This window comes from Stappia sp. ABD4_338, from assembly GCF_056312175.1.
Genome location: NZ_CM149982.1, coordinates 461,374 through 518,317, shown reverse-complemented (window position 1 = coordinate 518,317; position 56,944 = coordinate 461,374). Strand labels below are relative to the sequence as shown.

The 56,944-nt window shown below is 67.1% G+C and carries 50 protein-coding genes (2 of these 50 running past the window's edge); 19 read left to right on the top strand and 31 right to left on the bottom strand.

The window, feature by feature from the left end; translation table 11 throughout:
- From ACYX4S_RS02235 to ACYX4S_RS02220, 4 genes are all read right to left on the bottom strand, one after another.
- Positions 1 to 1,624, bottom strand: partial view of an ABC transporter ATP-binding protein gene (locus ACYX4S_RS02235; protein ID WP_476361729.1) — the 5' portion only. The gene continues 218 nt to the left of window position 1, outside the view; 1,624 of the gene's 1,842 nt are visible here — the first part of the coding sequence; its start codon is at positions 1,622 to 1,624; the stop codon falls past the left edge of the window.
- A complete protein-coding gene (locus ACYX4S_RS02230; RefSeq protein ID WP_476361728.1) occupies positions 1,608 to 2,048 on the bottom strand; it encodes a hypothetical protein in 441 nt (146 codons plus the stop codon). The genes ACYX4S_RS02235 and ACYX4S_RS02230 overlap by 17 nt, the downstream gene beginning before the upstream one ends.
- A 593-nt stretch (positions 2,049 to 2,641) precedes the next feature.
- Positions 2,642 to 3,745 carry a hypothetical protein gene (locus ACYX4S_RS02225; protein WP_476361727.1) on the bottom strand — a complete coding sequence of 368 codons (1,104 nt, stop codon included), beginning with the start codon at positions 3,743 to 3,745 and terminating at the stop codon, positions 2,642 to 2,644.
- Positions 3,746 to 3,886: 141 nt separating this feature from the next.
- Positions 3,887 to 5,755, bottom strand: a complete 1,869-nt coding sequence (locus tag ACYX4S_RS02220) for an ABC transporter ATP-binding protein (protein WP_476361726.1) — start codon at positions 5,753 to 5,755, stop codon at positions 3,887 to 3,889.
- Between the two features lie 281 nt (positions 5,756 to 6,036).
- Between ACYX4S_RS02220 and ACYX4S_RS02215 the strand changes: the two genes are divergently transcribed.
- The 5 genes from ACYX4S_RS02215 to ACYX4S_RS02195 all read left to right on the top strand — a co-directional run bounded on the left by ACYX4S_RS02215 (position 6,037) and on the right by ACYX4S_RS02195 (position 9,563).
- Positions 6,037 to 6,579 carry a sugar phosphate isomerase/epimerase family protein gene (locus tag ACYX4S_RS02215; protein ID WP_476361725.1) on the top strand — a complete coding sequence of 181 codons (543 nt, stop codon included), beginning with the start codon at positions 6,037 to 6,039 and terminating at the stop codon, positions 6,577 to 6,579.
- A complete protein-coding gene (locus tag ACYX4S_RS02210; protein ID WP_476361724.1) occupies positions 6,572 to 6,832 on the top strand; it encodes a hypothetical protein in 261 nt (86 codons plus the stop codon). The genes ACYX4S_RS02215 and ACYX4S_RS02210 overlap by 8 nt, the downstream gene beginning before the upstream one ends.
- A 101-nt stretch (positions 6,833 to 6,933) precedes the next feature.
- Positions 6,934 to 7,401, top strand: coding sequence for a tRNA (cytidine(34)-2'-O)-methyltransferase (locus ACYX4S_RS02205; protein WP_476362805.1), 468 nt, complete (start codon positions 6,934 to 6,936; stop codon positions 7,399 to 7,401).
- 93 nt (positions 7,402 to 7,494) lie between these two features.
- On the top strand, positions 7,495 to 8,433 hold the full coding sequence (gene hemF / locus ACYX4S_RS02200) for an oxygen-dependent coproporphyrinogen oxidase (protein ID WP_476361723.1): 939 nt from the start codon (positions 7,495 to 7,497) through the stop codon (positions 8,431 to 8,433).
- An 11-nt stretch (positions 8,434 to 8,444) separates the two neighbouring features.
- On the top strand, positions 8,445 to 9,563 hold the full coding sequence (locus ACYX4S_RS02195) for an AAA family ATPase (protein ID WP_476361722.1): 1,119 nt from the start codon (positions 8,445 to 8,447) through the stop codon (positions 9,561 to 9,563).
- A 15-nt stretch (positions 9,564 to 9,578) separates the two neighbouring features.
- On the opposite strand, the gene ACYX4S_RS02190 is transcribed toward ACYX4S_RS02195, so the two are convergent.
- From ACYX4S_RS02190 to ACYX4S_RS02175, 4 genes are read right to left on the bottom strand one after another with little or no spacing between them, the layout of a single operon-like run.
- The gene (locus ACYX4S_RS02190; protein ID WP_476361721.1) at positions 9,579 to 10,805 is read right to left on the bottom strand and encodes a CCA tRNA nucleotidyltransferase; all 1,227 of its coding nucleotides are present in this window, start codon (positions 10,803 to 10,805) and stop codon (positions 9,579 to 9,581) included.
- 7 nt (positions 10,806 to 10,812) lie between these two features.
- Positions 10,813 to 11,073 (bottom strand): DUF6111 family protein, encoded by a 261-nt coding sequence (locus ACYX4S_RS02185; protein WP_293717950.1) that lies wholly within the window; start codon positions 11,071 to 11,073, stop codon positions 10,813 to 10,815.
- Positions 11,073 to 11,741: a CoA pyrophosphatase gene (locus ACYX4S_RS02180; RefSeq protein WP_476361720.1), complete on the bottom strand. Its 669-nt coding sequence runs from the start codon at positions 11,739 to 11,741 to the stop codon at positions 11,073 to 11,075. Before ACYX4S_RS02180 ends, ACYX4S_RS02185 begins: the two co-directional genes overlap by 1 nt.
- Positions 11,738 to 12,376 carry a DUF1285 domain-containing protein gene (locus tag ACYX4S_RS02175; RefSeq protein ID WP_476361719.1) on the bottom strand — a complete coding sequence of 213 codons (639 nt, stop codon included), beginning with the start codon at positions 12,374 to 12,376 and terminating at the stop codon, positions 11,738 to 11,740. The genes ACYX4S_RS02180 and ACYX4S_RS02175 overlap by 4 nt, the downstream gene beginning before the upstream one ends.
- Positions 12,377 to 12,798: 422 nt before the next feature.
- On the opposite strand from ACYX4S_RS02175, the gene ACYX4S_RS02170 reads away from it, so the two are divergent.
- From ACYX4S_RS02170 to ACYX4S_RS02155, 4 genes are read left to right on the top strand one after another with little or no spacing between them, the layout of a single operon-like run.
- The gene (locus tag ACYX4S_RS02170; protein ID WP_422069691.1) at positions 12,799 to 13,845 is read left to right on the top strand and encodes an AAA family ATPase; all 1,047 of its coding nucleotides are present in this window, start codon (positions 12,799 to 12,801) and stop codon (positions 13,843 to 13,845) included.
- Positions 13,846 to 13,853: 8 nt separating this feature from the next.
- A complete protein-coding gene (locus ACYX4S_RS02165; RefSeq protein ID WP_476361718.1) occupies positions 13,854 to 14,810 on the top strand; it encodes a DUF58 domain-containing protein in 957 nt (318 codons plus the stop codon).
- The gene (locus ACYX4S_RS02160) at positions 14,807 to 17,668 is read left to right on the top strand and encodes a DUF4159 domain-containing protein (RefSeq protein WP_476361717.1); all 2,862 of its coding nucleotides are present in this window, start codon (positions 14,807 to 14,809) and stop codon (positions 17,666 to 17,668) included. The genes ACYX4S_RS02165 and ACYX4S_RS02160 overlap by 4 nt, the downstream gene beginning before the upstream one ends.
- Positions 17,669 to 17,683: 15 nt before the next feature.
- A complete protein-coding gene (locus ACYX4S_RS02155; protein ID WP_476361716.1) occupies positions 17,684 to 19,765 on the top strand; it encodes a hypothetical protein in 2,082 nt (693 codons plus the stop codon).
- A 25-nt stretch (positions 19,766 to 19,790) separates the two neighbouring features.
- Here the strand turns inward: ACYX4S_RS02155 and ACYX4S_RS02150 are convergent, their stop codons facing one another.
- Positions 19,791 to 20,354 (bottom strand): GNAT family N-acetyltransferase, encoded by a 564-nt coding sequence (locus ACYX4S_RS02150; RefSeq protein ID WP_293717961.1) that lies wholly within the window; start codon positions 20,352 to 20,354, stop codon positions 19,791 to 19,793.
- Positions 20,355 to 20,763: 409 nt separating this feature from the next.
- Between ACYX4S_RS02150 and ACYX4S_RS02145 the strand changes: the two genes are divergently transcribed.
- Positions 20,764 to 21,747 carry a glutathione S-transferase family protein gene (locus ACYX4S_RS02145; RefSeq protein WP_476361715.1) on the top strand — a complete coding sequence of 328 codons (984 nt, stop codon included), beginning with the start codon at positions 20,764 to 20,766 and terminating at the stop codon, positions 21,745 to 21,747.
- 34 nt (positions 21,748 to 21,781) lie between these two features.
- On the opposite strand, the gene ACYX4S_RS02140 is transcribed toward ACYX4S_RS02145, so the two are convergent.
- Positions 21,782 to 22,258: an NUDIX domain-containing protein gene (locus tag ACYX4S_RS02140; RefSeq protein ID WP_476361714.1), complete on the bottom strand. Its 477-nt coding sequence runs from the start codon at positions 22,256 to 22,258 to the stop codon at positions 21,782 to 21,784.
- A gap of 535 nt (positions 22,259 to 22,793) precedes the next feature.
- Here ACYX4S_RS02140 and ACYX4S_RS02135 point away from each other — a divergent pair.
- Positions 22,794 to 23,789 carry a metallophosphoesterase family protein gene (locus ACYX4S_RS02135; RefSeq protein ID WP_476361713.1) on the top strand — a complete coding sequence of 332 codons (996 nt, stop codon included), beginning with the start codon at positions 22,794 to 22,796 and terminating at the stop codon, positions 23,787 to 23,789.
- A gap of 99 nt (positions 23,790 to 23,888) precedes the next feature.
- Here the strand turns inward: ACYX4S_RS02135 and ACYX4S_RS02130 are convergent, their stop codons facing one another.
- Complete coding sequence (locus ACYX4S_RS02130) at positions 23,889 to 24,497, bottom strand: hypothetical protein (RefSeq protein ID WP_476361712.1); 609 nt, start codon at positions 24,495 to 24,497, stop codon at positions 23,889 to 23,891.
- 61 nt (positions 24,498 to 24,558) lie between these two features.
- Between ACYX4S_RS02130 and ACYX4S_RS02125 the strand changes: the two genes are divergently transcribed.
- On the top strand, positions 24,559 to 25,140 hold the full coding sequence (locus ACYX4S_RS02125) for a YbaK/EbsC family protein (protein ID WP_476361711.1): 582 nt from the start codon (positions 24,559 to 24,561) through the stop codon (positions 25,138 to 25,140).
- 50 nt (positions 25,141 to 25,190) lie between these two features.
- On the opposite strand, the gene ACYX4S_RS02120 is transcribed toward ACYX4S_RS02125, so the two are convergent.
- Positions 25,191 to 25,811, bottom strand: coding sequence for a GNAT family N-acetyltransferase (locus tag ACYX4S_RS02120; protein ID WP_422069701.1), 621 nt, complete (start codon positions 25,809 to 25,811; stop codon positions 25,191 to 25,193).
- A 287-nt stretch (positions 25,812 to 26,098) separates the two neighbouring features.
- Here ACYX4S_RS02120 and aguA point away from each other — a divergent pair, with 287 nt between their 5' ends.
- Positions 26,099 to 27,241 (top strand): agmatine deiminase, encoded by a 1,143-nt coding sequence (aguA, locus tag ACYX4S_RS02115; RefSeq protein WP_476361710.1) that lies wholly within the window; start codon positions 26,099 to 26,101, stop codon positions 27,239 to 27,241.
- 86 nt (positions 27,242 to 27,327) lie between these two features.
- Positions 27,328 to 27,606 (top strand): hypothetical protein, encoded by a 279-nt coding sequence (locus ACYX4S_RS02110; protein WP_293717977.1) that lies wholly within the window; start codon positions 27,328 to 27,330, stop codon positions 27,604 to 27,606.
- Between the two features lie 19 nt (positions 27,607 to 27,625).
- Here ACYX4S_RS02110 and ACYX4S_RS02105 read toward each other — a convergent pair whose 3' ends face one another.
- The 10 genes from ACYX4S_RS02105 to ACYX4S_RS02060 form a co-directional block, all read right to left on the bottom strand.
- Positions 27,626 to 28,993: a hypothetical protein gene (locus tag ACYX4S_RS02105; protein WP_476361709.1), complete on the bottom strand. Its 1,368-nt coding sequence runs from the start codon at positions 28,991 to 28,993 to the stop codon at positions 27,626 to 27,628.
- A 113-nt stretch (positions 28,994 to 29,106) separates the two neighbouring features.
- A complete protein-coding gene (gene flhA / locus ACYX4S_RS02100; RefSeq protein ID WP_293717981.1) occupies positions 29,107 to 31,275 on the bottom strand; it encodes a flagellar biosynthesis protein FlhA in 2,169 nt (722 codons plus the stop codon).
- A 59-nt stretch (positions 31,276 to 31,334) separates the two neighbouring features.
- A complete protein-coding gene (gene flbD / locus ACYX4S_RS02095; protein ID WP_422069705.1) occupies positions 31,335 to 32,708 on the bottom strand; it encodes a sigma-54-dependent transcriptional regulator FlbD in 1,374 nt (457 codons plus the stop codon).
- A gap of 17 nt (positions 32,709 to 32,725) precedes the next feature.
- Positions 32,726 to 33,010, bottom strand: coding sequence for a flagellar motor switch protein FliN (gene fliN, locus ACYX4S_RS02090; protein WP_476362804.1), 285 nt, complete (start codon positions 33,008 to 33,010; stop codon positions 32,726 to 32,728).
- A gap of 59 nt (positions 33,011 to 33,069) precedes the next feature.
- The gene (locus tag ACYX4S_RS02085; protein ID WP_422069706.1) at positions 33,070 to 33,798 is read right to left on the bottom strand and encodes a FliH/SctL family protein; all 729 of its coding nucleotides are present in this window, start codon (positions 33,796 to 33,798) and stop codon (positions 33,070 to 33,072) included.
- 15 nt (positions 33,799 to 33,813) lie between these two features.
- Entirely contained in the window at positions 33,814 to 34,878 is a 1,065-nt protein-coding gene (gene fliG, locus ACYX4S_RS02080; protein ID WP_476361708.1) for a flagellar motor switch protein FliG, read from the bottom strand.
- On the bottom strand, positions 34,875 to 36,536 hold the full coding sequence (gene fliF, locus ACYX4S_RS02075; protein WP_476361707.1) for a flagellar basal-body MS-ring/collar protein FliF: 1,662 nt from the start codon (positions 36,534 to 36,536) through the stop codon (positions 34,875 to 34,877). The genes fliG and fliF overlap by 4 nt, the downstream gene beginning before the upstream one ends.
- A gap of 427 nt (positions 36,537 to 36,963) precedes the next feature.
- Positions 36,964 to 37,239: a CtrA inhibitor SciP gene (gene sciP / locus ACYX4S_RS02070; RefSeq protein WP_293717989.1), complete on the bottom strand. Its 276-nt coding sequence runs from the start codon at positions 37,237 to 37,239 to the stop codon at positions 36,964 to 36,966.
- 305 nt (positions 37,240 to 37,544) lie between these two features.
- Entirely contained in the window at positions 37,545 to 38,210 is a 666-nt protein-coding gene (locus tag ACYX4S_RS02065; RefSeq protein ID WP_476361706.1) for a flagellar hook assembly protein FlgD, read from the bottom strand.
- A gap of 71 nt (positions 38,211 to 38,281) precedes the next feature.
- Entirely contained in the window at positions 38,282 to 40,591 is a 2,310-nt protein-coding gene (locus ACYX4S_RS02060; RefSeq protein WP_476361705.1) for a flagellar hook-length control protein FliK, read from the bottom strand.
- A gap of 655 nt (positions 40,592 to 41,246) precedes the next feature.
- On the opposite strand from ACYX4S_RS02060, the gene mnmA reads away from it, so the two are divergent.
- Entirely contained in the window at positions 41,247 to 42,446 is a 1,200-nt protein-coding gene (gene mnmA / locus ACYX4S_RS02055) for a tRNA 2-thiouridine(34) synthase MnmA (protein WP_476361704.1), read from the top strand.
- Positions 42,446 to 43,153 (top strand): class I SAM-dependent methyltransferase, encoded by a 708-nt coding sequence (locus tag ACYX4S_RS02050; RefSeq protein ID WP_476361703.1) that lies wholly within the window; start codon positions 42,446 to 42,448, stop codon positions 43,151 to 43,153. The genes mnmA and ACYX4S_RS02050 overlap by 1 nt, the downstream gene beginning before the upstream one ends.
- Positions 43,154 to 43,271: 118 nt before the next feature.
- On the opposite strand, the gene ACYX4S_RS02045 is transcribed toward ACYX4S_RS02050, so the two are convergent.
- From ACYX4S_RS02045 to ACYX4S_RS02035, 3 genes are all read right to left on the bottom strand, one after another.
- Positions 43,272 to 45,443, bottom strand: a complete 2,172-nt coding sequence (locus ACYX4S_RS02045) for an esterase-like activity of phytase family protein (RefSeq protein WP_476361702.1) — start codon at positions 45,441 to 45,443, stop codon at positions 43,272 to 43,274.
- 94 nt (positions 45,444 to 45,537) lie between these two features.
- Positions 45,538 to 46,356 (bottom strand): class I SAM-dependent methyltransferase, encoded by an 819-nt coding sequence (locus tag ACYX4S_RS02040; protein ID WP_476361701.1) that lies wholly within the window; start codon positions 46,354 to 46,356, stop codon positions 45,538 to 45,540.
- On the bottom strand, positions 46,353 to 47,240 hold the full coding sequence (locus ACYX4S_RS02035) for a metal-dependent hydrolase (RefSeq protein WP_293718001.1): 888 nt from the start codon (positions 47,238 to 47,240) through the stop codon (positions 46,353 to 46,355). Before ACYX4S_RS02035 ends, ACYX4S_RS02040 begins: the two co-directional genes overlap by 4 nt.
- 219 nt (positions 47,241 to 47,459) lie before the next feature.
- Here ACYX4S_RS02035 and ACYX4S_RS02030 point away from each other — a divergent pair, with 219 nt between their 5' ends.
- The 3 genes from ACYX4S_RS02030 to ACYX4S_RS02020 all read left to right on the top strand — a co-directional run bounded on the left by ACYX4S_RS02030 (position 47,460) and on the right by ACYX4S_RS02020 (position 50,804).
- Positions 47,460 to 49,370: a PhoX family protein gene (locus ACYX4S_RS02030; protein WP_476361700.1), complete on the top strand. Its 1,911-nt coding sequence runs from the start codon at positions 47,460 to 47,462 to the stop codon at positions 49,368 to 49,370.
- Positions 49,371 to 49,564: 194 nt separating this feature from the next.
- Entirely contained in the window at positions 49,565 to 49,867 is a 303-nt protein-coding gene (locus ACYX4S_RS02025; RefSeq protein WP_476361699.1) for a GNAT family N-acetyltransferase, read from the top strand.
- 277 nt (positions 49,868 to 50,144) lie between these two features.
- The gene (locus tag ACYX4S_RS02020; protein ID WP_476361698.1) at positions 50,145 to 50,804 is read left to right on the top strand and encodes an AprI/Inh family metalloprotease inhibitor; all 660 of its coding nucleotides are present in this window, start codon (positions 50,145 to 50,147) and stop codon (positions 50,802 to 50,804) included.
- A 10-nt stretch (positions 50,805 to 50,814) separates the two neighbouring features.
- On the opposite strand, the gene ACYX4S_RS02015 is transcribed toward ACYX4S_RS02020, so the two are convergent.
- The 6 genes from ACYX4S_RS02015 to ACYX4S_RS01990 form a co-directional block, all read right to left on the bottom strand.
- On the bottom strand, positions 50,815 to 51,888 hold the full coding sequence (locus ACYX4S_RS02015) for a helix-turn-helix domain-containing protein (RefSeq protein ID WP_476361697.1): 1,074 nt from the start codon (positions 51,886 to 51,888) through the stop codon (positions 50,815 to 50,817).
- Between the two features lie 105 nt (positions 51,889 to 51,993).
- Positions 51,994 to 52,701 (bottom strand): MOSC domain-containing protein, encoded by a 708-nt coding sequence (locus tag ACYX4S_RS02010; protein WP_476361696.1) that lies wholly within the window; start codon positions 52,699 to 52,701, stop codon positions 51,994 to 51,996.
- Between the two features lie 49 nt (positions 52,702 to 52,750).
- A complete protein-coding gene (locus ACYX4S_RS02005) occupies positions 52,751 to 53,674 on the bottom strand; it encodes a glycosyltransferase domain-containing protein (RefSeq protein ID WP_476361695.1) in 924 nt (307 codons plus the stop codon).
- Between the two features lie 84 nt (positions 53,675 to 53,758).
- Positions 53,759 to 54,511, bottom strand: coding sequence for a DUF1028 domain-containing protein (locus ACYX4S_RS02000; RefSeq protein ID WP_476361694.1), 753 nt, complete (start codon positions 54,509 to 54,511; stop codon positions 53,759 to 53,761).
- Between the two features lie 27 nt (positions 54,512 to 54,538).
- Positions 54,539 to 56,326 carry a gamma-glutamyltransferase family protein gene (locus tag ACYX4S_RS01995; protein WP_476361693.1) on the bottom strand — a complete coding sequence of 596 codons (1,788 nt, stop codon included), beginning with the start codon at positions 56,324 to 56,326 and terminating at the stop codon, positions 54,539 to 54,541.
- A gap of 51 nt (positions 56,327 to 56,377) precedes the next feature.
- On the bottom strand, positions 56,378 to 56,944 hold the 3' portion of the coding sequence (locus tag ACYX4S_RS01990; protein WP_476362803.1) for an ABC transporter permease. Its footprint extends 291 nt past the window's final position; the window shows 567 of its 858 coding nt (coding positions 292-858); its start codon lies beyond the right edge, outside the window — the gene reads right to left on this strand; its stop codon occupies positions 56,378 to 56,380.

Below are 56,944 nucleotides of genomic sequence, written 5' to 3'. Positions count from 1 at the left end.
GGATCGCCGCCTCGACCTCCGAATCGAGCGCCGACGTCGCCTCGTCGAGCACCAGGATCGGCGCGTTCTTGAGCAGGACGCGCGCGATGGCGATGCGCTGCCGCTGGCCACCGGAAAGCTTCACGCCACGCTCGCCCACATGCGCCTCCATCCCGCGCCGGCCGGCGCCATCCACCAGATCGCGGATGAACCCGTCCGCATGGGCGCGCCGCGCCGCCTCCCAGGCCTCCTCCTCGTTCGCCTCCGGCCGGCCGTAGACGATGTTGTCCAGGACCGAGCGGTGCAGCAGGGAGGTGTCCTGGGTCACCACGCCGATGGCGGCGCGCAGGCTCGCCTGGGTAACGGCGGAAATGTCCTGCCCGTCGATGGCGATGCGCCCGCCCTCGAGATCGTGAAAGCGCAGCAGCAGGTTGACCAGCGTCGACTTGCCCGCTCCCGAGCGTCCGACGACGCCGAGCTTCTCGCCCGGCGCGATACGCAGGTCGAGCTGCTCGATCACCGAGGTCGTCTTGCCGTAGTGGAACGTGGCCTTGTCGAAGGAGATCTCCCCCTGCCTGACGGCGAGCGGCCGCGCGTCCTCGCGGTCACGCACCTCCCGGTCGCGGGCGATCGTGGTGATTCCGTCCTGGACCGTGCCGATGTTCTCGAACAGGCCCGAGACCTCCCACAGGATCCACTGGGACATGCCGTGCAGGCGCAGCACCAGCGCCACGGCCACGGCGATGGCACCGGTCGCCACTGCCTGCTGCTGCCACAGGAAGATCGACAGCGCGCCGATGGCGAACAGAAGCAGCAGGTTGATCGTGTGCAGCGCCGTGTTGAGCACGGTCACCAGACGCATCTGCCGGTAGACCGTCCGCAGGAACTCCTGCATGGCGTTCCTGGCGTAGGCCTCCTCCCGTTCCGTGTGGGAGAAGAGCTTCACCGTGGCGATGTTGGTGTAGGCATCCACCACCCGCCCGGTCATGGTCGAGCGCGCGTCCGCCTGCATCTGCGACACGCCCTTGAGGCGCGGCACGAAGAAGAACAGCACGCCCAGATAGGCGACCAGCCACACCAGCAGGGGGATCGCCAGCAGAAGGTCCGCCTCGGCGACGAGCACGAGCGCCGCGGTGAAATAGACCACCACGTAGACGAACACGTCGAGGATGCGTTGCACCACCTCGCGCACGGCCAGGGCCGTCTGCATGACCTTGGTGGCGATGCGCCCCGCGAAGTCGTCCTGGTAGAAACCGACGCTCTGGCGCAGCAGGTAGCGGTGCACCTGCCAGCGGATCGCCATGGGATAGTTGCCCATCATCGTCTGATGGAAAATCAGTTCCCACAGAATGGCGAGCACAGGCAGGACGACGAGGATGACGAGCGCCATCCACGCCAGGTGCCAGGCGTTGTCGGTGAAGAACGTGGCGCGGTCCGCCTCCGTGAGCCAGGTGACCAGATCGCCGAGGAAGGAGAACACCATCACCTCGAAGATCGCGATCAGCGCACCGAGCACGGAGACGGCCGCCATCGCGCGCCAGTGCGGGCGCGTATAGTACCAGCAGAAGGCGACGAGCCCGGCGGGCGGCGCCTCGACGGGTTGATCTTGGAAGGGGTCGATCAGCTTCTCAAAGCGGGCGAACATTGGGCAATCCTTTCAGGGAGACAGAGGCGCCGTGCGCGCCGGCGGACGTCACGGACCTCCCGCGCCGGCCCCGGAAACGGGCGGCACGAAAGACCGGCGTCGCGGCCGGCGGCGTCAGCAGCACCGACAGAACGAAGGCGACCAGGCCGAACGACAGGACGACGAGGCCAAGGAACTGTGTTCCAAGCCGCGCGGCAATCGCGTCCGCCGGCTCGCTGAGACCGGCGCGCACGACCGCCTCGACACCGGACAGTTCACCGATGGCGACGGGCACGAACAGGACCGTCGCCAGCGAGACGGTGAGAAGGGCGACGACGGCGGTCAGCCGGACGAGCCGCGGGATCGCGGCGGGGATCCCGTCCCGGGCGGACGGGTCCGCCGACCGGGCGAAGGACGCCCCGGAGGAAGACAACAGGGTGTTCATGGCAAGGCTCTCCTGCATGAACGAAAACGGGAGTGCCACGGGCCCGACGCACAGACGGTCTGCGCGCATCCGCATGACGGCGGATTGATCCGTGACGGGAAGGCTGAACCGGCCCGCGCGTGAGCGGACACGGTGATGATCGAACGGAAAAGCGGGAAAGGAAGCGCTCGAGGAACCGGCGCTTCGGCCGTTGCCGTGTGGCTAGGCCATGAACCGCATCGAACAACCGACCCAAGCGGGTGGCGGGTGACCACATCCTGCAACGAACGTGAGATCGCCGGTCGCGATGCGGATCATGTCGGTACGGACTTCCATCATGCGACCCCTCCTCTTGCGTTCGTGGTTCGGTCTTCGTTCATTCGCCTCGCGCCGGGACACGAAGCGGTCGGCCCGGGCGGGCCTGCGGTGCGACGTCGCGACAAATGGTGTCACCTCACGTCGGATCGGGACAATAGCCCGCCCGCACCGCCTTTGCAGCCCGTGAATTGCACAGCCAGCCGCATTGCGCGCATGTGTGGCACCACCGCAACAGATATGTTGCCGGCTTGCCGCTACGGATGCTGAAGGACCGAGCCGTTGTCGGGATGCGACGCTTACACCACGAGCGCGGCCACGGGGCGGACCGCTCCGGGCATCGCGACCTGGACCGGCGCGCTGGCGGTATAGGCCAGGCTCGCCTGCCCCGGCGCCACCGAGGGGGCGGGGGCCGCGACCGATGGTGAAGACGCGCTTGCCGGTTCCGGAGACGGCCCGGAGAGCGCCTGCAAGAGCTCGGGACTGTCGAGCGCCCGACGTCCCTCGTCGATGGCGCGGTCGATGGCACGCGCGTCGTTCTGCTTGCTCGCCTCGTCGGACCGGTCACGGCTGGCGAGCTTCTCGATCTTCTCGGCGAGTTGCTTGAGGTCCTCGCCGATTTCCTTCAGCGTTTCGCGCTCGCCCTTCATTCGCTCGGCGCGAGACCGGGTGACCGCGTGTTCCTCCGCCTCCTGCTCGCCGATGTAAGCCTGAAGGGCGGTCTTGAGCTCTTCCTGGCTCGGACCCGTTTCCTCGCCGGACGCGGCGACACCCTCGCCCGGGCCCTCGTCACCAGAGGCCTCGCTTCCGGCACCATCCCCCTGCGGGATCTTCCCGGCTTCCGGCGGGGTCACGGCAAACGGCGTGGCAGTCTCGCCTCCCGCGCCTGCGTTCGCGCCGCCATCGCCCGCCTGTCCCTCGGCACCGGCTGCAACCGCACCAGACGTCTCGCCGGCGCCGGCCATGGCCTGCGCTCCGGCAACCCCGGCTCCGCTGGTGGAAAGCCCCGATGCATCGGACCCGAGCTGCGACGCCGCGCCCTTGAAGTCCTGGGCGAGCTGCTTGAGCTCCTTCAGCAGGGCCTTGGCCTGCTTGGGTGTCGCGAACTGCAGACGCTGCTTGAGCTCGGCGATCTTCTGCTTGATCTCCGACACCCTGCTCGAGCGCGCATCGTCCTTCATCGACTCCGCCATGCGCTGCATGCTCTGGCTGACCTCGACGCTGTCCTTGATCTCCTTGACGGTGTCCTCGTCCAGCGCGATGCCGCTGCCGGACAGCTTGTCGAGGGCCGAATTCGTCTGCTGCGCGAAGAGGCCGAGGGCACGGTCATTCCGGTCCTGCGCGGAACGCCCGGCAAGACCGGCGAACCCCGAGACGGTCTTGAGCATGGAAAGCACCGACACCGCGACTTCCTCCGTTTCGCTGCCTTCAGCTCTATTTTGCTGACGCAAGGGCAGCAGGACACAACCTGAAGGCGCATCCCATATCGAACCCAATCCCTTAAAAAAGTCTTAACGGTTAACATCACTTAACCCGCGCCGCCGTCATGCGGGCGTGTCGTCGTCCTCAAACGTGTCCCCGGCCAGAAATCCGCCCGACTGGCGCGCCCACAGATCCGCATAAAGCCCGCCACGCGCCAACAACTCATCGTGGCTGCCGTCTTCCACGATGCGGCCTCCGTCCATGACGATGAGGCGGTCCATGGCGGCGATGGTGGACAGCCGATGCGCAATGGCGATCACGGTCTTGCCTTCCATCAGTTCCGTCAGGCTGTCCTGGATCGCCGCCTCGATCTCCGAATCGAGCGCCGACGTCGCCTCGTCGAGCACCAGGATCGGCGCGTTCTTGAGCAGAACGCGCGCGATGGCGATACGCTGCCGCTGCCCGCCGGAGAGCTTCACCCCGCGTTCGCCGACCCGCGCCTCGAGGCCCCGCCGTCCGGCGCTGTCGGTCAGTTCCGAGATGAAGCCGTCCGCGTGGGCACGCCGCGCGGCCAGCCGCACCGCCTCCTCATCCGCCCCCGAACGGCCCAGCGCGATGTTCTCGCGGATCGAACGGTGCAGCAGCGAGGTGTCCTGCGTGACGAGGCCGACGGCCGCGCGAAGACTGGCCTGGGTGACGGAGGAAACGTCCTGCCCGTCGATGGCGATGCACCCGCCTTCCAGATCGTGGAACCGCAGCAGCAGGTTGACCAGCGTCGACTTGCCCGCTCCCGAACGGCCCACGAGCCCCACACGCTCGCCCGGGCGGATCTCCAGGGACAGATCCTCGATCACCCCGCCCTTTTTGCCGTAGTGAAAGCGGACCCGGGAGAAGGAAATCGCGCCGTCGCGCACCTCGAGCGGCCGCGCCCGGGGACGGTCCGAGACGAACGCCTCGCGGGTGATGGTCTCCGCGCTGTCGGCAAGTGTGCCCAGCGCGCGGAACAGCCCGTTGAGCTGTCCGAGCAGCCGCCCGAGCAGCACGTTGAGCCGCAGCACCAGCCCGAGCACCAGCGCCACGTCGCCGGCGGTGATCGCCGCCGCGCGCCAGGCCATCACCACGAGCACGGCGATCGCCAGGATCATCACGCCCGAAATGACGCTCATGAGCGTGCGCACCGTGGTCAGCGTGCGCGTGAAGCCGCGGATCGCGACAAGGAAGCGCCGGTAGACGTGGGCAAGCTCCTCGGTCTCGCGCGCCGTGTCGGTGAAGAGCTTGATCGTCTGGATGTTGCCGTAGGTGTCGACGAAGCGCCCCGTGACGCCCGACGCCGCGTTCGCGCTCGCCTTCGCCTGCCCGCGCACGCGCGGCACGAAACGAACGGCAACGACAGTGAACAGCGCCAGCCACAGGGCCACCACGGCCCCGACCGCCGGATCGAGCGTCAGCAGCACGCCGAGCGTCGTCAGCGCGAAGACCAGGATGTACCAGATGATCTGCAGCAGGCTGACCATGAAGTCGCCGGCCGCCTGCCCCGACTGCCACACCTTCTGCGAGATCCGCCCGGCGAATTCGTCCTGAAAATAGGCCAGGGACTTGGCCATCACCTGCCGGTGCCCCTGAAAGCGCACCAGATTGAAGAACCCCGGCACCACCACCTGTTCCTCGACGAGCGCGCTGAGGGCCGCGACGAGCGGGCGGATGACCAGCACCGTCAGGCCCATCAGGGCGAGCGGCCAGGCGTTGTCGGCGATGAAGGACACGCGCTCGCCCGCCTGCATCCGGTCGACAAGATCGCCGACGAAGACATAGAGCACCGCTTCCACCAGCGCGGTGATGCCGCCAAGCACCAGCATGGCAAGAAACGTCAGGCGCGCCTGCGAGACGAAGAACCACAGATAGCCGAAGGCCCCGCGCGGCGGGTCCTGCAAGGGAAGCGGCGCAAGCGGATCGATCCGGCGCTCGAACCAGGAAAAGACGCGATCGAACACCGCCTGAAGACCTTTCGGCTGGGGCTGGAGGACCCGCGGCGGATCCGGGGGGACGGACGGGCGGACCGGACCACGGCACGGCGCGCACGCCGACAAGGGTAGCGCGGACGGCGCCTCCTGCCAGCCCCCCGCGACACCATCGCCCGCCTTTCCAGCGCTTTCGGGACCGCGCCGCCTCTTGCGCCCGGCCCGTCATGAAACGGAGACACGCCGTGGATATGGGTCGCCGGTCAGGCCTTTCCGCCCGTCCGTCCCGCAATCCGCACGATACGGAGCCTCCCATGTCCCACGCCGTCGGCTACAGCCTGCCACTTTCCGCCCGCGAGGATCTTCCGCGTGCGCTCGACGAGGCCGCGGCCCATCGGGCGGACAGCGTCGAGCTTCCCGTCTTCGGCTGGGATCTGGTCGTCGGCGGGCGCCTGCTTGAGGCGCGGGTCGAAGCGCTTGCCGAGGACCTTGTCGACCGCCCCTTCGGCTATTCGGTGCACGGCGTGCTGGGCGTCAACTTCATGGACGCGGCCAACCGGCTGCACCTGCACGACCGGGTCGCGCGGGCCAACATCGAGATCGCGGCACGGCTCGGGGCGCGCCACCTTGTTCTTCACGCGGGGCTGTGTCCGGACGACGGCGTCCCGGCGATCGCCGAGCGCTACGCCCGCCAGCGCGACCACCTGGCCAGACTCGGCGACGTGGCCGGCGCACGCGGCGGTGCGTGCCACCTTCGACATCAGCCACGGCGCGCTGCAATCGGCCATTGCCGGCGCCGACTTCCTGGAGGAAGCCGCCGCGCTCGCCCCCTTCGCCCGGCATCTGCACGTGCATGACAGCTTCGCGCTGCCGTTCGATTTCTGGACCATGCACCCCAGCGAGCAGATGGCCTTCGGCATCGGCGACCTGCACATGCCTCTCGGCTGGGGCGACCTGCCGTTCGACCGTCTCGCGCGGACCTGCGCCTTCCCGAAGGACGCGCTGTTCAACATCGAACTGAATCCGCGCCACTGGAGCGAACTGGCCGAAACGCTCGCGGCCACGCGCGCCTTCGCGACGCTTGCAAGCCGCGCCGCGCACGAGAGCTGAACAGGATCGCGGGAAGGCGCTTGCGGCAGACGGCGGGCGACGGGCGCGCGATCTCCGGCTATGACGGGAAGACCTTCCTTCCCGTGTCCGGATTTCGCCCCATGCCCGATCTCGCCCTCTACCAGCCCGACATCCCGCAGAACACCGGCACGATCCTGCGCCTGTCCGCCTGCCTCGGCGTCGCGGTGCACCTGATCGAACCGGCCGGATTTCCCTTGTCCGACCACGCCCTGCGCCGCGCGGGAATGGACTACCTGGAACGCGCCGCCCTCGTGCGGCACGTCACCTTCGAGGCCTTCGAGACCTGGCGGCGCGCGGAGGGCCGGAACCTGGTGCTTCTCACGACCGGCGCGAGCCGCCCCTACACCGAGCACGCCTTCTCGGGGCACGACATCCTGATGCTCGGGCGCGAATCCTCCGGCGTGCCGGACAGCGTTCACGCGATGGCCGACGCGCGCGTCACCGTGCCGATGATGGAAGGAATGCGCTCGCTCAACGTGGCGGTTGCCGGTGCCATGGTGCTCGGCGAAGCGCTGCGCCAGACCGCCGCTTTTCCCGGTTCCCACTGACACCGCGCGGCCTCGCCCCTTTTCCAGGCGGCGCGCATCTGCCATGAAGCGCGTGAGCCAAGCGACGATGCGATCAGCAAGGACGGCAGGACGATGAGCGAGCAGACGCCGAAGGACCAGCGCGGCGGGGCGATTCCCGACGGTATCGAGGCAAAGAAGGCCGAGGCCCGGGCGTGGTTCGAGAGCCTGCGCGACCGGATCTGCGCGGCCTTCGAGCAGATCGAGGACGAGGCGGGCGAGCACGCGGCTCTGCCCGGAGAGCTTGGCGCCGCACCGGCGGGCCGCTTCGAACGCTCGCCCTGGGAGCGCACGGATTCCTCCGGCGCCAAGGGCGGCGGCGGCGTGATGTCGATCATGAAGGGGCGGGTCTTCGAGAAGGTCGGCGTGCATGTCTCCACCGTGCACGGCGAGTTCTCGCCCGAGTTTCGCGGCCAGATCCCCGGCGCCTCGGAAGATCCGCGCTTCTGGGCCTCCGGCATCTCGCTCATCGCCCACATGCACAATCCGCATGTCCCGGCGGTGCACATGAACACGCGCATGGTCGTGACGACACGCCAGTGGTTCGGAGGCGGCGCGGACCTGACTCCGGTGCTCGACGCCCGGCGCACCCAGGAGGATGCCGACACGGTCGCCTTCCACAAGGCGATGGAGGCGGCCTGCGCGCCCCACGCGGTCGCGGACTACCCGCGCTACAAGGCGTGGTGCGACGACTATTTCTTCCTGAAGCACCGCAACGAGGCGCGCGGCGTCGGCGGCATCTTCTACGACTATCTCAACTCCGGCGACTGGGAGAAGGACTTCGCCTTCACCCGCGACGTGGGGCTTTCCTTCCTCGACATCTACCCCCGACTGGTGCGCGCCAACTACGCCACCCCGTGGGGCGAGGCCGAGCGCGAAGAACAGCTCGTGCGGCGCGGCCGATACGTCGAATACAACCTGCTCTACGATCGCGGCACGATCTTCGGGCTGAAGACGGGCGGCAACGTCGCCTCGATCCTGTCGTCCATGCCGCCGGTCGTGAAATGGCCGTGAGCTGACACGCCATGAGCCTGCCGCCGCTTGTCTCCGTCGGGATCGGCAACTACCGCTCGATCCGCAACCTGCATCTGCCCGTCGGCGCGCTCAATGTCTTCGTCGGGCTGAACGGCACCGGCAAGACGAACCTCTACAGTGCCCTGGCGCTCCTGCGCGAGGCGGCGCAAGGGCGTATCACGCGGGCGATCGCGGAGGATGGCGGGGTGGAAAGCGTGCTGTGGGCGGGAGAACGGCGCAAGGGCCGGCCCGTGCGCCTGGACCTTTCCGCAAGGCTCGGTGACCTGTCCTATTCGATTGCCGTCGGCCTGCCCAAGCTCGGATCCGACGCGGCGCTGCCGCTGGAACCACTGGTCAAGGAAGAGCGGCTGGCGCTGACCGGCGGAAGGCGCGACGTGGTGCTGATGGAACGTGCCGGACCGACGGCGACCCTGCGCGACGTCGACGGCGGACGTGTCACCTACGCCAATGAGCTTCTGGGGTCCGAAACCGCGCTGTTCGCCTTTCGCGACGGCGCCCGCTTTCCCGAGCTCGACATCGTCCGCCGCGCGCTTGCCGACTGGCGCTTCCATCACGGTTTCCGCACCGACCGAGAAGCGCCCCTGCGCCGTCCCGCTCTTGCCCTGACGACCCCGACGCTTGCCGCCGACGGATCCGATCTCGCCGCCGTCTTCGCCACCTTGAGCGAAGTACGCGGCGACACCCACGCGCTCGACGCCGCCATTGAGGACGCGTTCCCCGGAACACGGCTCGAAATCTCCGTGGAGGGCGCCAACGCGCACTTCTCCCTGCGCTTTCCCGACCTGCCGCGCGCATTCACCGCACACGAACTGTCGGACGGCACCCTCAACTACCTGGCGCTGATGGGTGCGCTGCTGGCCTATCGCCTGCCCGCCTTCGTGGCGCTCAACGAACCGGAGGCAAGCCTGCATCCGGACCTTCTGGAGCCGCTCGCGCGCGTGGTCGCGCGCGCCTGCGAACGCACCCAGGTCTGGATCGTCACGCATTCCGAGCGCTTCGCCGATGCGCTGGAGCGCGAAGCCGGCGGCGTGCCGCGCCGGATCGTCAAGGAGCGCGGCGAGACGCACATCGAGGGACTGAGCGTGACCGGGCAGTTTCTCGACGACTGAGGTCCGGTCCGGCACTCAGGAGGCCGGTGCAAGCGCCTCCGCCAGAAGCGCGTCGCGTCCGAGCGAGAACCCGCTGTCGCGCCACGCCGAACGCGCCCGCTCCAGCCGCACGCCCACGTCGGGGCCGGCGGAAAGCCCCGCCTCCAGCAGGTCCCGCCCCTTGAGCGGAAACTCGGGCACCGGCGTCTCGCGCAGAAGCGTCAGCGTCCGGCGCTCGGGCACGGACAGCCAGCGCGCGGAGGCAAGAAGCACGCCGTCGAACGCCGCGTCCCGGCCATGCGCCTCGAGCAGGATGGCAACTTCCTCCTGCGTGGCCGTCATGGTCACGATCATCCGGGCGACGGGATCCTCGGCCACCCTTGCGGCCGAGAACATGCGTTCGCGTTCCGCATTGGACAGCCGCAGCCGCCCGGCAACGCCCTCAAGGTCGTGCCGCCCCGCGAGGGCCGCCAGGCAAAGCGCCGGCGCCCGCGTTTCCTCGGCAAGCGCATCGAACCCGCGCAGCGCGGCGAAGGTGGTCAGGTCCGCCGTTTCGCCGAGAACCGCCTCCAGGATGCCGCACCTGGCCATGACCTGAAGCGTGGCAAGCGCACCGGGCGCGACAACCAGCTTGCGCATCTCCTGGCCCACCCGTTCCGCCGACAGCAGCGACAGGCCCTCGACCTCGGCGGCAGCGGCGGCGAGCCCCTCGACATCGGGCGAACCCTCGCCGTACTGGGCATGGAAACGGAAGAACCGCAGGATGCGCAGGTAGTCCTCGCGAATGCGCTGATGCGGGTCGCCGATAAAACGCACACGCCGCGCCTGGAGGTCACCGAGACCGCCAAGCGGGTCGTGCAGCCCCCCGTGCCGGTCGACGTAAAGCGCGTTCATGGTGAAGTCCCGCCGCGCGGCGTCATGCGTCCAGCTTCGCCCGAAGCGCACCGTTGCCGCGCGCCCGTGGGTTTCCACGTCCTCGCGCAGGGTCGTCACCTCGAAGGGCTGGCCGTGGCTCACCACGGTCACCGTGCCGTGGTCGATGCCGGTGGGCACGGGCTTCAGTCCCGCCGCCCGGGCGCGCTCGACAACCTGCTCCGGCAGGGCGGTGGTCGCGAGGTCGATGTCGGACACGGGCAGGCCCAGCAGCGTGTTGCGCACGGCCCCGCCGACCGCGCGCACGGTGTCGCCATCGCGCTCGAGCGCGTCGAACACGGCAACAAGGGCCGGAGCGTCCAGCCAATCGGCATCGAGTTTGGAGGTCATGGCCGGCCTATTCGTAGTGCCCGGGGATCAGCACGCCGTCGCGCAGTTCCGCCGGCTTGTAGACCTTGCCCTCGGGCAGGCCTTCCTCCTGGGCGAGCATCACGAGCCCACCGATCGCCAGCGCGAGACCGGCCATCACGAGCCACGGCATCGGGCCCTTGCGCCAGTTCTCCGAGGTCTGGGCCTTTTTCGTCAGATACAGCCAGATCGCGAAGCCGATGAACGGCAGGGAGAACAGGAGAAGCTGGACAAGAATGACACGCAGCATCAGCGATAGACCGTATCGTACAGGAGCCTCAGGATTCCGGCGGTGACGCCCCAGATATAGCGTTCCCCGAAGGGCATGGCATAGAAGTATCTGGGCTTTCCGTCGAGCACACGCGAACTGCGCTGGTGATTGGCCTCGTCCATGAGAAAGGCGAGAGGCACCTCGAAGACATCCGCCACCTCGTCGGGATTGGCAACGAACCGCGCCGAGGTGTCGACAAGCCCGACCACCGGAGCGACCCGGTAGCCCGACCCCGTCAGATAGGTGGGAAGCACGCCGGCCGGCATCACCAGCGAGGGCGAAAGGCCGATCTCCTCCTCCGCCTCGCGCAGCGCGGCGGCGACGGGACCGCCATCGCCCTCGTCGATCTTGCCGCCCGGCAGCGAAATCTGTCCCGCATGGCTGGCGAGATGATCGGTGCGTTGGGTGAGCACCACCGACGGACCGTTCGAGCGATCGATCACCGGGATGAGAACCGCCGCATCGCGCGGAGCACGACGCGCAAAGGCGAAGGGCCCCATATCCGGATTGAGGATGTGGTCGCCGACCTCGCCGCGCGCCGCCCCGGCGATGCGCGCCTGGGCCAGGTTGACGAAATCCTCCGCCGAGGCGAGCGGATCGCGGCCCGTGTCGGACATCAGGCCCGGATGCTCGCCGGCGATTGTCATCGCGCGCCCTCCCCGACGGCTGACACCTCGTCCCGTGCGATCATGCCGCCCCCTGCGCTTGCGGGAAAGAAAACGCCGTTGCTCCAGGCACCGAGCACGGTTTCGCCGTCGATCTCCTCCTCGCGGAAGTGCTCGGCAAGCTGGTAGAGCAGCGGCCGCGACAGCAGCGCGTCGAGCCGTCCGCGCACCCGCACGTAGGGCTTCAGCCCGCCGGTTTGCGCCTCGTCCTCGAACCGCAGCGGCGTGTCGGGACCGACCTCGACCACATCGCCCACATTGGTGCGCAGCGTCAGCCGCTGGTCGCGGCCCTCGCCCTGCGCATGAAGCTCGACGGCGAGGAAGGGGGCGTCCTCCACCGTGATTCGCACCCGCTCGACCGGGGTCACGAGATAGTGATGACCATCCTCGTCGCGCCGAAGAACGGTGGAAAAGAGGCGCACGAGCCGCTCGCGCCCGATCGGCCCGCCTTCGTAGAACCAGCGTCCGTCGGCCGCGATCCGCATGTCGATCTCGCCGCAGTAGGGCGGGTCCCAGCGCTCGACCGGCGCCGGTCCGCGCGCGGAGCCGGCCCGTGCCATGAGCGCGGCCAGCCCCTCGGGCAGGGTTTCCTTCGCTCCCGCGTTCGCGTTGGACATCACCACTCCCGTTCGTTCCTCATCAGCCCTGGCCACGCCCGACCGTCCGACCTGGTCCGGCGCCTTGCACCTGCCGAAAATTTGCATGGCGCGACTGTCGACGCCACACTCGCCGTTCCCGGAACGCTTGTCGCCGCCATTATTTGGCCCATACCGTGTCATGTCATGAGCTATCATGGAAACCGGGCCGCGCCGAGAGGCCAGGACGGCTTCCCGGAGTGATCACGGGCCGGAATGATCACGGGCCACGCGGCAAGCCGGCGGGCGCTGGCGGACCCTGCCAGCGAATATGGGGTTTGACGAAACGCTTTCAAACCGGTGTCGTCGACCAAGCGTAGCAACGAGAAGCGGATGTTCCCTTGCCGGAATGCCGCAAGACGGGTCCCGGGCACCGCGCCCGGTCAAGAGGAGGCAGGACTGGCATGAGCGCGATCACTCCGGGCGAAGGCGACAGGGATCCGGCCGAGGCTGACCGCATCCTGCGCGACACCGAAGCGGCGATGGAGAAGATCTCCGCCGCCCGCGGCGAGATCGCCCGCGTCATCTTCGGCCAGGAAAGCGTCGTGGAACGCAGTCTCGTGACCCTTCTCGCGGGCGGCCACGGCCTGCTCGTCGGCGTTCCCGGCCTTGCCAAGACGAAGCTGGTGGAAACGCTGGGCACGGTGCTCGGGCTCGATGCCCGGCGCATCCAGTTCACGCCGGACCTGATGCCCTCCGACATTCTCGGCGCCGAGGTCATGGACCAGGCCGCCGATGGAAGCCGCGCCTTCCGCTTCATCAAGGGGCCGATCTTCTCCCAGCTTCTCATGGCGGACGAGATCAATCGTGCCAGCCCGCGCACCCAGTCGGCCCTGCTGCAGGCGATGCAGGAATATCACGTCACAATCGCCGGCCAGAGCTACGACCTGCCGCGTCCGTTCCACGTTCTCGCCACCCAGAACCCGCTGGAGCAGGAAGGCACCTATCCGCTTCCCGAGGCCCAGCTCGACCGCTTCCTGATGCAGATCGACGTGCACTATCCCGACATGGAGGCGGAACGGCGCATCCTGCTCGAGACGACAGGTGCCGAGGAAACCGCTGCCCGCGCCGTCATGAGCGCCGATGAACTCACCGCCTTCCAGCAGCTCGTGCGCCGGATGCCGGTGGGCGAAAGCGTGGTCGAGGCGATCCTGGAACTGGTGCGCTCCGCCCGCCCCGCCGATCCCACGCTGGACGCCGGTTCGTCCGCCGGGAAGGACGATATCACCCGCGCCATCGCATGGGGGCCGGGCCCCCGCGCCAGCCAGGCGCTCATGCTGGCCGTTCGGGCGCGCGCGCTCGTCGACGGACGTCTCGCGCCGTCCGTGGATGACGTCGTGGCGCTTGCCGAACCCGTGCTCCAGCACCGCATGGCGCTGACATTCGCCGCGCGGGCCGACGGCGAGACGATCCGCGGACTGATCTCCCGGCTCAAGAACCGCATCGGATAGGAGGGCCAATGGAGGGACTGGGACGCCTCGCAGCCTCGCGGCTGGCGCGCGCGGGCTCCGGCGAGACGGACGGCCGGGACTGGCCGCAGATCGTCGCCGGCGGACGCACGCTCGCCGATGCCCTGCCCGACCTTCTCGTGGAAGCCCGACAGGTCGCCATGACCACCAGCGCCGGCTGGCACGGCCGCAGGCGAGCCGGCGCCGGCGAGAACTTCTGGCAGTTTCGTCCCTTCATCGCCGGCGAGCCGGTCAAGCGCATCGACTGGCGGCGCTCGGCCCGCGACAACCACCTCTACGTGCGCGAGCGCGAATGGGAGGCCGCCCACACCGTGTGGCTCTGGGCCGATCTCTCTCCCTCGATGCTGTTTCGCTCGCATCTCTCCGACACGGTGAAGCGCGACCGAGCGCTTGTGCTTCTTCTGGCGCTGGCCGACCTGCTGGCCGAGACCGGCGAGCGCGTCGGCCTGCCGGGGCTTCGCCGTCCGGTCGCCGACCGGCACGCGGCCGAGCGCGTCGCCGCCACGCTTGCCCATGTGAGCGATCCCGTCAGCCTGCCCGAGGGACGCGATATCCGCCGCTTCTCCGACGTGGTGCTGATCGGCGACCTGCTCGACCCGCTCGACGAAACCCTCGCCTGGATGCAGAAGGTCGCGGGGTCCGGCGCGCGCGGGCATCTCGTCATGGTGCTCGACCCCGTGGAGGAGACCTTCCCCTTTTCCGGGCGCACCGAGTTTCGTGATCCCGAGACCGGATTCCGCCTGACGAGTGGCAAGGCCGAGACCTGGCGCGCGGCCTATCGCGACCGGCTCGAGGCCCATCGCGCGGCCATCGGCGAGGTGGCCCGCCGCGCGGGCTGGACCTTCCTGGTGCACCACACCGACCGCCCGGCGGCAGAAGCCATGCTGGTGCTACACTCGCGCCTGAGCGGCGTGCTGCTGAACGACACCGGCGGGGCGGGCCGATGAGCGGTCTTTTGCCCCTGGGTTTCGCCGCGCCTCTGGCGCTGGTCGGCCTTCTGCTTCTGCCGGTGATCTGGTGGCTCCTGCGCCTTCTGCCGCCAAGCCCGCGCCGCATCGCCTTCCCGCCCGCGCGCCTGTTGGAGGGGATCGAGAAGCGCGACGAGACGCCCGATACCAGTCCGTTGTGGCTGACCATCCTGCGCCTGCTTCTGGCCGCCGCCCTCATCCTGGCGCTGGCGGGTCCGCAGTGGCGCCCGGGAACCGACACGCCCACCGGTGACGGGCCGCTGTGGATCGTGCTCGACAACGGCTGGGCCGCGTCCGCCGACTGGGAAACAAGGCGTGGCGCCGCCGAACGCCTTGTCGCAAGCGCCGCCGAAGAGGGCCGCCCGGTTCTGCTCGCCGCCACGGCGGAAGGCCCGGACCAGCCGCTTGTGACCCAGGACGCACGCAGCGTCCTGGAGCGCCTTCGCGCGATGGAACCGCGCCCCTGGCCCACGACGCGCGGCGAACTGACCATCGCCTTGCGCAAGGCCGCGGCGACCAGGGCACCCGGCGCGATCGTTTGGTATTCGGACGACGTCGCGCGCGCCACCTCCACCCGCTTCGTGGAGGACCTTCGCGCCATCGCGGGCACGGCCGACCTCACCGTCTACACAGGCCTTGGCCATCCGCCGGTTCTTGCGGGCGCGCGCAACGATCCAGAAGCCCTGACGGCAAGCATCATTCCCGCGCCCGGAACGCCGGGGAACGCCGCCCTGCCAAGCGTGCGCGCCTATGACGAAAAGGGCCTCGTGCTCGGCGAGACGCAAGCGACCGCCGGCGAGCGGGAAGGCCTTCTGGACATGCGCCTCGAGCTGCCCGTCGAGCTTCGCAACGACGTGGCGCGGCTGGAGATTGACGGCGCGCGTTCAGCCGCCGCCGTGCAGCTTCTCGACGACCGCTGGCAGCGGCGCACGGTCGGCCTCGTGTCGGGCGCCTCGGCCGACCAGGCCCAGCCGCTGCTTTCGCCGCTCTACTATCTGGAGCGGGCGCTCTCGCCCTTCGCGGAGCTTCGCCACGCCCGCGAGGCGGATGTGGCGGATGCGGCCACCGCGCTGATCGCGCAGGGCGTCTCCGTCCTGGTCATGGCCGACGTGGGACGGTTGAGCGAACCGGCCGAGGCCGCGCTGCGACGCTGGATCGAGCAGGGCGGCGTGCTGGTGCGCTTCGCCGGTCCCCGGCTTGCCGGCGGCAGCGACGATCTGGTGCCCACGCGCCTGCGCTCTGGCGACCGCGCGCTCGGCGGAGCGCTGTCCTGGGAAGAGCCGCAGCCGCTTGCAAGCTTCGCCGAAGGTTCGCCCTTCGCGACCCTTCCCGTTCCCTCGGACGTCACCGTATCGCGGCAGGTCCTGGCCGAACCCGGTCCGGACCTCACCGACCGGAGCTGGGCGCTGCTTGCCGACGGAACGCCGCTGGTCACCGCCAGCACGCTCGGACGTGGGACACTGATCCTCTTCCATGTCACCGCCGATGCAGGCTGGTCGAACCTGCCGCTGTCGGGCACCTTCGTGGAAATGCTGCGCCGGATCACCGCCCTGTCGGCGACCGTCGCCCCGGATGCCGGGGCAACAGACCGGGACACCGCCGGCACGACCGCCGTTGCCGGCGCGAACGAGGCCGCCGTCCAGCTTCCGCCGGTCCGCGTGCTGGACGGATCGGGCCGCCTCGGGCCGCCGCCCGCCTCCGCCGTGCCGCTTCCCGCAAACGGCGACATCGACGCGAGCCGTCGGAATCCGCCGGGCCTTTACGGCGCGTCGGACGCCTTCCGCGCGCTGAACCTCTTCCCCCAGGCGACCACCATCGAAGCGCTCGACCTCTCCCCGCTTGAAGGGGCACGCATCGCGGACTACCCGCGCGAGACGAGCGTGGACCTGCGCCCGCCGCTCTTCGTGCTGGCACTGCTGCTGCTGTTCGCCGATGCCGTCGCCATGCTGGTCATGCGCGGCGAGCGGCGCGGCCTGCGCCCAAGGCGCGGGATGCCGGGTTTCGGCGCGGTGGTGATGGCCATTGCCCTGGCGCTCACGCTGTCGGCCCCGCGCGAGGCCCGCTCCCAGGAGAGTTCCGCCGACATCACGGCCCTGGAAGCGACGCTCGACACGCGCCTTGCCTATGTGCTCACGGGAGACCCGGCCCTCGACGAGACCAGCCGCATGGGGCTTTTCGGCCTGTCGCGCTATCTGGCGAGCCGCACCGCCCTGGAGCCCGAGGCGCCCATGGGCGTCGACCCCGCGCGCGACGAACTGGCCTTCTACCCGCTGCTCTACTGGCCCGTGCGGGCCGAAACACCCATTCCCGGCCCGGAGGCGCTGTCGGCTATCGACACCTACATGCGCAATGGCGGCACCATCCTCTTCGACACCGGCGACCAGCTCGCCACCGGACTGACGGGGCTCGGCACGTCGCCGGCGGTCCTGCGCCTGCGTCGCATCCTCGAGACGCTGGACATTCCCCCGCTCGAGCCGGTTCCCGTGGACCACGTGCTCACCAAGGCGTTCTACATTCTCGACAGCTTTCCCGGGCGCTACGCCGGCGGGCCGCTGTGGGTGGAGGCGAGCGAGCCGGGCACCCAGGACGATCCCGTGCGCCGCCCCGTGCGCGGTGGCGACGGCATTTCCCCGATCCTCATCACCGGCAACGACTTCGCCGGCGCCTGGGCCGTGGACGACGCCGGCGGCTATGCGTTCCAGACCGTGCCGGCCGATCCGCTGCAGCGCGAGTACGCCTTCCGCTCCGGCGTCAACATCGTCATGTATGTCCTGACCGGCAACTACAAGGCCGATCAGGTGCACATTCCCGCCCTTCTCGAACGGCTCGGACAATAGGGAGGAACCCGCCGCGTGATCTGGTCGCTGTCCTTCTCCCCCCTCGTTCCGGACTGGGCGCTTGTCGCCGCCGGTGCAATCGCCATCGCCCTCGCGCTGGCCACCGCGCTCATGCGGGTTCCCGGCTGGCCGCTGCGCGGTCTCGCCATGGCGCTGCTGGTCCTGGCACTTTCCGGTCCCGCCATCGAGCGCGAGGACCGCGAACCGCTCGCCAGCGTCGTCTCGCTCATCGTCGATGACAGCCAGAGCCAGCGCCTGTCCGACCGTGCCAACCAGACCGCCGAGGCGCTGGAGGGTCTGCGGCAGCGCTTCGCGGCGCTGCCCAGTTACGAGTTGCGCGTGGTACGCGCGGGACGCGGGGAAGCCGCGACCGCAGACGGAACCGCGCTGTTTTCGGCCCTTGCCGACAGCCTGTCGGATGTGCCCCCGGAGCGCATCGGCGGCGCTCTCCTGCTGACCGACGGTCAGGTGCACGACATTCCCGAACGCGCGGCGGATCTCGGGTTCACCGCTCCCCTGCACGCGCTGATCACCGGCCGTCCGGACGAGACCGACCGGCGTCTCGCCATCGACCGGGCACCGAAGTTCGGCCTCGTCGGGTCGACCCAGACCGTGACGCTGCAGCTTCAGGACCGGGGAACGGGCACCGGCGGCGGTGACCGCGTGCGCCTCGTCGTGCGCCGCGACGGAGACACGGTGGCGACCCTGCGGGTCACCCCCGGCGCGACCGTGGACGTTCCTGTCGAGATCGCACACGGCGGGCAGAACATCTTCGAGTTCGCGGTCGACCCGCTCGAGGGCGAGCTTACCGACCTCAACAACCGCGTCGTCGTGACCATCGACGGCATCCGCGAGAACCTGCGCGTGCTGCTGGTCTCCGGCAGCCCGCATGCCGGCGAGCGCACCTGGCGGAATCTGCTGAAGTCCGACGCCTCCGTCGACCTCGTGCATTTCACCATCCTGCGTCCGCCCGACAAGCAGGACGGCACGCCGATCAACCAGCTTTCGCTGATCGCCTTCCCGACCCGCGAACTGTTTTCGGAAAAGATCGACGAGTTCGACCTCATCATCTTCGACCGCTACGAGCGGCGCGGCGTGCTGCCACTGCTCTATTTCGACAACATCGCCCGGTATGTGCAGGGCGGCGGTGCGGTGCTCGTCGCCGGCGGGCCGGACTATGCCGACGCCGGCAGCCTGTTTCGCACGCCGCTCGCGCCCGTCCTGCCGGCGGAACCGAGCGGCATGCTCTACGAGGAGCCCTTCCGCGCCGCGATCTCGACCACCGGCGAGCGCCATCCGGTGACGCGCCGTCTTCCCGGTGCCGAAAGCGAGCCCCCGGCCTGGAGCCGCTGGTTCCGGCTGGTCGACGCCTCCGTCACCACGGGCGAAACGCTGATGACGGGTCCGGACGACAAGCCGCTTCTGGTGCTCGGTCGCGAGGGCGAGGGTCGCGTGGCCGTGCTCCTGTCCGACCACGTATGGCTTTGGGCGCGGGGGTACGAGGGCGGCGGACCGCATGTGGCCCTGCTGCGCCGGCTGGCGCACTGGCTGATGAAGGAACCGGATCTCGAGGAAGAGGCGCTGCGCCTGACCTCCCGGGGCGCGGAGGTGATCGCGGAACGCCAGACAATCGGCGAAAGCGTCGGCGACATGACGCTGACGCTGCCCGACGGATCCACCCGCACCCTGACGCCGAGCGAAGTGGCTCCGGGGCTGTGGCGTGCATCCTCGCCCGCTCCCGACCTCGGCCTGTATGCGGTGGAGGACGGCACGCGCAAGGCGCTGGTGCATGTCGGGCCGCCGAACCCGCGCGAGTTCACCGACGTCCTCTCGACGCCGGAAAAGCTTGCACCGATCGTCGCGGAAACCGGCGGCGGTGTCATGCGCGTCACCGACGCGGGCGACGAGATCCGCGTGCCACGGATCGTCCCCATGCGCCGGGCCGACAATTTCGCCGGCGACGGCTGGATCGGCTTCCGCACGAGCGATGCAAGCGTTCTAAAGGGGATCGACCGCTATCCGCTCTTCGCCGGCCTGCTGGGTCTGGCGCTGCTTCTGGGGGCCGTCACCGCCATGTGGTACCGCGAGGGCCGCTGACGCCTTGCCCTGTCGGCAGGCGCGCTCAGCGCCCGCCGCGCACCATGCCCGACGGCATCTCGCTGCCGGGCTGGAGATTGGCGACGAGCAGTCGCGCGGGATCGACGGGACCGGGGAGCTGAATGCGTCCGAGCGGCACGGGCTCGAAACCGAGCGGCCCGTAGTAGGGCGCGTCTCCCACGAGCAGCACGCTTTTCTCGCCCAGCGCCTGCGCCGCCTTGAGCGACTGGTTGACGAGCAACCGGCCAAGACCCCGGTTCTTGAACGCGGGCGAGACCGCCAGCGGGCCGAGAAGCTGGGACGGGGCGTCGCCGATCATGATCGGGGTCAGCCACACCGAGCCCGCGAACACGTCATCGCTCATGCCGACGAAACACAGCCGGTGATCGCGTTCGACGCCCTCGCGCAGGCGAAAGGCGGTCTTGGCAAAGCGACCGGGGCCGAAGGCATCGGCCTGGAGAGCTTCGATCTGGGGAAGGTCGGAGGGAACTTCGGTGCGGATGAGCCAGGAAGAGGCGAGCATGGCGGAAACCTCGAGAGCGGAACAAGAACCCGGACACGTCGCCCGGATCTCGTAGCCGCGGATCATGGTGATCCGCCTGGAGCGATCCTCTAGGGCGCGTGCGTGACAAAGCGCGAGGCGAAGCCTCGTCGCAGGGTCCTTCGTCGCTGGCGGTCGACGCGCATCATCGGCTCGCTCAATCCTCGGGCGCTTGTCGTCCGGGCGCCTGGTCCGGGTCCGCGATTCTCGCGGGATGGTTCACGGCGTGTGAAACAGGCCGGAACGGGGCGTGTCGGTAGCATGAAGCCCCTGCCCTGTAAAGCGTATTCTTGACGAGCGAACGAGCGGACGCAAGCCGCTGGTACCGTTCACCTGGAACGAACACACCTTCCAGTGCGTTGAGGAAAGACACGCCGTGCCCATTTGCGAAACACTGAGAGCATCATGCGCCGGCACCGCCACGGACGGAAGCCGCAGGCAACCAGGGAGATGACCGATGGGCGTTCTCGTCGAGGGAAAATGGCACACCGACTGGTATGACACGAAGAAGACCGGAGGCCGCTTCGTGCGCGACACGGCCGGGTTCCGCAACTGGGTCACGCCGGATGGCAGCGCAGGTCCAAGCGGCGAAGGCGGCTTCGCGGCGGAGGCCGGCCGATATCACCTGATCGTTTCCTACGCCTGCCCCTGGGCGCACAGGACGCTGATCCTGCGCAAGCTGAAGGGGCTGGAGGAGATCATCACCCTCAACGCGGTCGAGCCGCTGATGCTTGACGACGGCTGGACCTTCGCAACGCCCGATCCGGTGACCGGCGCCGAAACCGCCTGGCAGGTCTACGTGAAGGCGAAGCCCGACTGCTCCGGCCGCGCGACGGTGCCGATCCTGTGGGACCGCAAACGCGAGACGATCGTCTCCAACGAGTCGTCCGAGATCCTGCGCATGTTCAACTCCGCCTTCGACGCGCTGCCCGGCGTGAATGCGGATCTCGACGTGTCGCCGGGCGAACTGATGTCCGGGATCGAGGAGGTCAATGCCCGCGTCTACGACACGGTCAACAACGGCGTCTACAAGGCCGGCTTCGCCACGCAGCAGGAGCCCTACGAGGAAGCGGTGACCGCGCTCTTCGACAGTCTGGACTGGCTGGAGGAGCGCCTGTCACGACATCGCTATCTGGTCGGGGACCGGCTGACAGAGGCGGACTGGCGCCTCTTCACGACGCTGTTGCGCTTCGATCCGGTCTACCATGGCCACTTCAAGTGCAACATCCGGCGCATCGCCGACTATCCCAACCTCTTTGCCTATCTGCGCGAGCTCTACCAGGTGCCGGGCGTGGCGGAAACCTGCGACATCGCCACGATCAAGCAGCACTACTACGGCTCGCACAAGTCGCTGAACCCGACCGGCGTGATCCCGCTCGGCCCCTTGCAGGACCTCGACGCCCCGCACGGACGCGATCGGCTGAAGGCGGCGGCGGCCTGAGCACGAAAGCCTCCCGTGCCGCCCCTCATCCAACTTACCAGTCGGCGGGCGGCGGGGTGCCGTCCGACAGCTCCGTGAGCCGGCGCAGGGTCGCCGGTGTGGTGCCCTCGGGAAGGGAGCCGAACGCGAAGAAACCCGCTTCGGCGATCTCCCTGTTGGGCGCAAGCGCGTTATGTTGCGCCTCGAAGCGGTCGAGCCGGTAGAACGCGACGTGATCGCGCCCGCCTTCGCGCAGGTTGCGATAAAGACCGACGAGCCGGGGCGGCTGCGTGCCCGCAAGGCCGGCCTCCTCTGAAAGCTCGCGCAGGGCCGCCTCGGGCGCACTCTCGCCCGGATCCACCGCACCGCCCGGAAGGTACCAGCCCGGCATGTAGCGATGGCGCACGAGAAGCACGTGGCCGTTCGCGTCGAAGACCGCGATGCGAACACCCAGCGTCACGGCGCGGCGATGAAAGGTGAGCGCCATCGCGATGCGGCGCGCGAACGCCGCGACCTTCAGTCCAGGCTTCATGGTCTCCCCTTCACGACAGGCCCTGCCCGCGCCCGGAGCGCGACATGCGATGGTTGCGCAATTGCTAATTCATCATGCGCCGGACGCATGGGTGACCCTCGGTCAACGCGCTTGTGACTCACAGGCAGGATAACGATATTCCGCGTGCAGCAAGAAGGGCGATGAACCGCGATGCGGAAAACCGTCTCGCCCAGCCTGCCACACCCCAGGAGATTACGATGTTGACCGCCCTGTTTGCACGCCGCTCCCCGCGTCGTTTCGTCTGGCGTCCGGCGGTCGATCTCACCAACCCGCGCATCGCGGCGGTGCTGACGACCTTCACGGGCAACTGAGACGGGATCCCCCGTCGAAAGGTCCGTTGAGGCCGGTGCCGCGCGGCGCCTTTCCGCCTACCCTTTCCTGATGGAGAGATCCATCGACAGGTGGAACGGAGCGGCGCCCGGCACGACCAGGACGACAAGCTTCAAAAGCGCCCGGGCCCCGTCCGAGGCGCTTTTTGCTTGACCGGAGCCCTGCAAGCTTCCGATGTGGGCACATGATCCGACTTGCCCACCTTTCCGATCCTCACCTGGGTCCGCTGCCGGCCGCGCGCCTGCGCGATCTTCTCTCCAAGCGCGTCATCGGCTACGTGAACTGGCACCGCTCGCGCGCCCGAGCCATGACGGGCGCCTGGCTCGACGGCCTCCTGGCCGATCTGTACGCCTGCGCGCCGGACCACATCGCCCTGACAGGTGACCTGGTCAATATCGCGCTCGACCGCGAGATCGCCGCCGCCGCCGACTGGCTGGAAACCCTTGGGCCGCCCGCCGACGTCTCGCTCGTCCCCGGCAATCACGACGCCTACGTCCAGGGCGCGCTCAAGCGTGCGAAGAAGGCCTGGGGTCCCTACATGACCGGGGACGGCGAGGACGAGCCGGGCTTTCCCTATGTGCGGCGTCGCGGCCCCCTCGCCCTGGTCGGCGTGTCCAGCGCACGGGCCAGCGGACCGTGGTTCGCCACCGGGCGGCTCGGCAGCCGACAGGCCCGCCATCTGCGCGACACGCTCACCGACCTCGGCCGCGAGGGACTGTTTCGCGTCGTCATGATCCATCACCCGCCCCAGTCCGCCGCGACCGCCTGGAACAAGCGTCTCACCGATGCCTCGCGGGTGCGCGCCGCCGTCAAGCGCGCGGGCGCGGAACTCATCCTGCACGGCCACACCCACCTGGCGACGCGGGAGACGATCGAGGGGCCGCATGGCCCCGTGCCGGTGATCGGCGTGCCCTCCGCCTCCAACGGCCCCGGCCATCGCCGGCCGCCCGCCCGCTTCAATCTCTTCACCATCGACGGCGCGCCCGGGAGCTGGCGCTGCGAGATGGAGGAACGCGGCTATGCGCCGGTCGAGCGCGAGAAGCGCTCGCGCCGCACGGCAAGACGCGACAGGCAGGCGCGAGGCGACAACGACCTGATCGAACTGGTGCCCGAGACCGAAACCGCCCCGGCGGCGGAAGTCACCACGCTCGCGCGGCACACGCTGGAAATCCCGGGCTGAGGCGGACTCCCCCTCCCGGTTTGCGCGGTGATGCGCGCAAGAAAAAGGCCCGCGTCCTCCGGGAGGCGGGCCCTTGAATTTCTTATGCGCACAGACTGGTCAGATCGGGTTGGCGAACCACGCATAGCCGATCAGGCCGACGACGCCGACCAGAAGCCCGATGGCGAAGGCGGCAAACGGCGCCCACAGGCCACGCACATGCGGAACCGGAGCCGCCTCGGCGCCAGCACCCGGCGCCGCCGCCGCCTGGTCCTCGCGAGGTGCCTCGCGCAGGCGCTTGCTCAGCCAGTCGCCCTCCACCGTCCGCTCACGCTCGAGCACGCGCTCGGCGATATACTCGGTGATGCAGTCGGCCATGTCCTCGAGGTCCGCGGTCTCGAGAATCACCGTACGGCCGAGACGCGTGTCCTTGACGAAGCGATAGACGCGCTTGTCGCGTCCCATGGCCACATGGCTGGTGATGTCGATCCACAGGCGGGGAATGTTGCCCGGCACGATCTGGAAGGAGAACTGGTCGTCGTCCTCGGGAACTTCCTTGAAGACGTCCGTGAGCTCCTCGCACAGCAACTCCAGCCGCGCGCGCTCCGATTCCTGAAGCTCGATCACGACGTCGGTGCGCTCCACCTCGGCGAACTTCACCTTCCGGATAGCCTCCCGGAGGCTGCGCACCTTGGCGTGGGGTACGACATTGTCGCGGGTTCTGCTCATTCGTCCGTCCGTTCCAGGCTACTCGTCGAATCTTCGGCAGGTAAACGAAGCCTTAACAAAGATGATTACCATAAAGTACCGGCTGTCGCATCTTGCAACCCCCGTTCGAAGGGGGTCATCCACCAACAAACCGTTCAACATGGTTAACAACAATCAGGACTTATTCATGGCAACAGTGTCCAGCACCGACCGCGTCCGCGAGGCCGCATCCGCCGCCGGTCTCTCGATCGAGATCGCGGAGATGCCCGCCTCAACCCGCAGCGCGGCCGACGCGGCGTCCGCCTGTGGCTGTTCGGTCGCGGAAATCGTCAAGTCGCTCGTCTTCCTCGGCGCGACCAGCGACGATGTCCTGCTCCTGCTGGTCGCGGGCGACAACCGCGTCGACGAGGAAGCGGTGGCCGCACGCATCGGCGAGCCCCTTGTCCGCCCGAACGGCCGCCTCGTGCGCGAACGCACGGGCTTCGCCATCGGCGGCGTCTCCCCGCTCGGACACAAGCCCGAAACCAGAATCTTTATCGATGAGGACCTTAGCCGATTCGAGACCGTCTGGGCCGCCGCCGGAACACCCAACAGCGTGTTTCGCACAACTCCTGACGATCTCCTGCGCGCCACCGGCGCCATCCGGCTGAAAATGACCGCCTGAGTCTCACGTATCCGTCGCCGCGTGCCATCACTCCGGCGCGCGGCGGCGCGTCACTCTTCCCCGATCACCGGAACATGGCCGGCCGCCTCAAGCGGCAGCACGCCGGCAAGACGCGGATCGTCGGCGATCTCGATGGCGCGCTTGTAGGGGGTGAAGCCGCTCGAGCGGTAGAAGCCAAGCGCCTGCGGGCTGTCGGCGGTGCAGGTGTGCACGAAGAACCGCGACATGCCGGGGCGCGACCACACGCGGGCGAGCGCCTCGTTCATCAGCCAGCGTCCGGCCCCGTTGCCGATCTCCTCCGCCACGAGACCGAAATAGGCAAGCTCCGCCTCGCCCTCGGTCGTGAAGTCCAGTTCCAGCAGGCCGACCGGCTCGGCGACACCCCGCCTGTGGCAGAACCACAGCTCGTAGCCGGGACGCGTCAGCAGCGCGGCCAGATCCGCGTCGCTCTCGGCAAGACGGCCGAACCACAGCCATTCGTCGCCGATCCTTCGGAAAAGCGAGCGGTATTGCCCCGGATCCGGATCGGTGATCCGCGTCAGGGAGAGGTCCGGCCGCGATACCGGTCTCGCCAGCGGCCGGGCCCGCATCTCCAGATAGGTGACGATGGAAGCGACCTTGCCGGCGGGCAGGTCCGTGTAGCCGGAAAGATCGACCGAAATCCTCGACATGACGCACTCAGCTCCCACTGCAACAGGATGTCCCGACACAAGTCGGGTACGGCCTCTGCCCCCGCTTTGCAAGCCACCGCGCACACGGCCTCCCTCACACAGCCCCGCTCACACGGCCCTGCGCAATCCGTCATTGGTCGGTATCGCGGCATCGGCTAGGGTGTGCCCCCGGAAGCCGGAGGCATCATGCGTTCCACGATCTTCACCGCGCCGCGGATGTCCTGCGCTCCCGACAGGGCCGAACGCCTCGATCGCGCGGGAGCGTTCGACACCTGGGGAAGAGCGCGATGAAACCCCTTCCCCCCGAGGCTCTCTCCTCCACGCCCGCGGCCGACGGCTTCAGGATGCCCGGCGAATTCGAACCCCATCGCGGTTGCTGGATGCTGTGGCCGAAGCGGCCGGACAACTGGCGTGAGAACGCAAGGCCCGCGCAGGCGGCCTTTGCCGCCGTGGCCGCCGCCATCCATGCTTCCGATCCGGTCACCATGGCGGTGGCGCCGGAGTGTTACGACGAGGCGCGTGCCCTGCTCGCGCCCGGTATCCGCGTCGTCGAGATCGAGAGCGACGACGCCTGGATGCGCGACACCGGCCCCACTTTCGTGGTCGACGATAGCGGGCGCAGCCGGGCCGTGGACTGGCGCTTCAACGCCTGGGGCGGCAGCCTCGACGGTCTCTACTGGCCCTGGGACAGGGACGATGCGGTCGCCGGAGAGGTGGCGCGGGTGGAGGGTGTGGATCGGTATCGCACGCCTTTTGTGCTGGAGGGCGGCGCGATCCATGTCGACGGCGAGGGAACGCTGATCACCACCGAGGAATGCCTGCTCAGCGACGGCCGCAATCCGGACCTGACCAGAACCCGGATCGAGGAGCTCTTGCGGGCCTATCTCGGCGTTAGCAGCATCGTGTGGGTTCCGCGCGGCGTTTTCCGTGACGAGACGAGCGGACATGTCGACAATCTTCTGCATGTCTGCGCGCCCGGCGTCATCGCCCTGAGCTGGACCGACGACCGCGAGGACCCGCAATACGAGCGCTCCGCCGAGGCGCTGGCCTGCCTGCAGGCCGCCCGCGACGCCCGTGGACGCGCCTTTGAGATCGTGAAGATGCCCATGCCGGGCCCCCTCTTCATGAGCGCGGACGAAGCGGCCGGCATCGAGGCGGCGGACACCGGGATGTCACGCCAGGCAGGCGAGCGGCTCGCGGCAAGCTACTGCAACTTCTACATAGGCAATACGCGGGTCGTCTTCCCGCTGCTCGACCCGGCGCACGACGGGACGGCCCGCGGTCTGCTGACGGACCTGTTTCCAGGCCGCGAGATCGTCGGTGTTCCGGGGCGCGAGATCCTGCTGGGCGGCGGCAACATCCACTGCATCACACAGCAGGTTCCCGTCTCGGGAAACGGGACGGGCGGTGCAAACGGCAACGCCCGTTAAGGGCCTGTTTACCCTTTCCTGCGAGGCTGAGAGAACTTGCAACTCGAACAGGACGGTCATCGTGGCCGCCAGGATCGCAAGGGCAGATGGGCCTCCTCGGGATCAAATCGTCATCGCAGAACTTCTCCTTCTACGAGCGCAACAAGGCGTGGCGTGCGAAGCAGAAGGAGCATAACGAGCGATTCATGAACCAGCAGGCCGCCGCGTCGAACCTGTTCGCCGTCGGCGTTTCCTCGGCCCAGAGCGCGACCGAACTGCTGTTCCAGAAGGTTGCCCAGCGCGTTCAGAACGAGGCCAAGACCAAGATCGCCGAACAGAACGGCGCGATCGACAAGGCCATCGAAAGCCTCGACATCAAGGTCTGAGCAACGAAACTTCTTATATTCAGCCTTCCCGCTCGGCTTCCTCGTACAGTGCCTTTACCCCGACATCACTCGGCTCGGATTTGTCCTCGCGAAGCCGAGGTGCAGGAGCTTGCCACTCCCTTAGATATTGCCCCGCCTGTGAGTAGAAAAGCGGGACGAGCTTCTCCAGATCAGTAATAAAATTCTTTCGCTGTCCAAACCTTGCACCGCAATCGCGCACAAGAAGAACTTCAAATGAAGATACGGCAACCTGCGGCTTTTCGTCAGCCACTGCCGGATCCTCGCGCAACACCGCCAAAGGAAATTGCGTGAATGGTCCACGCCCCGGCCAAAACAACCTGACGTGTATCTCCTTGTCCTCGGCTTTCTGAAGTTGCCTCAATAGCCAATTCAGGCGTGCTTTTGTCGTTTTCTTGTCAGAAGGCGCTTTCAAACGCATCCCGACGGAAACCGATCGCATTTTGATGTCGGCAACGACATCTATCGGAGCAGCGGCGTCTGGAACGGAAAGCGAGAGCTTGAGGCTTTTCTCTGCGCAAAGCTCTTTCGCATCCGACTTGGCACGAGCAACAGGGTCACTGCGATGGGCCCGAGAAACACGCATTTTTACGGCGCATTGCAATTGCCGGCTTAGCACAAGGCTCAGGTCTCGGCTTTCCTGATGCCAGGCACCGATAACACTTTTCACTTCCTCGGAAGTTTGTCCAAGTCCGCCTCCCGCCTGTACGGTAGCAACCAGATCCGACCACTCTGACGGCATCTGGTCAAAGCTCTTCACCCCCGCACTCTCGTGAGTGAGAAACCTTCGAAACTCATTCAAAAGGAATCGCTGATCACTGTCTTCAACATCATCGTTGTCATACAATATTTGCGCTTCAGTCATGATATAGGACCACGACCAGTGAAATAGATTTGCCTTCCTTTTCGAAATCGCACCAAGAGATATCGGATGATGAGACGGCAACGGAGCAAACTGATTTGAAATTGTTATAACAGCATCAATTTTATTTTGCTTTGCAATATCAAGATAAGCCTCAATCTGGTCGACCGAAAGCTCATTCTTCCCAATTTTGGCTTCGACAATGGCGGACCAGCTGCGCGACCCGTTGCGTACAAAAATCAAACCATCCGGCCGGAGTTTCTTTCCTCCTCCGCCACTACCAAAGACCACTTCCGTCAACGTCTCAATCTGCGTGCGGGTGCCAACCCGAACACCCAGTTCGGATAGCAAACTCTGGCCGAGTTCACGGACGCTTGCCAAGCAGGATAGAAAGATTGAAAGCGAACGCCCCTCGCGAGACGTATCAGCCAAGACCGGAAACAGTCGCGCCCGCTCTCCTTTGGCGTTCAATTCTGGAATGACTTTTGGCGGATCTTCTTCTTTCATTTGGATGCCTCCCAACCCAATCCGGAAAGGCAACCATGAATTGATTTTGTTGTAAATATGCAATTCCGCGCAAGTTCACCCACGGCAGGCCCGAGGATGCGTTCAGCCGCGCCCTAAATCGTGCCGACCGTCTTCAGCCGGGCCCGCGAGTGGACCTCGTTCTGGCTCATCACCGTGGTGTGGGCGCGGAACCGCTCGACGATGGAGCGCACGAAGGGCCGTGTCTGCGGCGAGGTCAGCAGCACGGGAACCTCGCCGGCCTGGGCCGCCTGCTCGAAGGCGTCGCGCACGAGGCGGACGAACTCCTGCAGCCTGGACGGCGCCATGGCGAGCGAACGGTCGTCGCCCTCGCCCGAAAGCGACTCGATGAACGCCTGCTCCCACTGCGGCGACAGGGCGATGAGCGGCAGGTAACCGCCGGGCGCCGTGTTGGCCGCCGAGATCTGGCGCGCAAGGCGCGTCCGCACGTGTTCGGCGATGGTCGCCGGGTTGCGGGAGAAGCCGACCGCCTCGGCAATGCCTTCCAGGATGGTGCCCAGATCCCGCACCGAGACACGCTCCGCAAGCAGCGCCTGGAGCACCCGCTGGATGCCGGAAACGGTGATCTGGCCGGGAACGAGGTCCTCCACCAGCTTGGCCTGCTCGCCGGTGATCTCCTTGAGCAGCTTCTGCACGTCCGCGTAGGTGATGAGTTCGGACACGTTTGCGCGGATGGTCTCCGTGAGATGGGTGGCAAGCACCGTCGCCGGGTCGACGACCGTGTAGCCGCGCAACGCCGCATCCTCGCGGTACTGGCCCTCGACCCAGGTCGCGGGAAGGCCGAACGTCGGCTCCGTGGTATGCGTGCCCGGCAGCTTGACCTGGCCGCCGGCCGGATCCATGACCATGAAGTGGCCCGGGAAGAGCTGACCGTTGCCGGCCGCGACTTCCTTGACCTTGATGACGTAGTCGTTGGCGCCGAGCTGGATGTTGTCCAGGATGCGCACCGGCGGCATGAGGATGCCGAGATCCGAGGCGAGCTGACGGCGCAGCGCCTTGATCTGTTCGGTAAGCTGGTCGCTCTCCGCGCCCTGGCCATTGATGAGCGGCAGCAGCGCATAGCCCAGCTCGATGCGCAGTTCGTCCATCTTGAGCGACTCGGTGATCGGCGGCTCCGTCGGCGCCGGCGGCTCCGCCGCCGCCGCCTCGATCGCCGCGACCTCGGCCTCTTGCACCGCCTGGGTCTGCTTGCGGCTCGAGGTATAGGCGAGATAGCCGGCAAGCCCCGCCATGCCGAGGAACGGCAGCAGCGGAATGCCCGGCAACATGGCCAGGACCACCATCACGAAGGACGACATGCCGAGCGCCTTGGGATAGCCCGAGAGCTGACGTCCCAGCGCCTTGTCGGCCGCGCCCGAGACGCCGGCCTTGGAGACGAGCAGGCCGGCAGCGGTGGAGACCACCAGCGCCGGGATCTGCGACACCAGACCGTCACCGATGGTCAGCAGCGTGTAGGTCGTCGCGGCCTGCGAGAAGGTCAGCTCCATCTGCGCCACGCCGATGATGATGCCGGCGACGATGTTGATGAAGGTGATGAGCAGGCCGGCGATGGCGTCGCCGCGCACGAACTTCGACGCACCGTCCATTGCGCCGAAGAAGGAACTCTCGTCCTCCAGGTCCTTGCGACGCTGGCGGGCGACGGTCTCGTCGATCAGGCCGGCGGACAGATCGGCGTCGATGGCCATCTGCTTGCCGGGCATCGCATCCAGGGTGAAGCGCGCCGCGACTTCCGCGATACGCCCCGAACCCTTGGTGATGACGACGAAGTTCACGATCACCAGGATCGAGAACACGATGATGCCGATGACGAAATTGCCGCCCATCACGAAGTTGCCGAAGGCCTGGATGACCTGTCCGGCGGCATCCGTGCCCTCGTGACCATTGGCCAGGATCAGGCGCGTGGAGGCGAGGTTCAGCGCCAGGCGCATCATCGTCGCGATGAGCAGCACCGTGGGAAACGAGGAAAACTCGAGCGGCTTCTGGATGAAGAGGCCGGTCATGAGAATGAGCACGGAAAAGATGATCGACACGGCCAGGAACAGGTCGAGCATCATCGCCGGCATCGGCAGGATGAGCACAACCAGGATGACCATGACGCCGAGCGCGAGCGCGATGTCGCCGCGCCGGATCGTGTCCCAGATCGCGGCAAGGTCCAGACCGGGAAGTCCGCCCCCCGAACGCGCCGAAGCGCCGGTCGTCTTGACCGGCGCCTGCGCCTCGCTCGCTGCCGTCACATCGCTCATCGCTCACCCTCGCAACGGACGTCCTGTCCGATAAAACCGTGATGCCCTGATTCTGGCGGTCACGCGACCGCTATGCGCGCCTCGCCCGGACCCGGAACCTCGACGCCCTCGTCGGAGTACTGGTTGAGCTTGTTGCGCAGCGTGCGGATCGAGATGCCCAGGATCCGTGCCGCATGGGTGCGGTTGCCGAGGCAGTGATCCAGCGTGTCGAGAATGAGATCGCGCTCCACGTCGGAGACCGTGCGGCCCACGAGCGACCGGCTGACGACCTCCGCCGTCTGCGCGGCACTCGCCGCGACCCGCGCGTCCGCCGCCACCGTCTGCGCGATCGGCGAACCGTCCGGCATGCGGATGGCGTCCTCGGTGATCTCCGGCCCGCTGGCCAGAAGCACCGCCCGGTGCATGGTGTTCTCAAGCTCGCGCACATTGCCCGGCCACGGATTGGACGTGAGCATCCGCTTCGCGTCCTCCGAGATCGGACGCTTGCTCACCCCGTTCTCGCGCGCATAGCGCTCGACGAAATGGGTGGCGAGTTCGAGAATGTCGCCCGGCCGCTCGCGCAATGGGGGAAGCTTGAGGTTGACGACGTTCAGCCGGTACAGAAGATCCTCGCGGAAGGTGCCGGAGCGCACGCTCTCGGCCAGATCCCGGTTGGATGTGGCGATGATGCGGATGTCGACGGGAACCGGCTTGGTGCCGCCCACCCGGTCGATCACGCGCTCCTGGATGGCGCGCAGGAGCTTGGCCTGCAGGCGCACGTCCATCTCGGAGATCTCGTCGAGCAGCAGCGTGCCCCCGTCGGCCTCCTCGAACTTTCCGATGCGCCGCGCGACGGCGCCGGTGAAGGCTCCCTTCTCGTGACCGAACAGCTCGGACTCCAGCAGGTGCTCGGGGATCGCGGCGCAATTGATCGAGATGAACGGCTTCGAGGAGCGGTTCGAGCGCGTGTGCACGTAGCGCGAGATCACCTCCTTGCCCGAGCCGCTCTCGCCGGTGACGAGGATCGAGGCATCGGATCCCGCCACCTGCTCGGCGAGCCGCACCACGGCCGCCATCGAGGCGTCGCGGTAGATCAGGTTGCTCTGGTCACGCGCGACGGCGGCCAGAACCGCGGCGATAAGCTCGGGGTCCGGCGGCAGCGGAATGTATTCCTTGGCACCGGCCCGGATCGCCTTGACGGCGGCGCCCGCGTCGGTCTTGACGCCACAGGCGACGATCGGCAGGTGAATGCGCTCCGCCTCGAGCCGGACGATCAGGTCGGCGATGTCGAGGCCGACGTCCACCATGACGAGATCCGCGCCACGCCCGGAGCGCAGCACCTTGAGTGCCTCCTCCACGGTCGAGGCATGTGTCACCGAGGCACCACGATCCATGGCGATCTTGGATGCCGTAATGAGTTGGCCCTCAAGGGTGCCGACGATCAAAAGTCGCATGAGACTGTCCTTTCCCGTCAGCGATCGGACTTGATGATTTCGGTCATGGTGACGCCGAGCTTGTCCTCCACCAGGACGACCTCGCCACGCGCCACCAGGCGATCATTGACGTAGATGTCGATGGCCTCGCCCACCTTGCGGTCGAGCTTCAGCAGGGTGCCCGGCGCAAGCCGCAGCAGCTCGGAAACATGCATCCGCGAATGGCCGAGCACCGCCGAGATCTGGACCGGAACGTCGAAGACCGCCTCCAGGTCGGCCGCCGTGCGCGGCTGCCCGTGGTCGCGATCGCCAAGGGTCTCCATCTCTCCCCCGGCCTGAGCCGCCGCGGCCTCAGCCTCGGCTCCGAAGTCGTTGATGTCGCTCATTGTGCTTCCCGCTCCTCGGCGGCTTCCGTGATGGTCGTGCGCCCTTCGGCCTTGCCGGTGCGGCGGGCCTCGAAGTAGCGCCTTGCGGCCTGGTCGACCTGCTTCTCGATCGCCTTGCGATCCCTGACGATGCCGCCGTCCGCCCATTCGATCCGGCAGTCGCCGGCGGCGATATCGGCCTCGCCGAGGAACACGAGACGTCCCTCGAAGCCCTTTTCGGCGACGATCGGATCGACGCGCTCCTTCAGGGCTTCGACGTCGCTCTCCCGCACGCGAATGACCACATGCGGGGCCTTGCGAAGCGGACCGAGGCATTCGGCGATGAGCGCCACCACCTCGCCCAGCGGCTCGCGCGCCACCAGATGCGCGCACAGTCGCCGCGCGACGAGGAACGACAGTGCGACGGCGTCCTTCTCCACCCGCGCCTGTTCGGTATCGAGGCGCTCGACCAGAAGGGCAACTTCCTCGGCCAGACGTGCGGCCTCGGCCGCCAGCCGCTGCTCCTCGCTCTGCTCGCGCTCTCCGGCGGCCTCGGCCCGGCCGCGCGCATAGGCGGCCTGTTCCGCCGCCGCCACGAGAGCCTCGTGGTCGGCGACCGGCATCATCGGGATCTCGGGTTCGCCCGCGTCCTCGATCTCGGGCTCGGGGAGCTCGATCTCGGAGAAGGTGCGGTCGAACAGGAACCGGTTGACCTTCATTTCAGTGCTCGCAAGTCGTGTCGCCATTCCCGGTCACACCGCTCAATAGATGATTTCGTCGTCGCCCTTGCTCTTCGAGAGCATGAGCTCGCCCTTGGCAGCCAGATCCTTCGCGGCGGCAACCATGCCCGACTGGGCCTCGTCCACGTCGCGCAGGCGGATCGGCCCGAGCGCTTCCATGTCGTCCTGCAGCATCTTGGCAGCGCGGCTCGACATGTTGCCGAAGAAGAACTCGCGAACCGATTCCGACGCGCCCTTGAGCGCGATGGCCAGCCGGTCCTTCTCCACGTGGCGCAGGAGCGTCTGGCAGGAGGCCGCGTCCAGCTTCATCAGGTCGTCGAAGGTGAACATCAGCGTCTTGATGCGCTCGGCGGAGTCGCGGTTCTCCTCCTCCAGCGCGGCGAGGAAGCGGGCCTCCGTCTGCCGGTCGAAGTTGTTGAAGATGTCCGCCATCATCTCGTGGCTGTCGCGACGCTGGGTGTTGGTCAGGTTCGACATGAACTCGACCCGCAGCGTCTGCTCGACCTTCTCCAGAACCTCCTTCTGGATCGCCTCCATCTTGAGCATCCGCGAGATGACCTCGAGGGCGAGTTCCTCGGGCAGGATGCCCAGGACCTTCGCCGCGTGCTCGGAATCGATCTTCGACAGGACCACGGCCACCGTCTGCGGGTACTCGTTCTTCAGGTAGTTGGCGAGAACGTTCTCCTGCACGTTGGAGAGCTTCTCCCACATGTTCCGGCCCGCCGGTCCGCGGATCTCCTCCATGATGACGGAGACCCGGTCATGCGGCAGGAAGCTCGACAGCAACCGCTCGGTCACGTCGACGTTGCCCGTCAGCGAACCGCGCGAGGAGATCTTCTTCACGAAGTCGACGAAGAGCTCCTCGAGCATGTTCGGCGTCACCGGGCCGAGACGCGACATGGCGGAGGAAACCTCGCGGACCTCCATCTCGTCGAGCTGCTCCCAGATCTTGCGACCGTGCTTCTCGCCGAGGGCGAGCAGGAGAACCGCCACGCGCTCGACGCCCTTGAGCTCCCGCTCGGCACCGCCCGAAGCGATCGTCAACTGGCCCTTGTTCGAGGCCTCGATGCTGTCCGCGATGCTCATGCCGCCTCGTTCATCCACCCGCGAATGATGCCCACGGCCTCGTTCGGATACTCGTTGATCAGGTCGCCGACCTTGGCGATGGTCGCGACCTGGACCGCGCCGGCCGCCTGGGCCTCTTCCAGCCACTCGATGCGCGGCTCGCCGTCCTCGCCGATTTCGATGCCGCCGCTGCCGCCCGTGCCCAGCGCACCGCCGGACTGGTCGGTCAGCGCCCCGCCACCCTCGGCGACCATGCCGTCGGGACCGGCCAGAGCGGGCTGGGCCGGCTCGTCGACGGTCAGGATGCGCTTGACCAGCGGACGCACCGCGAAGAGGGCGAGAAGCACCGCGATCAGGAACAGCACGCCGAGTTCGATCAGGCGCATCATGTCGGCCCGGGTGAAGTCGAACATGCCGCTCACATCGTCCGCGAGAACCTGGGTGGGAGCCTGGGCGAACCGCAGGTTGACCACCTCGACCGTGTCGCCGCGCGCCTCGTCGAAGCCGACCGCCGAGCGGACCAGCGCGGCGATGCGGGTCAGTTCTTCCTCGGTGCGCGGCGCATAGGCCATGTCGCCATTGGCATCCGGGGCATAGGTTCCATCGACCAGGACGGCGACGGAGAGCTTCTTGATGCCGCCGGCCTCGACCACCTCGGTCTTCACCGACTTGGAGATCTCGTAGTTGACGATCTCCTCGCTCTGGTTGGCGATGTCGCGCTCGTTGGCGTTGTCGCCCTGCTGCTGCTGACCCGCCGCGGGAACCTGGTTGGCGTTGGTGACCTGACCCTGACGGCTGAGCGAGGACGAGTTTTCCTCCCGCGTCTGGGTCGAGCGCACCACCTGACCTTCGGGATCGAAGGTCTCCTGGGTCTCCGTGACGCGGTTGTGATCGAGCTCGAGCGCGACACGGACACGGGCCCGGCCGACACCGACCACCGAATTCAGGATCTCCTCGACCTGGGCGCGCAGGCGACCCTCCATGGACTGGCTGCGCTCCTGCAGGGAGGAGGCCAGGAACTCGGCGCCTTCCTCGCCCGCGCCGGAGGCGAGCAGGCGACCGGTCTCGTCGACGATCGAAACGAAATGCGGCTGCAGCCCCTCGACGGCGGTCGCGACGATGTGCTGGATCGCGCGGATCTGGCCGGGATCGAGCGCGCCACGCACGGACAGCACGATGGAAGCGGACGGCGGGGTCTGGTCGCGCTGGAAGAGCTTGCGCTCCGGCAGCACCAGGTGCACGCGCGCCGACTGGATCTTGTTGATGGCGCGAATCGTGCGCGCCAGCTCGCCCTCGAGCGCGCGGGTGCGGTTGATGTTCTGAACGAAGCTGGTGGAGCCGAGCGTGTCGGCCTTGTCGAAGATCTCGTAGCCGACCGACCCGCCAAGCGGCAGGCCCTGCTCCGCAAGACGCATCCGCGTACGGAAAACGTCATCCTGCGGCACGAGGATCGTCGAACCGTCGTTGCGCAACTCGAAGGGAACCGCAAGGCTCTCGAGCTGGGAGACGATCGCCGAGGAATCCTCGAACGTCAGGTCGCTGTAGAGGGGGGTCATCTGCGGCGCGGTGACACGCAGCATCAGGAAGGCGAACGCACCCACGAGGATCGCCGCCACCGCACCCATGGCGGCGAGGCGAGCTGGTCCGATTGCCTTGACGAAATCCGCGATACCGTTCACGTGCCACCCATCCGCTGAAACCGAGGTGTCGGGTCAGACCGGACCATCCGGAAAGGCTGGGGATTGGGGATGGTGATCGCCTCCCCGGATGGCCGGTAGGCAAAACTTGCCGCGCAGATGGTAAACGAGTGGTTAACGCGTCTTAACAAATCCGGAAACCGGCTGATTTCCGCCATTCTCGATTGGCGATTTGCGACCTCGCCCCGGCAATTTCGACCATACCCGTTAACGCTTCGCTTACCATGCCGCGACTCAGCGCGGCATTGGGCACTCAGTCCCCGACCGGCAGGCCGTTTCAGGCGGCGCAAGGCTCACGACACGATGATCGGGAGGGCGGACGAACGAAAACGGCCGGCGTCGGACGCCGGCCGTTTCGAGACGGAATCAAGGGATCAGGTCAACCGCCCGCCGGAGCGGCGAGGCAAGGTCAGTTCCGGTACTGCTGTACGCGGGTCGCCCTCAGACCGGCCAGCCCGTGCCGGTCGATGGAACTCTGCCAGGACAGGAATTCTTCCACCGTCAGCGTATACCGCTTGCAGGCCTCGTCCAGGGAAAGAAGCCCCCCTCGGACGGCGGCCACCACTTCCGCCTTCCGGCGGATGACCCATCTGCGGGTCGAGGCGGGAGGAAGATCGGCAATCGTAAGCGGAGACCCATCGGGTCCGATCACATATTTGACACGCGCACTTGCTCGGTCGGTCATTGTACACTCACACTCAACATGACCACGTTGAGGTTGAATGTAGCCCTTCAGCTTTAAAAATTGACTAAACGCGAGGCAAGAATTCAGTAATAATTTGAACGACTCAGCGACACCCTAGAATCCGCCGTTTTGTGCCGGGTAAATGCCTTGCGAGCACTGGCTCCGACACCTCTCCTTGCAAAATGAAACAACCGCGAACGCCTCGAGCGTCACGCGGCCTCAAAACAAACCTGAAAGTGAAGGAGACTTGCAGGCCGGGCAGACCGGACTACAGCGGCCTTTCCGCCGGATTCGCGGCTACGTCATCAGAGCCGGTTGACCGAAATGACGTTGCTCGCCGGAACGCTGATCGATCCAACCTTCAGAACCGGACCGCCCGACGAGAAATCCAGCCCCGTGACTTCGCCGGTCATTTCCGTGGGCACGGCCACGGCAGGGTTCCCCTTGTCATCGAGGCGTGCGATGGACACCGAATAGGTCCCCGCCGGAGCCAGGGAGCCGGCGGTCGTGCGGCCATCCCATGCATAGCTGTGGCGCCCCTGCGAAAGATCGATCTCCCCGGCATAGACCTTCGCGCCGAGCGAGTTGCGGATCTCGACCCTTGCCTTGCCGCTGTCGGGTGAATTGTAGGTCCATTCGGCGCCGTTGCCGCTGCTTTCCGCCGTATCACCATACGCCACGATCTTGGTTCCAAGATAGCTCACGTAGCTCGAGGCGGTGGACGCGGCCATCACCTTCAAAACATCGGAAAGCTGATCGTTCGTCTTGATCTGCTGTTCAACGGAGGAATACTGCACGAGCTGGTCGGTGTACTGGGACGCGTCCATCGGCTCGAGCGGATCCTGGTTCTTGATCTGCGTCGTCAGGATGGACAGAAACAGCTCGTAGTTGTTCGACAGGCCCGTCAGCGTGGACGGCGTGTCGACTCCGGTGGTGCCCCCGGCAGATCCGACTCCGCTTGTCGTCACCATGTCACTCGTCCCTCGGTTTCCGTTTGCCTGCATCCCGGACCGGTATCACACCGGCCGGGAGCAGCCTCTCGTCAGATATGAATGTCGAGCGAGCCCGTCGAGCCCGCCACCTGAACCCGTGAAAAGGAGACGGCCTCGCGGTCGGCCTCTCCCGCCTCGCCGCCGTGCGCCGGCCCGCCGGACGTACCGTTGTTACCGTCCTGTCCGGAACCGTCGGCCATTCCCTGCTGCTGGGCGAAACTGCCGGCCCCCTGATCCCTCAGCGACAGTTCGACCGATCCCGGATCGAGCTTCAGGCCGGCGGCATCGAGCGCCCGCTCAAGTCCGCGCTGGTCGCGCATGAACATGTCCAGCGTCTCGCTACGATCCACGGTGAGATGAGCCTTCACCTTGCCGTCCTTGGAGAACTTCAGCTCCACATCGACCCGCCCAAGTTCGGGCGGATCCATCCGGATCTGGAAGCGCGTCTGCCCCTTTCCGGCGAAACGTGCCACTTCGGCGGCCAGGTGACCGGTCGCCAGCGCCGCCATGTGGGGCGCCGGGTTCTGACCGCCACGTGCCGCCTGCGACAGCTGCGCGTGGGCCTGGGCAAGCGCATCGCCACGCCCACCCTCAAGCGCCGAGGTTCCACTCAAAAGCGCCGGATCGTCGCTCAGCGAGACATCGCCGGAGGCTTCCGCCATCGCGGCCGCGAAGGCCATGGCCGGAGCACTCACGCCGCTGCGGGTCGGCTGTGCCGCCTCGGGCCGGACGCCTGCCGCAGCCGAAGCCGAGGCACCATCCGCCGAACGACCGGAGGAGGCGTTGTCCTTCGCCGTTGCGCCATCCGCACCATCGGCACCGGAGCCGTCATACCCGTAGAGAAGATCGCGGGCTTCGGCGGCGGCCGCCCCCTCGCCCGCAATCGTTCCGCTGCCGGCGGGTGTGCCGGAAAGGGAGAATTGCGCGGCACGCTGCACCTGCGGCTGCGCTGAGGTGCGCGCGTCGACCGCAGCGGCATCGGCACGCACGGTATCGCGAGACTTCGTCCGGGCGCCATCGTCGCTTGCGACATCATCCGCGTCCGTGGAAACGACACCCGTTTCGCTCGTCTCGCTCGTCTCGCCGGTGAGGCTGTCGGCGGCCGGAGCATTCACCCGTTTCACCGCGACGCTCGCGTTCACCTGCGCCTCGGGCGTCCCCGCCGAGACCGCCCGCGCGGCATCCTGTGTGCGGGGGCTGCCAGCGGATTCCGCTTTCACGGCCTCGCCGGTGGCACGGTCGCCGTCGGACATTCCCTCACGAACCGTGGCCGCCACTGCGTCTCCGGATGCGTCACCCTGCGCGGGGGCCGCAAGGCCGGACGGGGTTGCTGTGGCTGTGGACGTGCCGGAGCCTGCCGGAACGGACTCGGCATCCGTTCCGGGACTGGACGGCGTGAGGCCTGAAGCCTTCGCTCCCGCTGCCCCGACGGCGGGCGAAGCTCCCTCCGCCCGGGTATCGCTCGCCCCGCCCGTCGCGGCGTCAGCCATCGCGGCACCGACCACCCCGCCACGCTCTCGCGTCCCGGGTGCCACCTGACTTGCAGCAACCTGATTGCCGGGTGCCTGCTCCGTCGCCGGCGTACCCGTCACGGCAGGCGTTTCGGGGATCCGGGCGTTGACGCTTCTGGCGCGTGCGGCAGCTTCGCTTTCACCGGGAAGCAAGGCACCGTCCCGGACCGTTCCAGCGCCTGTCTGCGCGGCGGCCGGTCGAGTGCCGCTCAATCCGGTCGCGGAGGAAGTCGCCGCAGACGGAGACTGCGCCCCGCGTGCCGCCGTGCCGCTCGTCGATTGGGCCTCGCCATCGAGCGAGGCTCCCCAGATCTCGCTCATGCGCGCATTGGCGGCGACATCACCGGAGACATTTGCCGTCCGGGCCGCCTGCCCGCCGTTCGGACCACCGGCCACCGGCGCGGCGCTCCCGGCCGACTGTTCCGCGTCGGCGGCAGACGTCGGCGGCGCACCTGCAACCGCCCCCGAAGGCACCGCCCCGCTTCCGCCCGCCACGGGCATTCCGCCGTCCGCTGTCAGCGGGGCAGTGGGTGCACCCGGAGGCGAAACGGTCGCGGAGCCGGAGGCCCCGTCGTTGAAGCCGGCGAAATTCCAGACGGTCGCACGGGGCGCCTCGACGGCAGCGGCCCCGGCAAGATCCGTGGCAGCCGCCTGTCCGGCGACATCCGTAGCCTCCGGTATCATGGGGCCGGTCCCCTCAAGCGCCGCAAGGTTCCCGCCGGAGGTGGAGCCGCCCCGGGAGCGCCCGCCCGCCTGCGCCTGCTGGGAAACGGCGGCAGCGCCTGCCACCGCGCTGTTTCCAGCCGCGACCTCCGGCCCGAACGTGCCGGAAAGCACATCGGCGAACATTGACGGAACCGCCTGCCCGGAACCTCCAGCGTTCCCCGCACCGGCGACGGCGCGCGCGGCGGCGGAAGCTGTGGGCACGGATCCCGGAACGGGTTGCGACACTGTCTGGGCGATGGTCACGCGCATCTTCCTTGCATCATCCGGCGTCCGTCTGTTCAACGGCGCACGCATGGTCTCGCTCTGGGGAAAGCAAGGGGCGGGCCAACTGCCCGGGACGGCTGAAACACGGGCTTTTGGCCAGGTGCCCTTGCCCTTTGACCTCCCGGATCACACATGCGCGGCGGGCAAGGCTTGCCCAGGACAGGCAAGCTTTGCCGGGTTGTGACGGCCGGATAGGACGAGAAAGGTTGGCGTTCCCCCCTTGCGCCGGTCTTGGCGTTTGCAGGACCGATCCGCTATAGTCGCGCGCAAACACGCGGCCCGGCGAAATGCCGCGACCCGCACCCATCCAGCCACTGCCCTCCGGCCCGGTTTCAAATGACAGGGAACCCGCGCCGGGTTTGCGCGTTTTCGCGGGGCGGACGCCGCGTCGGCGCGGCCGGAGAAGCCAGACGGGAGCGCCGCTGCTCGAGGCCCGAACCGACCGGGCGACATTCACGAGGACCGGCACCCGCTAACGGGCGCTCACGAACAGGTCCGCACCAGGATGACAGGCATGATGAACAGTCTCGACATCCCCAAGCGCCCGGAGGACACGCGGGTCGTCGTTGCCATGTCGGGCGGCGTCGATTCGTCCGTCGTCGCGGGGCTGATGCAGCGCGAGGGCTACGATGTCATCGGCGTCACGCTGCAGCTCTACGATCACGGGGAGGCGGTGCACCGGGCCGGTGCCTGCTGCGCGGGCCAAGACATCCAGGACGCACGCCGCGTTGCGGAGCGGCTGGGCATTCCCCACTACGTTCTCGACTACGAGGACCGCTTCCGCGAGAAGGTCATCGAGCGTTTCGCCGAGAGCTACATCGCCGGCGAGACGCCGATTCCCTGTGTCGCCTGCAACCAGACGGTCAAGTTCTCCGACCTTCTGGAGACCGCCCGCACGCTCGGCGCCGACGTTCTGGCGACCGGCCACTACGTGCGCACCGCGCAGGCCGCGAACGGCCATCGCGCGCTCTTCCGCCCGATCGACCTGGACCGCGACCAGAGCTACTTCCTCTTCGCGACCACGCAGGAGCAGCTCGACTTCCTGCGCTTTCCGCTCGGCGGCCTGACCAAACCAGAAACCCGCGAGCTTGCCCGCGAGTTCGGCCTGGCGATTGCCGACAAGCAGGACAGCCAGGACATCTGCTTCGTGCCCCAGGGCAAATATGCCGACGTCATCGAACGACTGAAGCCGAATGCGGCGGAGCCCGGCGAGATCGTCCACCTCGACGGCCGCGTGCTCGGCACGCACAACGGCATCATCCACTTCACCATCGGCCAGCGGCGCGGAATCGGTATCGCCACCGGAGAACCGCTTTATGTGGTGAAGCTAGACGCGGAAGGCCGACGCGTGATCGTCGGCCCGCGCGAGGCGCTGGGGACCCGGCGCATCGTTCTGCGTGACGTCAACTGGCTCGGAGAGGGGCGTCTCGAGGACATTCCCGCGACCGGTGTCGAGCTTGCCGCGAAGGTCCGCTCCACCCGACCGCCGCGCCCTGCGGTGCTGCGCGTCATCGATGGAGAGCCCGTGGTCGAGCTCATCGACGGGGAGACCGGGGTCGCCCCCGGCCAGGCCTGTGTCTTCTTCTCCGACGACGGCGAAGGCGGACGCGTTCTGGGCGGCGGCTGGATAGACCGCACCATTCCTGCAGGAGCTGCCATGACGACGACGGACGCGACACGCGGTGACCGCAAGCCTGCCGCGGCCGCGCTGTGATGGACGGTGACTTTCTCACCCAGACGTCCCTCGGGCGCTGGGTCGACCGCCGCCGCCGCGCCATGCGCCGCGCGGTCGCCGTCCTGACCGGAGCCGACGGAAGCTCCGCCGTGGAAAGCGCCTATGCACGATGGGCCCCGATCTACGACTGGGTCTTCACCATCCCGCTCGTGCCCGGCCAGAAGGCCGCTGCCGCGGTCGCCAACGACCTCGGCGGACGTCTCGTCGAGGTCGGCGTGGGAACGGGCCTGTCGCTGCCGCTCTACGGACGCAATCTGAGGGTGACCGGCATCGATCTCTCGGAGCCCATGCTGCGCCGCGCCCGCGAGAGAGTGCAGCGCGAGACCCTCGGCAATGTCGACGGGCTTCACGCCATGGACGCGACCGACATGAGCTTCGAGGCGGCAAGCTTCGACGTCGCGACCGTGATGTATGTGGTCTCGGTGGTCCCGGATCCCGCCGCCGTGATGGCAGAAGTGGAACGCGTCGTAAAGCCGGGAGGCACGGTCATCATCGTCAACCACTTCGCCTCCGCGAGCGGCATTCTTGCAGCCGCCGAGCGTCTGCTGGCCCGGTTTTCCGAGAAACTCGGCTGGGACCCGCTTTTTCCGCGCGAGACCATACTCGAGGCCACGTCCATGGAGCTTGTCAGCGAAAGCCGGCATGGCCCCTTCGGCCTGTTTTCCATGATGGTCTTCCGCCGCTGAGCAGCGCCGTTCGCGAACCCCGATCCTTCCTGAAAATGACAAAGCCCCGGCACCATCAGGTGCCGGGGCTTTTTTGTCCGTAGTCGGAGGCGGGCCGGAATACCCGGCCCGCACCTCCTCACATCTTGCCGGTCGAGAAGAACAGGGTCTCGCCGTTGCTGTCGTCGACACCGTCATTGTCGGTCACGGCATAGCCGTTGCCCGCGGCATCGATGGTGAAGCCTTCGATCTTGTCGACAACATATCCGCCGGTCGCCTTGAGGTCGGGGATGAAGTCGCGAACCTCTTCCTTGGTGACCATCGGCAGTTCGCCGCCCAGCGGCGCGGGCATGAGCTGGGACAGGGGAACCCGGTAGAGCTTCTTGATCTTCGCCGCCTCACCGATCTGGTTGTCGCGCTCCACGATATAGACATGGTCGCCGTGCGCCGTGATCTCGGACAGCCCCACCCAGCCCTTTTCGGTCGCGTCGAGCGGATAGTGCACCGCGCCCCATTCCTTGGTGGAGGTGTTGTAGGCGAGAAGCTTCACGGCGTCCTTGGGATCATCCTTCCAGGGGCGCTGGATCGCGACCCACAGCGTGTCGCCAACCATGGTGATGCCCTCGGCGCCGAAGCGGCGCTGATGAACCAGAAGCTCCTCCGGGAAGGCAACCGACTCCTTGATCTCGCCCTTGCCGTTCACATGGTAGAGCGCATGCGGCACGAGCTTGCCGGCGTTACCTTCCGAGGCCAGCCAGAAACCGCCTTCGCCATCGGTGGCAATGCCTTCCAGATCCAGAAGCTGGGCTGGCTGGCCGCCCCGCGTCACGCGGATCACGCCGGTGATCTCGGCCGGCGCCTTGGTGGCGTCGATCTCGAAGATCGTCGGCTGCATGGAATAGAAGCTGTCGTTGACCGCATAGAGCCGCCCCGCGACCTCGGGATCGGCCGCAAGGCCGGACAGCGCACCGAAGCCGACCGGCAGGCCGCCTTCCGTCACCTTCGACTCGATCATCGGATAGGAGGACGTGCCCTCGCCAAGGCGATAGATCGTGACATGCGAGCGCGCGCCGCCGTCGGCGACCAGGTCGGCTTCGTTGGACACGGCCAGGATGTCGCGGCCCGGGATCGCGATGGCACCTTCAGGCGCGATGCCCGTCGGCAGAAGCTGGACGAACTCCGGCATTCCGCCCGTGTCGCGGTAGACACCAACGACCGAGCCACGCTCGGACAGGACGAAGATGTACGTGTTGCCGCCGAAGGTCTTGACCTCGAGCCCCTCCGGCTCGACGCCCTTCTTGTTGGCCCGCTTCTCGGGGAAGTGGCCGGCCATGACGATACGGTGCTCGAAATCGGTACCGGAATCGAACAGCAGCTCACCGGACTTGGAGAAGATCGAGAAACCGCGCGAACCGCCCTTGTAGTCACCCTCGTTGGCGATCACGAACCGGTCGTCATCAAGCCACTGCACCGCGTCGGGCTCGCGCGCGACGCCCTTCAGCGACCCGTTGAGCGTGATCGCGCCGTCGCGGCGCGTGTCGACGCCCTCGAGGTCCACTTCGCCGGCGGAGAAATGGTTCACGATCTCGCCGGTGTTGCCGTCGACAACAACCAGATGGTTGTTCTCCTGCAGCGTGACCACGACCTCGTTCTTCGAGTTGATGTCGACGAACTCGGGCTCGGGATCGTCGGCAGCAATGCCGCCCAGTCCGATCAGGTCTACATCCTTGCGGCTCCCGCAATCGAGGGCACCGTCCACGATCTTGAACAGGCTGAGCCATCCGGCCGGCATCTGCGGCATGGCACCATCGTTCAGGTCTTCGTCGCGCTCGTTCTCGATCGCCACCGCAAGCAGGTCCCCGGACGGCGACAGGGCAACCGAATCCGGCTGGCCGCCGAGATCGCAGGTGGCCGAGATCGCCTGCGTCGCGATGTCGATGGTCACCAGCACACCCGAGGGTTCGGTGAAGCTCTTCGAGGTGTTGATGCCGGCAAAGACCTTGTCGCCCACCGAGGTCACCGACGTCGGTTCGCCGTCGATCTTGACCACGCCATGCGGCTTCGGATTGGCCGGGTCCGTCAGGTCGATGAAGCCGATCGCGCCAAGCGGGCTGTCCGAATAGATCAGCATCTGGCCATCTTCGGTCGAGGTGATGATCTCGGAAGACGTTTCCGTCTCCGGCGCCATCTCGGACGGCAGGTTCGAGGCCACCGGGAAGGACGCGATGCGGTTGAAGACGGGTTCGGCCTGCGCGGCGAGCGTCGAGCCGAGAAGCGCGGCGGCAAGCGCGCCGAGAACGGAAAACTTCATGAAAGACCCCCAGGAGAAACCGTGATCGGGCGTGAATATGATCCGGCAGTGGTAGGCAGGCTCTATGACACCCGGTTGACAGCCGCAAGGCGGCTCACCCGTTCTTGCGATATCGACGGGCGAGATAGACGACCGAGCCGGACTGCAGCCCCTTGTAGAGAAGCGAGCCACGCGTGCCGGCGAACTCCTTCATGAAGCGACGCGACAGCCGGTTGCGCGCGATGCGCGCCTGCTTGCGCGCCTCCGCAGCGTCGAGTGCGGCGAGCACGCCCTTTGTCAGGTCCCTCTCCTGCAAGAGTTCCAGCCCGGGGACGGAAAGGTCCCGGTCAAGCGCCTCGAGCATGGAGCGGCCCCGCATGTCGGCGAAGGTGAAGATCCCGCCCGGACGCAGCACCCGCGCAACCTCTTCCGCGAAACCCGCCACATTGGCGTAGCAATGGGAGGACTCGATGTTGACCACCACATCGAAGCTGGCGTCGGCGAAGGGCAGCGCCTCCGCATCGCCGACCTTGAAGGCAAGGTCCGGCGTGTCGGCGCAAAGCGCCCTGGCCCGCCGCACGGTGCCCGGAGAGTAATCGAGGCCGGTGACCGAGCGCGGAGCAAAGGTACGGGCGATGTAGCGCGCGCCGCCACCGCGCCCCGATCCGACCTCAAGCACGTCGCGCCCCTCGAGATCGAGGCCGTTCACGGCCTGGTGATAGAGACCGATGAACGGACGCTCCGGCTCTTCGTCGGGATCGAGAGCAAACGCCTCGCCCTCAGCCACATAGCCATAATTCATGAAACGCCAGTCGTCGTCGCGCCAGACGCGCGACAGCATGTTGTAGAGCCCTCGCCACGCCCATTTGCGCGTGCGCGGAAAAGCCCCGCGCTCGACCGCGCGCAGCACGTGAGAAAAGAGTCCGCCGCTCATTCGGCGGGTTCCGCGCGCGGTCCGTCGGCGGCAAACTCGGCCGCAAGCCACGCCCGACCGGAGCGGATCAGGTCCGTATCGTCAATGTTGCGCGGATCGAAGCCGGGCAGATAGTAGCGCAGGAACGGCCCCATGCTGAGGCGCATGTATCCAGGCGAAATGAAGAACAACTGAAACACGCGGAGCCAGAAACGCAGCCCCGTGTCGTGCCCCTGCTCGCGCAGCATCTTGCGCATGTTGCGCAAGAGCACCCTCAGGAAATGAAAGGCGGTCGTGTTCATGGCCCCGATCCTGAGACCGTAGCGTTTCCACGCCGGCATTCCCGCAGCCGCCTGCCGGTACACGTCGAGCGCGACGGCCTTGTGCTCGAGTTCTTCCAGCGCGTGCCACATCCACAGCCGGCGGTAGGCGGAATGCGCTCCGTCGAAGAGATGGTGATGGCGCAGGGTGACGGTCGAGAAATTCGCCGTCAGGTGTTCGATGGCGCATGTAACCGCCAGACGGATCAACGGCACCTGCACGTTGGCCAGAAGTGTCGCAACCGGCTGCTCCATCGCCTCCACGTCATGCCCGAGGTCGGCAAGCCCTCGATTGTAGTCCTCGTGCTCGCGCGTGTGGAAAGCTTCCTGGACGGCGTAGCCGTTTATCTCGGCCGCAAGCTCGGGGTCGTCGAGACGGGCGGCATAGTGCTTCAGCGAGCGGATGAAGAAACGCTCCCCCTCGGGCAGGAAGATCGAGAACGAATTGACCATCGCCGTTTTGACCGGATCGCCGCCGAACCAGTCGAGCTGCGGATTGTCGCCGATGCCGAAGCGCACGTCGCGCGGGACGATCTCCTCATCGTCATGAGGCGCCGACCAGTCGAACGGCTTCGATTTCGCCATTGGTCCCTCGCTCGGAAAGCCCCGGGGCCTTCGTGTTCGTCTTGCGTCGGAAGGCAACCTAAGGCGGCGGCCTTCCACCGGCAAGCGCCGCGAGGACCATACAGCCTCCGACAGGTCTCGCCGTCATACTGGTGAGACCTGGACCGCTTAAAAAGTGCTTCCGGCTTCCGCCGACCAGTGGTCGCCATCCCCGTCCAGCCAGCAATCGGGAGAGCCAGCATGGATCGCAAAGATACCGATCGGATTGATTTCGAGGATTTTTCCTTCGATGCCTTCGACGAGGCGCGTGATCCGCGCCCGCAGACAACGGACTTCGACCGGGTCGTCGAGACCGCGATTTCCCGGCGCGGCCTGCTCGGCGTTCTGGCCATCGGTTCGGGCGCGGCCGCAATGGGCCTGGGCGTCACGGGCCTCGGCTCGCTCATGAGTTCCACCTCCGCCGAAGCCGCGACGGCGCGGTTCGGCTTCAAGCCGGTGGGCATCGCGACCGACGCGACCGTCCACGTTCCGGAGGGCTACTCCTGGCAGATCCTCGCGCGCTGGGGTGACAAGCTGTTCTCCGACGCGGGCGGTTTCGACCACACGACCGGCGGCGACGCCGCCACGGCGGACCGCGTGTTCGGCGAAAACACCGACGGCATGGAATTCTTCGTCATCGGCGATCGCAACGTGATCGCGGTGAACCACGAATACGTGAACCCGAAGCTGAACCTGCCCAAGAACGAGGGCGGCATTCCCGCCTCGGCCGAGGACGTCGCCAAGCTGCAGAAGCTCCAGGGCGTCACGGTGATGGAGGTCGCGGAAGAGGACGATGGCTGGAAGATCGTCGTCGACAGCCCGCTGAACCGCCGCATCAACCACCTGACGCCGATGACGATCTCGGGTCCCGCCGCCGGCCACGACCTACTTAAGACCGAGGCCGACCCGAGCGGCACGAAATCGCTTGGCACCTACAACAACTGCGGTGCCGGCAAGACGCCCTGGGGCACCTATCTGACCTGCGAGGAGAACTTCAACGGCTACTTCGGCTCCACCGACGAAACCGTGAGCCTGCCCGAGGATTTCAAGCGCTACGGCATCAAGACCGGCAGCGTCTATTCCTACGAGAAGTTCGACCCGCGCTTCGATCTGGCGAAGAACGTGAAAGAGCCCTACCGGGCCGGCTACATTGTCGAGATCAACCCAGCCGATCCGTCCTCGACGCCGGTGAAACGCACCGCGCTCGGCCGCTTCAAGCACGAAAACGCCGAGGTGGTCATCGCGCCCGATGGCCGCGTGGTGGTCTATCTCGGCGATGATGAACGCGGCGAGTTTCTCTACAAGTTCGTCTCCAGCGCCAGCTACGTGCCGGGCGGCGACACCTCGACGCTGCTCGACGAGGGCACTCTCTTCGTCGCGAAGTTCAACGAGGACGGATCCGGCGAATGGATGGCCCTGACGCCCGAGACGACCGGAATGAGTGCTCCCGAGATCGCGATCAGGACACGCCTCGCCGCCTCGAAGGTCGGCGCGACGACGATGGACCGGCCCGAGTGGGTCGCCGCCAACCCGATCGCCGCCGAAGCCTATTGCGCCCTCACCAACAACAAGAACCGTGGCGTGAAGCCCAACGCCGGCGGCGACGCAACTCCGATCGGCGGCCCGAACCCGCGCGAGAAGAACAACTACGGCCAGATCGTGCGCTGGTATCCCGAAGGGCAGGATCACGCCGCGCCGGGTTTCACCTGGGACCTCTACGTGATGGCCGGCAACCCGACCGTTCATGACGGCGCCTACGCCGGGTCCGACAACATCAACGAGGGCAACCTCTTCAACTCGCCCGATGGAATGGCCTTCGACACGACCGGCCTGCTGTGGATCCAGACCGACGGCTCCGACAGCAACGAGGGCGACTATGCCGGCATGGGCAACAACCAGATGCTCGTCGGCGATCCGGTGTCGGGCCGCATCGAACGGTTCCTCACGGCCCCGATCGGGTCCGAGGTGACGGGCCTGTGCTGGTCGGCGGACCTGCGGACCATGTTCGTGGGCATCCAGCATCCGGACGCGCCCTTTCCCGATGGCGAGGGCACGCTCGGACGATCCTCGGTCATCGCCGTCAAGCGGTCGGACAACGCCGTCATCGGCTGACCTCGACGACCGTCACTTCCCCGCGAAACGGGCGCGCCGGCACTCCGGCGCGCCCTTTTTCTCACTGTCCGCCATCCATTGATCGTTCAGAAATACGGAACAATCTCTTCGATGAAGTGCGGATTGTTTTAAACGTCAAACGCTCCAAATGTCGGTGACCGGCCGTCAGGAGACGGCAGCGACAGGAGGGTTTCATGAGCGCAGCCGACATCACCATCACCCGTGAGGCCAGCGAAACGCGCGGTCGCTACATTGCGCGGGTCACAGGCCATGACGAGACGGGCGAGCTGACGTTCTCGATCACCAGCGCGACGCTGGTGATCGCCGATCATACCGGCGTGCCGGATGTTTTTCGCGGCATGGGGGTGGGGCTTGCACTTGTCGAGCGCCTTGTGGCCGACGCGCGTGAACAGGGCTTCAAGATCATGCCGCTCTGTCCCTTCGTGAATGCCCAGCGCAAGCGGCATCCGGAATGGGCGGACGTGTTCTCCGTGTAGGAAGCACAAGACAAAAGGGGAGCGGGTCGCTCGGGCCCCGCCCCCGTTTCCTGCCGAATACCGGCGAAAGCCTGTTTTCACGCGCATGTTCCGACGGATGGCGGACCAGCCGGCATCCCGGCGGTTTCTTTCCCAGCGTCCATGATTCTGCACCTTGCGTCCGCGGATTGCGCGTCGACCTTGCCGCCTCCTCCGCTTTTGCGGAGGAACAATGCAGTCCTTGCGTGGAGGCAATCACGTCCGCCTCCTCCCCTCCTGCAAAAAAGAGCGACAAGAGATGACCGCCCGAGCGTCCCGCCCCACCTCCTTGCGCAATCGTGCCCTTCTACTGCCGGCACTCACCGCCACGGCCCTGATGCTTGGCGCCTGTCAGTCGGGAACAGGCACGACCTCGCCCGGCGCCCGCCCACCCATGGCCCCCATGTATCCGGCCAATTCCCTCGGCAATCGCTACGGCCCCCGCTTCAACGCCAAGCCGTTCAAACACGAAACGACGCTCTCCTCCTCCTCCAGGTCATGGGTCGACGCGAACGGCACCCGGCACACGAAGTCGTCGCGGACAAGCGCCTCCGTCTCCGTCGATCCGAACGCAGTGGGCAACACCGTGGCCATGCTGCTCGGCGCGGCCAACAGCAATCATCGCGCCCCCATGCGTCGGATCTCGACCGCCGAGGTCGCCGGGAACTGGAGGGTGGAGGTCGATGGAAAGCAATGCCGCATGACGCTGCGCCCACCAGTGGGCGGAGCGTCCGGCTTCGCGTCGGCTTTCGGCTGCTTCAACACCGAACTGCAGAACATCCGCAAGTGGTCGCTGCGCGGCGACGAGGTCTATCTGACCGGCATGTTCGACAAGCGCATCGCCATCCTGGACCTGACCGGCCCCGATCGCATGGACGGCGACACGGAAAACGCGGCTCCCGTGATCGCCTGGCGTTGACGCATCGCGCTCAGACGCTGAGCGTGCGGATCCAGTTCTCATATCGACGATCAACGAACCGGGCCATGTCCGGTTCGATGAGACGTGCCTGATTGGGGTTTGCGCGCATGTCGCGCGCCGTCGTGCCGAACCGGTTCCGAAAGGCACGCGAGAACGCACTGTCGTTGCTGAACCCGCAAGCTTCGGCAATCGACGAGATCGGGCGCAGGGCAAAGCGCTGATCGACGACCATCCGCATCGCGAGCCGCAACCGGCGTTCGCGGATATAGGCCTGCACGCCACCGAAGGGCTCGAACATCTCGTAGAGCCGCGTCCGCGAGACCCCCGACAGGCGCGCGACACGGGCCGGTGTCAGGTTCGGATCCGCAAGATTTTCCTCGATGCGCTGCCTTGCACGCACCAGAAGCGCGAACGCGATCCCCCGCTCCCCCGCCCCCGGCTCAGGTTCGCTGCCATTGAGACATGCTGTCACAAGTGCCGCCGTCGAGGCGCTTGCCTCCCCCGCCTGGGCGAGCGTCATGTCTCCGGCCACCGCCTTGAGCGTCTTCATGTGATCGAAGAGAAGCCGGGCCATCGGATTCTCGTCATGCGGCAGGATCTGGAGATGACGGTCGGCAGCGGATTTCAGATGCGGCTCTATCAATCCGCGCGGCAACAGCAGCGACAGGTTGGCCATGTCGCTGGAAACCGACCGCATGTCCTGCGCCAGGTCGAAGACAATAAGTCCGTTCTGGGCAAAGACCCTGTCCTGTCCGCGATGACGAAAGGACATGGACCCTTTCTCGTAGATCTGGATCATGAAGTGATCCATGCCGTCGCGGGCGATGATCTCGGGCGTCCGCGCCCAGGACTGCGCCTGCGTGCGCGTGTGGGCAAGGGCCATGTCACCCAGGATGTAGGCTTCAATCTCCCCGAGGAACCCGGTCTCCCGCTCCTCGCGCTCCGCCTCCACCTCGAACAGGCAGTTGATGCTGTCACGCCACAGGGCAAAGCGATCCCGCGGCGCGACCCCCTCGAGCGAGAACCGGCTGCAGGGAACCCGCCTGCCCGTCTCGCCCGTTCCCGGTTGTGTAATCTGCCCCATCTCCAGCCTCGCTCCTCCTCGCGGCCAACTGCGGGAGCATTGGACAGGACAATGGTAAAAATCAATAGTTTCCAACACACGCGCACCGACCGGTGCGAAGGCGTATCACGCGCCGGGACCCGAGAGTCGCGCCCTTGTATCCTCGGCGTAGGACGCATCCGACTTCTTCACGAATGACGCCCGCCAGCTCTGCGACAAGGGGGTAAGGCCTGCGATCTCCGCTGCAAGGCGCGGGTCGATACGCGGATCGAACCGCGCGGCGATGATACGTGCCAGCGGCCAGTCGGGAAGCGGCCTTTCCTGGATCGCGATCTCGTCGCCGGCCGCGACGCTTCCCGGCTCCAGAACCCTGTAGTACCAGCCGGTGCGCCCGCTCTTCTGCATCGCGCCCGCCATTGCCGCGATGCCGGTATGGGCGGCAAGCTTCCAGCACGGCTGCCGCCCCTGGCATATCTCGACAAGGGCACGGCCCAGCCGGAACCGGTCGCCCAGGCACACGCTCTCCTCGTCGAGGCCGTCCGCGACAATGTTCTCGCCAAAACCTCCGGGCCGAAGAACATCTTCATGATCGGGGAAGCGCTCCCGCCACCAGGCATAGTGGGCCGCGGGATAGTGATGAACAGCCTTTTCCGGGCCGCCGTGAACCTTGCGGTCGGCCTGCTCGTCGGCGGAAAACCCCTCATAACCGAGGGCCAGGGCCTCCGGGACCGGCTCCTTCGCGATTGCCGAGGGCGGCTTGCCCTCCCACCGCTCGCGCGCACGGCCAACGTGAAGCGCGAGAACCGAAGTGGCGGCAGGCAGCATGTCGGACATTTTCAGTGAACTCCTCTTGGCGGTTCCGGGCGCGTCATCCAGGGTCCGCCTATAGCCACCACATCGCGAGCGCGACAAGCACCAGTAGGGGCAACAAGCGGAAGACCACCATCCGGGTCACGTCTTCAAGGGGATAGGCGGGACGGTCGAAAAGCCACGTCGGCCGGCTCTCGACCAGGTTGGCGACATATCCGGTCCTGTCTTCCAGGCGCACCGGCAAGCGCGGCAGGCGGAACGGCAGCATGCCGAGAATGATCCCGGATGACAGGCGGTTCTCGGCCGGAAAGTGAAAGAAAAAGGGCTTTCCACCCGTTCGACGGTTCACCAGGTGCGAACCGTCGTAACGATAAAGCACCCGTTCCAGCCCCACCTGACAGGCCGAACTGGCGAAAAGCGCCTGATCGTGGTCGAGCGCGGCTCGGGACGGGTCTTCCAGATACCACTTGTTGAACAGCGTCTGGTCACAATCGACACCGCTGTCGAAATCGAGCCCCTCGAGCATGTCCGCGATGACGCCGGCGCGCCCCGCATAGGCCCCGGAGTTGAGGAAGCGGTACATGCCGCCACGCCCGTGACGCTTCGGATAGCGCCGCGACGCCGCGAAACGCCCGGGAAGTTTCCACGTGAAGCCCGGTTCCGTGGAAATCACGACCGGCGCCCGAAAACGCGCTATTTCCGCCGCCAGCTCTGCCGGATCCCGGATCAGGACCACATCGTAGCCGTCCGTGTAGACGACACTCTCGCGAGGATCGAGTGTCCGCAGGTGCGCCGCGAGAAGCTGCATGGCCCGGGCGTGTCCGGGATAGGGCGACCCCGTCCAGACGATGTCCGGCTCGATGCCGTAGCGGGCAAGCGAGGCACGATAGCGCTGCAGTCCCGGCCCGTCATCGGATGCAAGGGTGACGAAGCGCGGAACATCGGCCTTGTCCAGCGCACGCGCCTCAACCGTCCCTTCAACCGATCCGTTCTTCATCAGCTTCCCCGCATGGCCGAACGGCAGAAGCTAGTCTGATCGAGCGGAAAGAGGAAGCGCCGTCAGCCAATTTTTGACCTAGCGTCATCTGGGCGGCGACGCGTGGGAAGCGGAGGCACGTCCTTCCGCCTTGCGGCGGTCCTCCAGCTCGGCGATACGCAGATCGATGACGCTCCGGTCGAGCATTCCCGACACATTGTCCGAGGTCGGCAGGGTTTCCGCCACGTGGAGATAGCGCTCGCCCGCGACGGCAAGCAGGCGTCGCAATTCGGCAAGCGGATCCGCATGATCGTCGGTACGAATGTCGATCCACGGATAGGCCTCGCCGCGATGGATCCTGAGCGCCGCTGATTGCCGGCCTCGCTTGTCCCCGCCGGCTCGCTCACCGGCCTCCATCGCCGCGAGCAACCGCTCGGCGAAGGGCATCCCCTCACCCGCCTCGTAGGCTGCAAGCGTTTCGCGTACGACCTGCGGCCCGGCCAGCATGTTCCCGGCGACGGAGACGCCCTCGCCCTGGACGTGCCCCGCCCAGTCGACGCATTTTTCCCCCGTGAAGGCCGCGATTCCGCCCCGGGCATCCATGACGTGAAGCTGGCGCGAATGGGCGCCCGCATCGCGACCGGTCACGGCATCCACCACCTCGCGGGCGCTGGCGCCGCGCTTCAGCATCTCCAGCCCGTCGGTGCCGTAGAGCGGCGAGATGAACGCCTGCGTGGCAATCGCACCGATACCGCCGGCCATATGCGGCACCACCGCCCCGACGGCGAAGAAGCGACTTGCGACCGCGACCCCGAACTGGCCGGTTTCGCGATCACGCGCAACGATGGAATAGGTCATTCCGCCTCCCTGACAGACTGCTCCGGCTCAGCGACCGATGGCATAGGCCTGCATGAGGCGCGGCGTCGCCGCCGCCCGCAACAGGCCGTCCGCGCCGTGCCGCGCCGCCGTCAGCCGCCCGATGGACCATTCCGGCGCCACCTCGACCGAGTGACCGCGCCGGCGCAGCTCCTCGATCACACCGTCGCCGAAGCTTTCCTCGACCATGATGTGGCCGGGCTGGCGCTGGCGCGGATAGAAGGACGCGGGGAAATGCGTCGTATGGAAGAGCGGCTGGTCGATGGCTTCCTGCAGATTGGCCTCCGAGTGGACGAGGCGCAGGAAAAGCGAGAGCTGCCACTGGTCCTGCTGATCGCCACCTGGCGTCCCGAAGGCAAGCTCCGCCCTCCCGTCGCGCAACGCGATGGACGGTGTGAGCGTGGTGCGCGGGCGCTTGCCCGGCGCAAGCGAGGTCGGCAATCCCTCGTCGAGCAGAAACATCTGCGCACGCGAGTTGAGGCAGAACCCGAGCTCGGGAATGATCGGCGAGGACTGCAGCCAGCCGCCCGACGGCGTCGCCGAGACCATGTTGCCCCAACGGTCGATCACATCGATGTGGACCGTGTCGCCGCGCTTTTCCGACAGATGCGCCATGGTCGGCTCGTAGACGCCGGTCTCTGACACCCCGAGCCCGTCGATGATCTTCATCATCCGCGCCACCTGCTCCTCGTGTCCGGGTACCATTCCGGGGCGCAGGTCGAAAGACGCGGTGGAGCCCATCAGCTTGCGCCGTTTGTCGTTGTAGTCGCGCGACAGCAGGGTCTCGAGCGGCACGTCCACGAAGGCGGGGTCGCCGTAATAGACCTCGCGATCGGCGTAGGCGAGCTTCATCGCCTCGGCGACCAGATGCACGAAGTCCGCTCCCACCGGATCCACGTGCTCGATGCCGGACCCGTCAAGCAGGGCGAGCGCCTGAAGCAGTACGGGCCCCTGGCCCCAGGGGCCGGTCTTGGCGACCGTCCAGCCGTGGTAGTCACCCAGAAGCGGGGCCTCGACGGTGGCCGAGTAGGAGGCGAGATCCTGCGCCGAGAGAACGCCCTTGTGGCGCTCCCCGCTTCCGTCGACGACCTCGGTCCGTTCCACGAAACTGGCGATCGCCTCCGCGATGAAGCCCCGATAGAAACAGTCGCGCGCGGCCTCGATCTGCGCCTCGCGGCCCGACTTCGTCTCCGCTTCGTCAAGCAGGCGCTCCCAGGTGTCCGCAAGCACCGGATTGCGGAAAAGGGCATGGGGCGCGGGCGCCTCGCCTCCGGGCAGCCAGGTCGCGTGCGACGTGGGCCACTCCTTCTCGAAGAAGGGCGCAAGCCCGGCGATCGTCGCCGAAACGCGCGGCAGCATCGGATGCCCCTCGCGGGCGTAGTGGATCGCGGGTGCCAGAACCTCACGCAACGGCAGGCGACCGTGGTCCCGCAGCATCAGCATCCAGCCGTCGAAGGCACCCGGGATGACGGTGGAGAGCATTCCGTCGCCGGGAATGAGCGACAGGCCCTCGGCCTTGTAGCGCTCGATCGTTGCGCCCGCCGGCGCCGGCCCTTGGCCGCAAACCACCTCGACGCGGTCCGTGGCGGAACTGTAGTGGATCACCGGAAGATCGCCTCCGGGGCCGTTCAGGTGCGGCTCGACCACCTGCAGGACGAACCCGGTCGCCGCCGCCGCATCATAGGCGTTGCCGCCCTTTTCCAGGATGCTCATGCCGACGGCACTGGCAATCCAGTGGGTCGAGGTAACGACGCCGAAGGTTCCGAGGATCTCCGGGCGGGTGGTGAAGCGGGTCATCCGTATTCCCTTGCAAGCTAGTGTTCTGGAGAGATATGGCGGCGCGGGGCGTCAGCCCTCGCGCGGGTCGAGCGCGTCGCGCAGGCCGTCTCCCAGAAGGTTGAAGCCGAGCACGACGAGAAAGATCGCCGCCCCCGGCCACCAGGACATCCACGGAGCCTGGGTCATGAAGTTCTTGGCCGTATTGAGCATGGAGCCCCAGCTCGGGTCCGGCGGCTGCTGGCCGAGCCCGAGGAACGACAGGCTCGCCTCCGCGATGATCGCGGTGGCGACCGTCAGTGTCGCCTGAACGAGAACCGGCGCGAAAACATTGGGCAGAATGTAGCGGGTGATGATCGCCGCGTCGCGCAGGCCGATGGCGCGCGCACCCTCCACGTAGTCCTCGGTCTTCACCGAGAGCACCTGCCCGCGCGTCAGACGCACGAAGATCGGCGTCGCCGACAGGCCGATCGCGATCATGGCGTTCGTCAGGCTCGGGCCCAGAAAGGCGGCAAGCGCGATGGCGAGGATGAGAAAGGGCGTGGCCAGAAGCGCATCGGTCACGCGCGAGATCACCTGGTCGACCCAGCCGCCGAAATAGCCGGACACGAGCCCGAACGGCACACCGATGGCGACCGC

Coding starts and splice junctions, on each gene's coding strand:
- ACYX4S_RS02085 (WP_422069706.1), bottom strand. CDS start 33,798: ATGGCGACACGACTTGCGAGCACTGAAATGAAGGTCAACCGGTTCCTG.
- ACYX4S_RS02030 (WP_476361700.1), top strand. CDS start 47,460: ATGGATCGCAAAGATACCGATCGGATTGATTTCGAGGATTTTTCCTTC.
- ACYX4S_RS02205 (WP_476362805.1), top strand. CDS start 6,934: ATGCCCGATCTCGCCCTCTACCAGCCCGACATCCCGCAGAACACCGGC.
- ACYX4S_RS02025 (WP_476361699.1), top strand. CDS start 49,565: ATGAGCGCAGCCGACATCACCATCACCCGTGAGGCCAGCGAAACGCGC.
- ACYX4S_RS02065 (WP_476361706.1), bottom strand. CDS start 38,210: ATGGTGACGACAAGCGGAGTCGGATCTGCCGGGGGCACCACCGGAGTC.
- ACYX4S_RS02185 (WP_293717950.1), bottom strand. CDS start 11,073: ATGCTGCGTGTCATTCTTGTCCAGCTTCTCCTGTTCTCCCTGCCGTTC.
- ACYX4S_RS02180 (WP_476361720.1), bottom strand. CDS start 11,741: ATGACAATCGCCGGCGAGCATCCGGGCCTGATGTCCGACACGGGCCGC.
- ACYX4S_RS02120 (WP_422069701.1), bottom strand. CDS start 25,811: ATGTCGAGGATTTCGGTCGATCTTTCCGGCTACACGGACCTGCCCGCC.
- mnmA (WP_476361704.1), top strand. CDS start 41,247: ATGATGAACAGTCTCGACATCCCCAAGCGCCCGGAGGACACGCGGGTC.
- ACYX4S_RS02165 (WP_476361718.1), top strand. CDS start 13,854: ATGGAGGGACTGGGACGCCTCGCAGCCTCGCGGCTGGCGCGCGCGGGC.
- ACYX4S_RS02005 (WP_476361695.1), bottom strand. CDS start 53,674: ATGAAGAACGGATCGGTTGAAGGGACGGTTGAGGCGCGTGCGCTGGAC.
- ACYX4S_RS02160 (WP_476361717.1), top strand. CDS start 14,807: ATGAGCGGTCTTTTGCCCCTGGGTTTCGCCGCGCCTCTGGCGCTGGTC.
- ACYX4S_RS02035 (WP_293718001.1), bottom strand. CDS start 47,240: ATGGCGAAATCGAAGCCGTTCGACTGGTCGGCGCCTCATGACGATGAG.
- ACYX4S_RS01995 (WP_476361693.1), bottom strand. CDS start 56,326: ATGACCCGCTTCACCACCCGCCCGGAGATCCTCGGAACCTTCGGCGTC.
- fliN (WP_476362804.1), bottom strand. CDS start 33,010: ATGGAGACCCTTGGCGATCGCGACCACGGGCAGCCGCGCACGGCGGCC.
- ACYX4S_RS02110 (WP_293717977.1), top strand. CDS start 27,328: ATGGGCCTCCTCGGGATCAAATCGTCATCGCAGAACTTCTCCTTCTAC.
- fliG (WP_476361708.1), bottom strand. CDS start 34,878: ATGAGCATCGCGGACAGCATCGAGGCCTCGAACAAGGGCCAGTTGACG.
- ACYX4S_RS02050 (WP_476361703.1), top strand. CDS start 42,446: ATGGACGGTGACTTTCTCACCCAGACGTCCCTCGGGCGCTGGGTCGAC.
- ACYX4S_RS02060 (WP_476361705.1), bottom strand. CDS start 40,591: ATGTTCGCCGATGTGCTTTCCGGCACGTTCGGGCCGGAGGTCGCGGCT.
- ACYX4S_RS02190 (WP_476361721.1), bottom strand. CDS start 10,805: ATGACCTCCAAACTCGATGCCGATTGGCTGGACGCTCCGGCCCTTGTT.
- ACYX4S_RS02125 (WP_476361711.1), top strand. CDS start 24,559: ATGATTACCATAAAGTACCGGCTGTCGCATCTTGCAACCCCCGTTCGA.
- hemF (WP_476361723.1), top strand. CDS start 7,495: ATGAGCGAGCAGACGCCGAAGGACCAGCGCGGCGGGGCGATTCCCGAC.
- ACYX4S_RS02040 (WP_476361701.1), bottom strand. CDS start 46,356: ATGAGCGGCGGACTCTTTTCTCACGTGCTGCGCGCGGTCGAGCGCGGG.
- flhA (WP_293717981.1), bottom strand. CDS start 31,275: ATGAGCGATGTGACGGCAGCGAGCGAGGCGCAGGCGCCGGTCAAGACG.
- ACYX4S_RS02170 (WP_422069691.1), top strand. CDS start 12,799: ATGAGCGCGATCACTCCGGGCGAAGGCGACAGGGATCCGGCCGAGGCT.
- aguA (WP_476361710.1), top strand. CDS start 26,099: ATGAAACCCCTTCCCCCCGAGGCTCTCTCCTCCACGCCCGCGGCCGAC.
- ACYX4S_RS02175 (WP_476361719.1), bottom strand. CDS start 12,376: ATGTCCAACGCGAACGCGGGAGCGAAGGAAACCCTGCCCGAGGGGCTG.
- ACYX4S_RS02015 (WP_476361697.1), bottom strand. CDS start 51,888: ATGGGGCAGATTACACAACCGGGAACGGGCGAGACGGGCAGGCGGGTT.
- ACYX4S_RS02105 (WP_476361709.1), bottom strand. CDS start 28,993: ATGAAAGAAGAAGATCCGCCAAAAGTCATTCCAGAATTGAACGCCAAA.
- sciP (WP_293717989.1), bottom strand. CDS start 37,239: ATGACCGACCGAGCAAGTGCGCGTGTCAAATATGTGATCGGACCCGAT.
- ACYX4S_RS02195 (WP_476361722.1), top strand. CDS start 8,445: ATGAGCCTGCCGCCGCTTGTCTCCGTCGGGATCGGCAACTACCGCTCG.
- ACYX4S_RS02020 (WP_476361698.1), top strand. CDS start 50,145: ATGACCGCCCGAGCGTCCCGCCCCACCTCCTTGCGCAATCGTGCCCTT.
- ACYX4S_RS02045 (WP_476361702.1), bottom strand. CDS start 45,443: ATGAAGTTTTCCGTTCTCGGCGCGCTTGCCGCCGCGCTTCTCGGCTCG.
- ACYX4S_RS02135 (WP_476361713.1), top strand. CDS start 22,794: ATGATCCGACTTGCCCACCTTTCCGATCCTCACCTGGGTCCGCTGCCG.
- ACYX4S_RS02215 (WP_476361725.1), top strand. CDS start 6,037: ATGTCCCACGCCGTCGGCTACAGCCTGCCACTTTCCGCCCGCGAGGAT.
- ACYX4S_RS02140 (WP_476361714.1), bottom strand. CDS start 22,258: ATGAAGCCTGGACTGAAGGTCGCGGCGTTCGCGCGCCGCATCGCGATG.
- ACYX4S_RS02145 (WP_476361715.1), top strand. CDS start 20,764: ATGGGCGTTCTCGTCGAGGGAAAATGGCACACCGACTGGTATGACACG.
- ACYX4S_RS02000 (WP_476361694.1), bottom strand. CDS start 54,511: ATGACCTATTCCATCGTTGCGCGTGATCGCGAAACCGGCCAGTTCGGG.
- flbD (WP_422069705.1), bottom strand. CDS start 32,708: ATGCGACTTTTGATCGTCGGCACCCTTGAGGGCCAACTCATTACGGCA.
- ACYX4S_RS02010 (WP_476361696.1), bottom strand. CDS start 52,701: ATGTCCGACATGCTGCCTGCCGCCACTTCGGTTCTCGCGCTTCACGTT.
- ACYX4S_RS02230 (WP_476361728.1), bottom strand. CDS start 2,048: ATGAACACCCTGTTGTCTTCCTCCGGGGCGTCCTTCGCCCGGTCGGCG.
- ACYX4S_RS02150 (WP_293717961.1), bottom strand. CDS start 20,354: ATGATCCGCGGCTACGAGATCCGGGCGACGTGTCCGGGTTCTTGTTCC.
- ACYX4S_RS02130 (WP_476361712.1), bottom strand. CDS start 24,497: ATGAGCAGAACCCGCGACAATGTCGTACCCCACGCCAAGGTGCGCAGC.